The following is a 51,498-nucleotide window of genomic DNA, read 5'->3' on the forward strand; positions in this document are numbered from 1 at the left end:
CCAGTAGGTCCTTGGGGCCCAGTATTGCCTTGAGGACCCGTATCGCCTTGAGGACCCGTATTGCCCTGAGGCCCAGTCAATCCCTGAGGTCCAGTAGGTCCTTGAGGTCCAGTATCGCCTTGAGGTCCCGTATCACCCTGAGGCCCAGTACCGCCTTGAGGCCCAGTACCGCCCTGAGGCCCTGTCGCTCCTTGAGGTCCCATCGCTCCTTGAGGCCCCGTCGCTCCTTGGGGCCCAGTACCGCCTTGAGGTCCCGTCGCTCCCTGAGGCCCGGTAGGTCCCGTTGGTCCGTTTGCTCCCGTCGGAACCTCTAGTCTCACGTCGGCGGAACCAGGTGTTACATCAATTTCTAATGTATTGGATATAAAGTTTAGTATATCTCCGAAGCCCATTGGAGCACTTCCGCTTGCTCCTGAGTTTCCTTGCACCAAAAATAAGAAATCACCTGTAGCAAAAGACCCCGTCGGTCCCGTTGGCCCGGTAGGTCCTTGAGGCCCCGTCGCTCCTTGAGGTCCGGTGTTCCCTTGAGGTCCCGGTGGGCCTCCGCTTGGCCCCGTCGTTCCAGTCGGTCCTGTTGGTCCAACTGATACTGGAATAGATAATGCCTTCTTCAGCTTAGCGTTTAGTTCCTTTTCTAATAAGGTAGCTTCTTGAATGGTACTATTGACGCTCTCATTTATTTGAAGTAATTCGTTAATGGATGTAGGTGGAGATGTAATGCCGGGTAGTGTTCCGAGCGCGTACTGTACTTTCTCACCTTCAGCATTCAAAATATGGCTTAAAGCCAATTCTTCTAAAGCAATAGAGAGTAGTAGGAAATTAATTGCTTCTTCACGGTCGAAAGGAGTGATAGGAGGCCAATTGGAACACCACATAACTAAAACACCCCCGGTGTGTATTTCTATCACCATTACTATATTCACTGTTAAAAATATTGTGATTTTAATATAAAGAATAGGAATGCTCCTCATGCTGTCTGTGGAGTATTGGCGTAATAATTTACTTATTTGTACATAAGGATGTAGGGATATAAGTATGCCTTACCAAGGATGACATGTATGGATAGATTATGAGGTAGTTTTGAGGAGGAGAGAGATTTGTCTGATCATCCACCTATATTAACCATACATTTATGGGTATCTGAGCTTATGAATTTAGACAAATTGATAAAAGATTGTAATGAGCAAAGTATCACAGTAAAAGTGTATGACTCCAAAGATGAACTCTATTTTCATTCAAAAAAACCTAGGGTTTATTTCTCAATAGGTAGAGACCCCTCTTTATTTCCAGCTCTGTGCCAGTTGCCTCTACATGAGCGGAAGCGCTGGTTACATTTTCATTCTGTAGAAGAGATTACTCCCCAAACGGCTTTCTTCTGTTGGTTACATAGTACTGAACCCCTTCCGCAAAATAGGAAAATACCACCTACTACATTTTCTTCAAATACTCCTCTTGTATCCATTTTTACTGTTAGCTACAAGTCACAAAAAAGGATCATGAGACCCTATCAATCTCTTTTAAATCAAACGTATCAAAATTGGGAATGGGTCATTGTGGATGACTCCGACGATCAGGAGGAAACGTATCAGGAGCATTTACTTCCTTTAGAAGATTCACGGGTGAGAAGGTATCGTCCAGATTCGCATAGCGGATATATTGGAGCAGTAAAACGATATGCGGCAGGACTATGTACGGGTGAAATTTTAGTAGAGTTGGATCACGATGATGAGTTAACCTCTGATTGTTTGGAGAAGATGGTGGAGGCTCTACAACGTCATCCCGAGTGCGGGTTTGTTTATGGGGAGAGTGCAGAGTTGCATGAGGGTACGTGTCAGCAGCATTGGTATGGCTGGGATTTTAGCTATGGATATGGATTATACTATCGAGTTTGGGTACATGAAATAGGGTGCTGGCAAAACGTATGTAAAAACTCTAGCTTAAACTGGACTACGATTCGTCATTTGGTAGGATTGCCTAATCATCCTCGTGCGTGGACGAGGGATTGTTATCATCTGATCGGAGGTCATAGAGAAGAACTGTTAGTAGCGGATGATTATGATCTCTTAGTAAGAACGTTTCTTTGTACAAAATATTTAGGTATTCCTGGATTGCTGTATCTGCAGTATCGCAATGAAGGTGGAAATACTACTTTTATACGAAATCGTCAAATCCAGATTTTATGTGGACAATTATCACAATATTATCGATCAAGAATCAATAGTAGGATGGAAGAGCTGGATGTGCCTTGTTTGGATCAAGTGCCTTATGAACGGATCTGGAATCGGTCAGTAGATAGCCCAGCACTAAAAGTAGCTCATGTTGTTGATGAAGATCCTAATCGAGCTTCTTTGATTTTCCCATTTTTGACTCCATGCCAAGGGGAGGATCATGCAAGTCTACTGAAGACGCTACAAAATGGAATTGATACGAATTTCAAGGATTTTGAAGTGATTATTGTAGGAGATATTCATCCAGATGTTGAATTTTTTGCTTCCCGTGCTCCGGGAGGAGCTATTCGTTGGTGGCCTATGGGTTCGGATGAATCATTGGATTCATGCATTCATTATGCAAAGTTATGTGCTTCGTGTGCGAAAAAAATAGTGATTCTCCCAAAATCATGAATCATACAAAGCCACTTGTCATTTGGGGATGTGGTGGTCATGCTCGCGAGGTGAATCATCTTTGTGAGCAGATTGGGTATGAAGTGGTGGGTTTTTTGGACGAACGTCCGGAGATGAAAGGGAAAATCATAGATGATATTCCTGTTTTAGGAGATTTAACGGATATTTTATCTAGGCGAAATCATGTTGAAATTGTATGTGCGGGTGTGGGTGATCCGGCTTTAAAAAGACGATTTGCTAGAAAAACGATAGAGTTAGAATTTTTGATAGCTCCTTCTCTCATTCACCCATCTGTCTATCTCTCTAAGAGAAGCCGTATTGGGGTGGGGAGTGTCATTTGTGAGGGAGTTATTTTAACGACTCAAGTCGAAATTGGTGATTTTGTCATTATCAATCGAGGAGCAAACATAAGTCATGATAATCAGATAGGAAATTATGTAACCATCGCTCCTGGAGTAAATCTTGCGGGTCATGTGGTGATTCAAGAAGGAGCTTATCTGGGAATTGGTTGTTCGATTCGAGAAAAGATAGGAATTGGAGCTTGGTCGATGGTGGGGGGTGGCGCTTTTGTCAATCATGATGTTCCTGAAAGAGTCTTATATGCTGGGGTGCCAGCGCATTTTAAAAAAGAGAGAGGGATAAGAGATGAATAGAGAATCATGCCCATTAGTTAGTGTGTTAATTCCTGCCTACAATCGGCCAGATACGTTACAAATCGCTATAAACTCTATTCTAGACCAAACTTATCCGAATATCGAAATCATTGTTTGTGATGATAGTAGTGATAATCGGGTGGAGGAGATGATGACTTCTTATTTACATCGTTTTCCGCAGATTCACTATTTTAAAAATGAAGAGAATTTATTTATTGGAAATTGGCATAAATGCTTTGATTTAGCCTCTGGTGAGTATATCAATTACTTGATGGATGATGATGTATTTCACAAAGAGAAAATTGCTTCGATGATGTTTTATTATCTTCGCTTTGAAAATATTAGCCTAGTTACTTCTTATCGCCAAACAATTAATGCACAAGGGGAACACATTCCTCCCATCTATGCAACACGAAGACTATACCATGAGGACCGAGTTATGGATGGGAAAATGCTTGGTAATTATGCCTTGTCGCATTGCTTAAATGTGATTGGAGAACCTACAACGGTACTATTTCGGAAAAGTGATTTAGTCGATCGTTACGGTTTCTACCAAGGAAAACAATACGTACTCTTAAATGATATGGCTGCTTGGCTATCATTGTTATCAAAAGGAAGGGCTGTTTATATTACCGATGCTCTGAGCTATTTTCGCCTTCATCCAAATCAGAACAATGAGACGTTGGGGGCAAACCTATTTAGTGAATGGTTGGATCTGATGATTGCTTCCCGAGAAGATGGCTTTTTGGATAGTGATTCTCTATACCAAATGGCTCTTAGTAGCTATCGTGATCGAATCAAAGGATACCCTGCATTTACGAAGGATATTGAACGTATTGATGGGATTTTGTCATGTTTGTAAGGATAAAAAGGTGATTTACCAGGAACACATAGTGATTGACATGATTATTTTTCCATTTCATCAAGCCCCTTTAAAAGCTAAGATAGCTTTTAAAGGGGCTTCTCTTATTCACAAACAGTTATAATCGTCGGCAAATCATTATGTATCCTTGATCCGTCTTGATTAGAATCAATAATAAAAGAAAGGGGATTTTCTACTTCTATCCCAATATAGAAGTAGATTGTGTGCTTATGTTCACCCATCATAGACAACAAAAAATTATTAAGGTCCTATTACAAGATCCAAAGTGGCATACATTAGAAGAAATTTCCCGTCATGTGCAGTGCTCGGTAAAGACGGTTCAACGTGACTTAGCTTATCTGAAAGACCATTTACCCTCAGACTGGCAGATACAGGCTGTCAAAGGGAAGGGGGTCCAACTGTATAAACCACCACACTCTTCTCATACTAGTATGTACTCCTTTTTTAAACAGCAGGATATGCAATTTCGGGTGCTTGGTCAACTTTTAAAAGGAGATATTCGTACGGTTGCAGAGTTGGCCGATGTGCTGTATGTGCAAGTGTCATCCTTGTCTACTGTTCTTCAGCGTGTTCAACGCTATTTAGACCATTTTAAATTAAAATTATATAAGAGACCATTACGCATCGTAGGGGAAGAAGCGCATATCGTATATATGTTCTATGAATTGTATTTTACAACATATACTTGGGAGGATTGGCCATTTCCTGAACAGGTAGAAGTTTTTTCTTATATATCTGAGATTGAACAGAAGTTAGACATTCAATTTTATCCGAGCTATAAGCAGAGGCTGGCCTATTTACTTGCGATTTATGTACAACGAAAAAACCAAGGTCATGTCATGAGGATATTGCCAGTATATAAGGCGCTTGTAATTGAAACGCCTTTTTATCACAAAATTAAAGCAGCTTCTCCAGTACTATGTGGTATAAAACTCACAAAAGTGGATCGTGTTTTAATTACGATTGCGGTCAATTGTTGTATGTTTGTCTATTTGAACCGAAACCACTATAAAAAGGAAATTTTACAGCATTATGATGCAGGCCACTCCACTGTTTATCGATGTGTTCGAGAATTGGTAGAAGAGCTAGAACGAGAGTTTGGTGTAGCGTTTCATCAAGATGAAGAGCTTCTTTTTTATTTATTACAGTATCTTAAACAAATTTCGTATCGCAATTTATTTATACCCACCATTACTTCCCCAACATCGGATTGGCATGATCAAGTGAAACGAAAACATTATGCAACCTTTCAAAAAGTGGGTGTGGTTTATACAAAGTGGGTACAGAAATACTCTCTTCTTCCTTGTGTCAATGAAGAAGATATACTTGCGATTACGTTGCAATTAGAGGCTTCCTTTCATTTATCACAAACCTATTGCAAAAAAGCATTATTATACTTAGGTGATAGCGTCCTGTGGATGCGTTATATACAAGGAGTACTATATGACAAGTTTGGAAAAGCATTACTAATTGTTCCGGAAGAAGTGCTAGATATTCACACCTATGATATTCATAAACTTGATGTGGATTGTATTGTAACGACTGTTCCCTTAGAGAGAATGGATATTCCAGTGATTCAAATATCGGTAATCCCAACCAGGCGAGAATTAGATAGTATCAAGAAATTCTTAGATAAGGGAACAGATAGTGAGGAGGGTATGTGAAAAAGAAAGCTATAGAAAGGGCGGAGTCTGCTTTGAACAGTCCCCAGAGGTAGACAGTTAAGATAATAAAACTGTTACCTAAGGGAGTGACATGGTCAAGCAAAATGAAGCGGCTTCAGTCCAATGAAATATAGGACTGAGGCCGCTTAGACAATTATTATTTTTTGTTGTAGCTACTTGATTGGATGCAGTTCAACTACTAGATACTGCTTCCTATTTTTACGGCGTATTAATTGTATTAAAATAACTCTTTGAGTGTACCATTCTTCACTCGTTCTTCGTAGGTTTTGAGTGGCATTTTACGTGGTGTAGCGTTCTTTCCAATTGGGGTTACTTCTACATCCACTGTCTGATAATGTCCACCTACGCCACTATATGATGAATCTACAGTAGCAAAAACTTTATTATTTTGCGCATCGTATTCATATCCGGCAGTTGGTCCAGGAATATCCCGGCTATATTTAAAGACATCAGCTACAGAGATCGTTTTCGTTTCTTCCCGACTGTTGCCTAAATTTGCAACGTTGATAGATACGGTACCACTGACTTCTGCTTTTCCAGACATTACCCCAGAAAAATTAGCATTTTGCACTTTGCCTATATACTTCGTTATAAACCCTTTTGCACATATTACGTTTTGTGATGGAAATGTAATGGTCGTATCTTTAGTACTTGTGTTTGAGCTAGTATGTTCATATGAAAACTCAGTACTTGCTGTCACCTCTGTGGTACCTGCAGCTACAAAAGGAATACCTACATCTACTTTGGCTTTTACAGATGCTCCTAGTTTAGCTCCTTCTTTATTGGAATAAGTAAAACTCTCTGAGGTTTTCATTTGCTTTTCGATCGTTTTCTGAGTTTGATCACGATCTGATCCATTCCGATAAATTAATAATTCAACATCACCTGCATCGAGATATGAATCTGCTTTAGCAGTTGTACTGAATTGATCACCTGTGAAATTGTAACTAAGCCCACTATAATCAGGATTTTTCCCCCATATTGGAGCATAGTTTGCGTGATCTCGATTACTTAAGGCATGTACAATTAATTTTTCTATAGCAAAATTAAGTCCATCGGTATTTTTGCTTTGAATGCTACCTTGGTTTTGTTTGATCTGAGCTGGTGGTGTTGCGGTTGAGCTTGGTGCTGCAAAAGCGGAGATGGGGCTTGCAAGTAACATACATGCAAGTGGTACCCCAATGACTAATTTTCTATATTTCTTCATAACTGAAACCACTTCCTTTTTATAGTTTTATATCCGCTCGATTGTTCTAGCACGCCGTGTGTAGGATCAATGAGCTTAGACATTACACTATAAGAATTTCGCAGAGTGGTATATATCAAATTTGACTTTTAGTAAAGGTCAAATTTGATTATAGAGATACCCCCCTCTAAACAACAAGTTTAGAAGGGGGTATTATTGAACTGAAATAGCTAACCAACTACATTCTACTTACATAGGTATCTTGGAAGGCTTTTTGGTTCCTCAGGTAACCCTCATGATTCTCTTGATGAGTAAAGAGATGACGATCACCGTGTAAGCACCACGGTTCATTCTGATAAGGAATTCCAACATCGTAACCGTGCCGTAAAAACTCCTGTGTTTGAGAGGAATCGTAGAAGAGCGCTCCATCAAATAAGTCTTCTTTCCATGGTACATCATACTGAGTGGCCATTAAGCAACCATCCATCGCCTGAACGGGAGTATAAGGTGTATCTGACTTCATAGAATGGGATACAATATGGTACAGGTCATCTGGACAATGAATTAATTTTCCAACGAGATAAGGTGAATCCCACCAAATACCACTGGAAGGCATTGTCTCACTACCGATCATTCCAATTAATCCTAACTGAGAATTGGTCTGAAACAAATGTAATAAATCGTGAAGAAAATTTTTATTTAAAATAAATGTATTTTGTTTAATGTAAATTTTGTATTTAGCTGGGTGATTGGTTGCTACATTATAGGCTTGTGCCATGTTTGTTGCCTTACGGATTTGGCAGAAGTCAAATTTATATCCTTCTGGAACGGATAATTGTTGTATGTGATGTTTGCATTTTTGATAGACTTCTTCATCATCAATACAGGTGACAAATAAGAAGGAGTTTTCATCGACCCGCTTGTTGGGATTGATGTTGGCCCTTTTCTTCGCTTCAATGACATAATGATGTGTACGTGAATCCTCATAAAAATGAGAGTCTTCGATATTTAGATCTGACATTACTTGATCTAAACGCCCAATTAGGTCTTCATGGATTTCAGAACTTCGTGTCATGTTTTTGACAGAGGTGATTTCGTAGCCAGCCTTTTCAAACAAGGATATGATTTCTTTGCGTGTAAAGAAGCGGAGATGTTTTTCATTTAGTAATCCAGTGTCTGAGTAATCCCAACGTCCTTGCAATAGATCCATAAGAATCGAAATATGTGCCACATTAGGGATTCTGGCAACTACGGTTCCAGATGGTTTTAAGTAAGATTTTAATTTTCTTAAGGTAGTCCATGGATCATGGAGCTGTTGGAGAATATCACTTAATATGATTTGATCAAAAAACTCATCTTCAAAGGGAAGCGAGCAAGTTTCGATGTCTTCGCATAGAACGTGTGTTAGCTTTTCTGCAGCTTTCTCTGCTAATTGGGGTGAGATTTCGACCCCGTATACTTCCGTTCCAAAATGATTTTTTAATATGCTTCCTAAGTTCCCATCACCACATCCAATATCTAAGATTCGTGAAATATCGGTATTACTAGGGGTTCCCGTTTCATTACTGATCATTTCGATTTGTTCCATAAGTTTTTCCATATGATCACTCCTCACAGAAAATATATATTTTCTTATATGAAAAAAATTCGTATATAGAATAAAAAAAGGGGCCAAAAAATAAAAAAGTATTTTTTGAGGGGGAGAAAACAGCTTTTATTGTACTTTTTACTAGTCATTTGCATATAGATGTTGAAGTGAAAGTTGACTATGTAAGGAGACGATAATATATGATATCGATCAGTTTGTGTATGATTGTAAAGAACGAGGAAGATGTGATTGGTCGGTGTTTAGACACAGTAAGAGAAATAGTAGATGAAATTGTAATTGTAGATACTGGATCGACGGATCGTACGAAAGAGATTGTAAGAGAGTATACAGATCAAATCTTTGATTTTGAATGGATTAATGATTTTTCTGCAGCCAGAAATTATGCTTTTGCTCAGGCTACTCAGGAGTATATTTTATGGATGGATGCCGACGATATTTTAAAACCAGAGGATCAACAAAAATTACGTAATATAAAAAGAACATTAAATAGGGATACGGATGCTGTTTCGATGCTATATATACTAGCAACAGACGATGCGGGGAATGTTACTGGCAGTTCTAGAAGATATAGGCTCGTCAAAAGGGAAAAAGATTTCAAATGGATTGGATTTGTTCATGAATACCTAGCGATTCACGGTAATTTACTGGATAGCGATATGGCTATTACTCACGCATCAACTAGACATGATAGTAATCGTAATATTAAGATATTCGAAGATATGATTGCAAAAGGGAAGAGTTTCACTCCTAGAGATATGTATTACTATGCTAATGAGCTCTTTGATCACGGTAAACGTAGAAAAGCAATAGATCAGTATACCGAGTTTCTTGATTCAAAACAAGGGTGGGTAGAGGATAATATTCGTGCCTGTCACCGCTTATCTGACTTGTATGCTCATTTTGAAGAACGCGGAAAAAGTCTAGAATGGCTCTTTCACGCATTACGTTACGATGCCCCACGTTCAGAAACATGCTGTCGAATTGCCAATTATTTTTTGGAACAGAACTACTATCAAGCAGCGATTTATTGGTATGAGCAAGCTCTTCATTGCAAGGATCACGGTCTTCTAGCAATACGGACAGATGTGTACACAGCATGGGTTCCTCTTCTTCAATTGTGTGTCAGTTATGACAAGATTGGTGACCATGAGAAAGCATGCTATTACAATGAGCAAGCGGCTAAACTTCGTCCAAAGGATCCAATTGTGATTGGTAACCGAGAGTATTTTTCAAATGTTTTAAAGAAACCAATCGTTCCAGCTGCATACTAACATACTATTATAAAAAGGAAAGTCCGCTGTTTCTACCCCGACTAGAAACAGCGGACTTTCCTTTTAGAATGTCAAACACTTGCCTACGGATGTTACTCTTCAAAGCATATCGTATCATCACAGTCGAAAGCATGTTTATTGTTAATTAAGCATAAGATTTTATGAAACTTAAACTGAAGAAGCATTTCCTTATAGATAACATCTTCTAAAATTTTGTCGACTGAATCATTAATGCAGAGGAGCTCAGTAAGAGTGGTTTTGCGATGATGGTGATGATCACATTCGTGGTGATGATCACATTCGTGTAGAGTTCCAAGTGCGTACTGAATTTTCTCTGCTTCTGCATTCACAATGTGGGCATGTGCGAGTTCTTCCATGGCGATGGAAGATAGTAGTAAGTTAATGGCTTGGTGGGTGGTAACTTCAATGATCGGGGTAATATTAGGGATATTGGGTTGAGACAAAAAATCACCTCTATTCACTGCAAAAAAGTAATTGTCTTGATTCACTATATTCGTGAAGAAATTTTTCATTCTCTATTTGACTAATTTAATAAGAAGTTCGAATAAATATGATTTATAGTCATAAATTAGGTAAGGAGTAGAGGGGGGATGATAAGATGAGCATGCCAGAGATTCCAGAACAGCCACATAGACCGCAGTTCTCTGAAGTTATTATTGATCTATTAGAATCAATTGCACTGGAAGAAATAGCTCTTTCCCATCTTATTCATTCTGAAGCTAAGAAGATTAAGGCATTTATAGGTGGACAATTGGACTTTCCCACTAATCCTACTAACCAAGATATCGAAAATTTCAATCAACATATACAGAAATTAGCAGATATTATGGTGATGAAGGATTGGTTGTTGTATAGAAAACTGGAAGGCGTGATTCACCTAAGCTCCGGGCGAACACGAAAAGGACAAAAACAAGGACATCATCCAAAAAAAGATACATATGATTTTCAAAATGATATATATGAGTTCGATGATTTAGAGAGTCCAGAAAATCATTTTCCTTTTGAGTTTTACGATAGGGAGTAATTCATATGGAGATGTCCGAGAAGAAAAGAAAAACAGAAGAGGAAGTAAAGAAGCTAAGTTGGATTGCTATGGGTCAATTAGAGAAAGCAACTATTTATTATTTGCTTATGTTTGTTCAATTTGTCGAAGCATTAGAGTCACGAAAAGTGGATATTTCTCCATATCGACCTGAATCATTATTTATACTAGTAAATCAACTCAGAGTGTTGTTACTCAGAAAAAAAGAGTGCTACTCGCTTTATTGGAAGGATTTAGATCAAGAAGTCTTATTTTCCAGAAAATTTTACAATAATTATGAGAAGTTGATAGTAGAAATACGAAAAAAAAACAAGCGATATCAAGGGCAGTATCCTTGGGATCGCATCCTGGATGAATTAAAAAGGTACAAGGAATATCAAATTTTGAAAAAGGAGCTAGAGGAAGAGGATCAGTCTTTGTCTCCACCTAGTGCCCTTATGACAAAGTTGGACCGTTCAAAATCTACTCCGTTTATAGAAAAACGTAACCCAACTCCGTTCATAGAAAAACGTAACCCAGCCACCAAGAAGAGGTCTGTGGAGTATACAAAGTCATCATCATGGACGAAACCTTCGGAAGGTGATAAACAGAGCATCCAGCCTAAGCCTGTTAAGAGTACAAAGGGATCCCCATGGAAGAAGGTTGAAGAAGATCGGAAGCAGAGTATGCAGAAAAAGAAGGTAGAGAATTCAAAAGTGTCGTCCGTATCATCATGGACGAAGTTTGGCGAGGATGAGAAGCGAAACACACAGAAGATCAAGGATGAGAAACAGAAAAGTTCGATAGAAATTGAAAAGCCCCCGATTGAAAGCGAGAAAACTCCATTATGGAAAAAGTTTATAAAAGACAGAGGCTTTTCTAAGTCATTGGAGCAAGGGAATATACAGAAGCAAGAACCGACCAATCAAAAGGAACAACCTGAACCGAAACAAACGGAAAAGCCTAAAATAGCTTATCCAACGGACCACCGTAAGAAAGAAATTAATTGGTCTAGGACTGGAATACGTATCTTTTTAAATCATAAATCTTAGTGTAGGCGAAGGGGGATATTTGAAATTATGCAAACTCTTTCTTTATGTATGATTGTAAAGGATGAAGAGAAGTGGATTGGCCAGTGTTTAGAGAGTATTCATCGTGTAGTAGATGAAATGATCATTGTGGATACTGGTTCTACTGATCAAACAGTTGAGATTTGCCAATCTTACGGTGCAACGGTTTTGCCATATTCTTGGAATGAAAATTTTGCGGACGCTCGTAACTACGGACTTAAATATGCGAAAAGTGATTGGATATTGTGGCTTGACGCAGATGAAGAGGTGGATCAAAAAGATATTTTTAAATTAAAAGAAGCTTTAGATACAGACGAACACATACTATTGATACAGCTTATTAATTATTTTGGAAGCTACCCTCCTGATCCAGATCAGGCGTTCTTATTAGCACATCATCGTTTATTCCGAAATCATATGGGATTTCGTTTTGAAAATGCGATTCATGAAAAATTAAATGTTTCGGAAGTACTAGGTAATATTTACGAAGTAACCATTCTCCCTGTAAAAGTGCATCACTATGGATATACAGATCCGTTTGTGGAAAACAAGAATAAACTAGAACGCAATCTTCGGATGCTGGAGAAAGAAAAGCAGAAAGAAGGCTATAGTCCGTGGGTGGACTACCATATTGCGAGTGAATACTATCGGGCAGAAAAGTATACTGAGTCGTTTGAATATGTAAATGAGTCTATACGGGGATTTGTCAGGGAGAAACAGGTTCCACCTTCTCTGATCTATAAACTAAAGTATGCTGTTTTATTACTGGTAGGCAGTCATGAAGGTGCTTGGCCAGGGATTGAGAAAGTGATTGAGATTTATCCTGATTATGTAGATTTGCATTTTTATAAGGGTGTTATTCTTTTCTTACGAGAGGAATATGAAGAAGCAATTCAAGTATTTAACCACTGCTTGGAGTTAGGTGAGGAGCACACCATCCACTTGGTTCTTAAGGGAGCGGGTAGTTTCCACCCTTATTACTATATTGGAAGGTGTCAAGAAAAACGTGGAAATATGAAAGAAGCTATTGAGGCATATCAGATGGCAATTGAACAATCACATCATTACGAGCCTGCCATACAAGAGCTACAACGGCTGCTCTCACAGGAGAAAGTAGGAGTAGATCATTCAGTAGCTGTGGCCAGTAGCGAAATGGAAGGACGTGTTTCCGATTAAGGTTAGCATTATTATTCTGACATACAATCAAGTCGAGTTTACAAAACGATGTGTGGAAAGTATTTATCGACATACACCAAGAGATCAATTTGAGTTGATTTTTGTGGATAATGGATCTAGCGATGATACAGTAAAATATTTGACGAGTTTGTCCAATGTAAGCATTATCCTAAACGAGAAAAACATCGGATTTGCCGGGGGTTGTAACCAAGGAGGATCCATTGCAAAAGGAGAGTATATTCTCTTTTTAAACAATGATGTGATTGTAACAAAAAACTGGCTTGAACCCATGTTAGGACGACTCATAGCAGATCCAAAGATTGGTATGATTGGACCTGTTAGTAATTATGTAAGTGGCGCACAAATTGTTCCAGCAAGCTATCACTCAGTAGATGAGTTGGATGATTTTGCAGAGAAATATTGTAAAGCTAATCAAGGAAAAACGAAGAGAGTGCTACGCCTGGTTGGATTTTGTCTTTTAGCTAGAAAAACGATATTAGATGAAATCGGTTGGTTTGATGTGCAATATGTATCGGGGAATTTTGAAGACGATGATTTGTGTTTGAAAGTACTTCAGGAAGGATATCAATTGTGGATTGCCTTTGATTCATTTGTCCACCATTTTGGTCATGCCACCTTTAATGGAAATCCAGATTTAAGTTTTCAACACTTGTATCATGGAAACTATCAGCGCTATATGGAAAAATGGAATATTCCACCTGTCCAACTTTACCCACGTTACGAAATTGTCAAGATGATTCCGCTCATATCGAGAAGAATTTTAGATGTGGGTTGTTCGGTGGGGACATTAGGTGCGGAATTGTTAAATAGGCAGAACTGTGAAGTATATGGAATTGAAATATCTCCCATCGCAGCTAATATTGCAAATGCCTATTACCAGGATGTTCAAATAATGGATGTAGAAAGTATGCAGGATAGTTATTCCCCTGATTTTTTTGATACAATCGTTTTCTCTAATGTTTTGGAATATTTGGTGGATCCATGGGGCATTGTCCAACGTTTTGCTACATATCTTAAGCCTGGTGGATCTATGATCATCTGCGTCCCCAATATGGTACATGCAAATAATCAGCTCAATTACTTGCAAGGAAATGGAGTTAGTCACACACACCTTCGATCATTTACCCCGAGCACGATCCAGTCATTATGCTCTCCGGATCTATTTACGGTTGAGAAGCAGGAGTATACACACTCTCAAGTGGATGGGAATCTTTTGCAGTTTTTATCAGAATTAAAGAGTCTCGGAGAGCAACATGGCTATTCGTTTCCTGTGACGGAACACGCTAGTTGCCTTCAGATCCTCTTACAAGCGGTTAAGAAATAAGAAGATTAGATTTCCAAGGAGGAGGGAATCCAGTGGCTGAAATTAGCTTATGTATGATCGTTAAAAATGAAGAGAAAAATCTAGAAAATTGTTTGTCATCGGTGAAAGATTTGGTAGATGAGATTGTAATAGTGGATACAGGATCGACTGATCGGACAAAGGAGATTGCTAGGAAGTGGACAGATCGTGTGTATGATTTTGAATGGATCAATGATTTTTCTGCTGCTAGAAATGCATCTTTTCAATATGCAACAAAAGATTATATTTTTTGGTTAGATGCAGATGATGTCCTAGAGAGCAAAGAAATAGAAAAATTTAAACATCTAAAGCAAACTTTGTCAGCAAAAGAGATAGATGTTGTTTATATGAAATATTTTCTACCTTCAGATAAAATAGAGTCCCATACCACTCGAATCAGAATGATAAAGAGAGGTCTATCTGCCCAATGGGAGGGGATTGTCCATGAGGATATTTCAGTTCACGGTGAACATCGATATGTATTATCGGATGTCATCGTAACCCATACCAAAGATCTAAACACACGAAGTGAGGATCGACGTCCTTCGCGTAGGAATCTAGAGATTTATGAGCTACATATTGCTAGAGGTCACAAATTAAGTGTTGCTGATATGTTTAACTATGCGAGGGAATGCTCGATTCATAAGGATTATCCAAATGCGATTAAGTATTTTGAGTTAATTCGGGACCATCCGGAGATCTCATTGCAAAATAATATGTTTATTTATCACAAATTGGCTACGTGTTATGTGCTAAATGATCAACCAGAAAAAGAATTGGAGCTTACTCTACAATCGCTTTCCCTGGATATGCCATATCCTGCATTCAGTTGTAGAATGGGGGAGCATTTTATCAAGACTGGGCAACTAGAAGTAGCTATATTTTGGTATAAAACTGCCTATATGCAACCTTTATCTGACTCTTATTCATTCTCGGTTGCAGATGCTACGTACCATACATGGCTGCCCCATCAGCAACTTGCTTTCTGCTATGAGGCATTAGGAGAGAAGGATCAAGCGGACTTCCATCATCGTCAAGCAGAGTACTATAAAAATAGATTGGTAAATCATACGAAAAAAGCTAACACACCCATGTATAGTGTTGATAGATAATCATGATTGTGAGTAATGAGAAGGCAGGTCCGTGGGACTCGCCTTTTCATTACTCTGTTTCGTATAGAATCACTGACGGGAGTGTGAAATTATGTCCCAATCAAATATACCAAATATCACGTCCACCATTGTGATTTCGCGAAAGAATGCAGTGACTCTTCTTCTCTCTTCGATTGCTTTAGAGGAGTTAGGGTTAAGTCACATTCTTAACTCTGAGGGGGAGAAACTTCAATATATATTGGGAAACTTGCCTGGAAATACGCCGGAGAAATCCGCTACAATTAGTGATTTACTAGTGATGAATCGAAGTATTCTTGAGACACTTCGTGAAGTAATGCGGAAAGAATGGGCCTTACAAGGAAAACTAGATAGCATAGTAGAAAATGATACCTCAGGAAATCCCGCATATATGCCTTGTCTCCAGAGGAGAATGGTAGAAAAGAGTCCAATATCCAAAAGGCTGACCAAGTCTATGCGGATAGCAAGAGGAACTAGAATTTATAGCAGAAAAAAATGCATAACAGGGTATGCACAGCTAGCACCAAGGAAGGAGCCGATATTGAGAGGACGATCAGGAGTGTTTTCTCGAATCTAATAGGGGTCTGAATAACGATGCGGTAAGCAGGAAAGGCGGGGAGCCCCTGCTTTTTTTGCGTTTAGGTCCTATAAGTTTACAGTACATGCGTCCACGCATTTCGTCATATACAGAATAGAGTAAAAGGGACAAGAAGATTATTTTCCAGCTCAAGCGGTTTGACACAAAAATAAATGGAGAGGAAGTGTTACCATGTCTCAAGCGAACATACCAAACATTACTCCTACGATTACAATTGCGCGCGAAGATGTGATTACTTTACTTCTATCTTCAATTGCGTTGGAAGAGCTGGGTCTCAGTCATATTCTCAATGCGGAGGGTGAGAAGCTCCAATATGTATTAGGTACTCTGCCGGGAGTGACAACCCCCTTCACCCCTACTTTAGCTGAGTTGTTAGCCATTAACGATAGTGTTCGTCAAACGATTAGGGCATTGAAGAAGAAAGAGTGGATCTTGCAGATGAAGCTTGAGAATGTTCTGAGGATGATGTAAGGAAAGTGATAAAAATTGCAAAAGAAGAGGAGGAGAACCTCTTCTTTTTTTGTTGTGGACTATGGGCACACATCCAGCCCATAGTGAATAGAGTAGGGGAGAAAAGAAAGATGAAGAGGGTTGGAGGTGTGATAAATGTCTCAGGCAAATATACCAAATATTTCCCCTGTCATTACAATCACGCGAGATGATGCGGTTAACTTATTACTCGCTTCAATCGCGTTAGAGGAGCTAGGGTTGAGTCATATTATCAACGCAGAGGGAGAGAAGATTCAGTATATATTAGGTACTCTGCCGGGTATTACGCCAGTACAGAAGCCTACTATTAGCGATCTCTTGGCCTTAAATGCAAGTGTTCGCGAGACTATACGTGAATTGAGAAGAAAAGAATGGATCCTACAAGAAAAGCTAGAGAGCATTTTAAATTTAGAGACGGGTCCTTTCTAAAAAGGGACCTCTTTTTTTTGCTAGAATGGTTGCCTTCACCTTTTATCCTTTTCTGGTTACAATAGGATCATCTAGTTTATAGCGAATACATTAGAGATGACTCATTTTTTATTCAGAAGAGCGATCTAGGAGTGGAGTCTATGAATAACAAACAGATAGTTCGTATTCTAAGTCAATTGGCTGATTTTTTGGATCTGGCGGGCGAGAATTCATTTAAAGTATCTGCATATCGAAAGGCAAGTCGTGCTGTAGAAGCGAGTCGGTATGCGATTGCGGATCATTTAGACCGTTTATTAGAGTTACCAGGAGTGGGAAAAGGGACAGCAGGAGTGATACAGGAGATCGTTGAAACGGGTCAATCTTCTCAGTTGGAACGATTGCGCAATGAATTACCACAAGGCCTTCCTGACTTGCTCACGTTACAAGGGGTTGGCCCGAAAACGATCTATACGTTATACAAGGAATTAGGGATTACGAGCCGGGAAGAATTATTGCAAGCTGCTGAATTAGGTCGAATTCGAGGGCTGACTGGATTTGGAACGAAGAAGGAACAAAAGATCTTAGAGGCAGTAAAGAACTTCGCACAGCGTCCTGAGCGAGTGCTACGGGTACATGCTCTTCAGATAGCGAGGACGATTGAGAAAAATCTTACAGAACTTTCTCTCATTCAGAAGATGAGTATGGCGGGAAGTTTGCGAAGGGGAAAAGAGACGGTAAAAGATCTTGATTTCGTTATCGCAACGACTCATCCGGAAGAAGTAGCTGATCAGATTGTCCAACTTCCGTTTGTGAATGAGGTCGTCAATCAGGGCTCTACCAAAGTAAGTGTGGTCGTGGATGTCGAAGGGATTCAGATGAGTGTTGATTTTCGTCTGGTTACCAGGGAACAGTATGCAAGTGCTCTCCACCATTTCACGGGATCTGCTGAACATAACATTCGGATTCGACAACGTGCCAAGCAAATGGGTTATAAAGTGAGCGAGTATGGCATCTTCCATGATGATTCCGACGAAATGATTACTTTTACAGAGGAGAAAGACTTTTTTGCTCATTTACAATTATCTTATGTGCCACCTGAACTTCGGGAAGACCGTGGAGAGATGGAAGCAGCGGAGCAAGATCAAGTACCTGCTCTGTTCCAACAAGAAGATTATCGTGGGGATCTTCACATGCACTCGCGGTATAGCGATGGTGCTCATAGTATACGCGAGATGGCCGAGGCGGCAAAGGAACGTGGGTATGAATATATCGCAATCACTGACCATTCCCAGTCTCTGCAAGTAGCAAATGGCTTGACGATTACGGATCTTCGCGAGCAGTGGGAAGAGATCGCGAAGGTAAATCGTGAAGTAGAGGGAATTACTGTATTAAAAGGGGCGGAGGTGGATATTCTCGCTGATGGGCGGTTAGACTTTCCTGATGAAGTACTAGCGGAGTTAGATGTCGTCATTGCCTCCATCCATTCAGGGATGAAACAGGATCGTGAAACCTTAACCAGACGATTAGTAGAAGCGATGGAAAATCCATATGTACATATTATTGGCCATCCGACAGGTAGAGTCTTATTTAAAAGAGAGTCCTATGATTTAGATTTTGATCATATCTTCCAGACTGCCAAAGATACAGGGACGATCCTCGAGTGTAACTCAAATGGGCGCCGCTTGGATCTAAATGATGAATTGCTAAAAAGGGCGAAAGATGAGTACGGACTTACCTTTACGATTAATACTGATGCCCACTCAGTACCCGAGCTTTCACGCGTAGAATTAGGAATCTCCACTGCCAAGCGCGCATGGCTTACGAAATCTGATGTGATTAATACGATGGGACTGGACGAATTACAAGAATGGTTGCAGGAAAAAAGAAAGATGAAACGAAAGAAACGTTGAGCAAATAGCTCATTTCTATGATTGTGTCATGGAAATGAGCTATTCTGTGTTTGCGGGGTAGCCGAAATGAGTTGATTTTGACTATAATAGAGCGATGCCGTATACTCTTAATCTTATTAATTGAAAGAAAAATAGTAAAAGGATGAGATTATCTTGCAATTTCGATATCAGATGGAGTTACTTGTGACGGCCCCTCTTGAAAAAATAAGGGAGTATTTGACGAATCCATTTCGTCCCACTACACAGTTGTATACGTTGTTTTTTTATGATCATCAAAAAACGGGTGGTCGGGGTTTGTTTCTAAATCATGAATCCTTTTTTAGGGAGCGCGCCTATACACAAATTATGAGAAATGAGCCGGATCACTTTGTTCTTTATCGAAAACAGGGAGCTAGTTATTATGAAGAGAATTTTCAACTGGAACAAAAAGGAGATCAAGTCCAGATCCAAGCGACTCTAGTTTGGAAAAAGGAATCTTGGTTTTCCCAATTAGCATGGATGATAGGTAGTTTCTGGTTAAGCCATAAGATGAGAAGCTACTTAGAGCGAATGGCGCTCCAAATGGAAGAATATGCAGTTAATGCGATGCAAGTACAAAAAAAATACAATTACCAAGTGCTGCGTATGACGGAACCAGATCTTTCTAAATTGTTTGCGCTTCAAATGGTAGGGATCTCTCTTCATTGGCAAATGTTACTTGCCATTTTAGCGACTTGCTTTGGAGCGATATGGGCGTTGGATCATGATAACTATGGCTGGTTTTTTACTTTTTCGACCTTGGCGATGGTGTTGGTGACTCGATATTTAGATCGGTTATGGATTTATCGGTTGTTGGATTTATACTGGCTACTACTTATTGGATTAACGATCAAATGGCTATTTTATTCATAGAGATCGTGTTCCGAGCCAACTCGAAAACCATGCCTCTTTAATAACGCACTTGTTACACCGTTTCCAGATATCTTCTTTCCTTGAAAATGTCCGTCGTAGATAAATGTACTTCCACAGGAGGGACTATTTTCTTTTAAAATAACCATCGTTGCGCCAACTTTTTTTGCTAGTTGTAGGGTATGATTCGCTCCAGCGATAAATTGTTCAGTGACATCTTCACCTAGCTTGGTTATGACTTTTGCTTTTCCGTCCAAGACATCTTCACCAGATCCTCCTACAATTTCTGCTGGATCTCTAGGTGTAGATAATCCGCCAGATACTTCGGGGCATACATAGATTGCTTTTTTTTCTGTTACTAATTTCTGTGCGATGTCGGCTAAACTTGCTTTGCCATCATATCGACAGGGAACTCCTGCTAAGCAAGCACTAATCAGAATCACTGGTTACACCCCTTTTTCCATCATTTACATGATACAGATAGAGTGCATCATAAAACAAGACTTAGTCCATGGACCAAGCCTTGTTAATACGAGATACCCTATGATCCTACTCGATCTTTGATGGTGGGTGAAAATAGATCGACAATCCCGATGACAAGTGCTGCCACGATTGCGCTAAAGACACCAATCTCAAAGCCGTTTACGATCATGGAGGTTATATATAGCACGACGACCGTACTAATAAACCCAACAATTCCTCTGCCATACGGTGAAATTCGCTCTCCAAACAGCATTTCCATTAACCAACCGAGAAGAGCGATAAAGAGGGCAGCGATAATAGCGGTGCCGAAACCAGAAATTCTGAATCCTGGAACCAAAGCAGCAACAATCATTAAAACGATGACTGATACGATAAAACGGACGATATGACGAATCATAATCCATCCTCCTAATACATGATTGGCCTTAGTATGCACAGATAATGGTTTTTCAAACATAAGAAAATGTGAGATGGGGAAGAGTTTGAATTCATTCGATTATGGGTAAGGAATGATGTTAAGCTGTCATGAAAATGAGCGGAAAAATGATATACTAAAGTTGTTTGCTTGAAGGGAGTGTACGGTTTTGTCTGATTGGACACAGAAGACGTTAGAGTTTATGGAAGTAAAAGAAATGGTAAAATATTACTCTTCCTCTGATTTGGGAAAGTCACTAATTGATGACATAGAGCCTTCTGATGACTGGCAACAAGTATCAGAGCGTCTACATATAACTTCCGAGGGAATAGAACTTCTTCGTCTGAAGGGAGATGTCACTCTCGGTGGAATTCGTGATATCCGTTCTTTTGTTCGTAGGGCAGAGATTGGTGGATTATTAAATGAGGCTGAATTGCTTGATATTGGTAGTACGATCCATGCTGGACGGAAGATCAAGACTATGCTCAGACAGTTGGACGAAGAAATAGCGCCACTTAGCCGTTTGCGCGGGCTAACGGAGCAGATCGAAAGCTTGGAACATATTGACACAGAGATTGCGAATAGTATTGATGACCAAGGTTTTGTACGGGACTCTGCTAGTAGTGAGTTGCGACGTGTGAGACAGGCGATTGGCACGATTCGCTCTCGCATTCAATCAACTCTGCAAAATCTACTCCGGAATTCCAACACTCAGAAAATGTTACAGGAGTCTATTATTACACAGCGTTACGATCGTTATGTGATTCCCGTAAAAGCAGAGTATCGAGGATCTTTTCATGGGATTGTACACGATCAATCTTCGTCTGGAGCTACTCTGTTTATTGAACCAGAGGCAGTTGTACAACTTAATAACCAATTGCGAGAACAGGAGTTAGCAGAGGAACGAGAAGTAGAAAAGATTTTGTATCAACTTACGCAGATGATCGCAGAATCAGTTGAGCCTTTACGATTAAACTTGGATATCTTAGCTCAATTAGACTTTACCGTAGCAAAAGCACAGTTTGCCCGTGCGATGAAAGCGATTGTACCGAAATTATCTCAAGATCGAACGCTTGTCTTAAAAAAAGCACGTCATCCGCTTATTGCTAAGGATACAGTCGTGCCAATCGATGTGGAGATGGGACAGGCTCATCAAGCGGTCATCATTACAGGACCGAATACAGGTGGGAAAACGGTCAGCTTAAAGACGATCGGACTCTTTGCCTTAATGACTCAAGCTGGATTCCCCATCTTAGCAGAAGAAGAGAGCCAGATGCCTATTTATAGTGGTGTATTCGCTGATATTGGGGATGAACAGAGTATTGAGCAGAGTTTGAGTACTTTTTCTTCTCATATGACGAATATCATCCGTATTTTAACGGAGATCGATCACGAAAGCTTAGTATTATTTGATGAGCTCGGTGCGGGTACAGATCCAACAGAAGGGGCTGCGCTTGCTATCTCGATCTTAGAGCACTGTATTGGATTGGGTGCGGCTGTGGTGGCTACTACGCATTATAGTGAACTGAAACTATTTGCTCATACGCACCCCCGCACGGTAAATGCAAGTGTAGAGTTTGATGTGGAAACGCTTCGACCTACTTATCGTCTCCTAATAGGAGTGCCGGGGAAAAGTAACGCATTTGCGATCTCTAAGCGTTTAGGCCTTCCATCCTACTTGATCGAAGAGGCTAGATCACATATCTCCAGTGATGACAGTCGCTTGGAGGAGATGATTACCACTCTTACGTCAGAGCGAAAAGCCACAGAAGATGCGAGAAGGGATGCTGACCGGTTGCGAACCGAGGCAGAAGAAATTCATCAAGGTCTTGAAGCGAAATTGCAGGCATGGGAAGAGGAAAAAACGCAGATTCGTGAAAAGGCTAGGCTGGAAGCAAGACAAATTATTAGTCATGCGGAACGCGAGGCGGATGAAGTATTGAAGAAACTTCGCGAATGGGCAAAGGCTCGTCCACAGGAATTAAAAGAGCATGAACTGATTGAAACACGTAAACGTCTAGGTGCTGCGATACCTGATTTAGAGTTGCACCGTAGGCCGACAACGAAGAAGTCAGGCGAGAAATTAGTGGTGGGAGATGAAGTATTTGTTGCTAGTTTGGGCCAAAAAGGCGCGATCGTAGAAGTGCTAAGCGACAAGGAGTTTCAAGTGCAGATTGGCGCTTTGAAAATGAAATTGAAACGAGATCAACTAGAGAAGCGAGAAAGCAAACAACAACCTCAACCCAAATCCACTTCCTCCATCAGTCGCAAAGCAGATGTCCGCCCAGAGCTTGATTTGCGAGGGCATCTCGTAGAAGAAGCCATTATGGAGATTGATCGGTATCTCGATCACGCGATCCTAGCCGGCTATAAACAGGTTCACCTCATCCATGGTAAAGGCACGGGAGCCCTCCGCACAGGCGTTCAACAATTTCTCCGTTCCCACCGTAATGTTAAGTCATTTCGACTTGGAAGTATGGGGGAAGGCGGCTCTGGCGTAACTGTTGTCGAGATTCAGTAAAGGAGCGAACTGGATGGAACATCTTCCGAAGATCTTGATTCCCATTGCGATCGCCTTCTTGGCGGTAGGGATATATTGGTTTTTTAAATATGCTTGAGAAAAGACACCTTCTGTTTAAAGAGGGTGTCTTTTCTTTATGTGACGACTCACTCTGTCCACGTCTTTTTATAAATAAATCCCTATTGGGATAAGCTAATTATGATTCATTAAAAATATAAGTATACCTAAATAAAAACAAAAACATTATTCTTTACAACTTAAATAGATGGGAGTATGATAAGCGAATTAGCATTTTAATAATAGGATTTAGCCGCTTAATCCGTCTTATAAAAGGAGCGGGGGAACCAAACTTGGGGTGAATCCTTAGTATCGTCTAAGGTAGGGTTACTCTCATAATCCGAATCCGTCAGCTAACCTCGTAAGCGCACATGGGAGGAATAGAAAAAACATGCTTTCTAAGTTGAAAAGACTTTTAATAGGTAAACCCTTGCAGTCAAATGAACTACATAATCGAAAACTTAACAATTTAAAAGCGTTAGCGATTCTTTCTTCAGATGCTCTTTCCTCGGTGGCCTATGGTCCTGAGCAGATCTTGCTAGTCCTTGCGACGATGAGCGTACTTGCTTTCTGGTATTCGATTCCCATTGCTGTGGGAGTTTTGATCTTACTAGCTGTTCTGATTTTGTCATACAGACAGATTATCTACGCATACCCAAGTGGCGGAGGAGCATATATGGTGGCGAAGGAAAACCTCGGTACCAATTATGGTTTGATAGCCGGAGGTTCTTTGCTCGTTGACTATATTTTAACCGTTGCGGTTAGTGTTTCCGCAGGGACGGATGCCATTACTTCAGCATTCCCTGTGTTACATCCGTATACCGTACAGATCGCAATTTTATTAGTTGCACTCATTACATTGTTAAACTTACGGGGATTAACTGAATCGGCTTCCATTTTGGCGTATCCAGTTTATTTATTTGTTCTGGCACTTGTGATCGTAATCATTGCGGGGATCTTTCAGATCTTGACGGGACATGCTACAACAACTGCACACACTGCTATTGGAACGCCTGTAATGGGAATTAGTTTCTTCTTACTGCTAAAGGCGTTTTCATCGGGGTGTTCGGCTTTAACCGGAGTCGAGGCGATCTCTAATGCGATTCCAAACTTTAAAGAACCTGCTCCAAGAAATGCAGCCTTTACTTTGACGTGTATGGGGATTATTTTAGCTGTACTTTTCTCTGGTATTGTCTTTTTAGCATATTGGTATGGAATTGCACCTTCCGGGAAAGAGACTGTTATGTCGCAGCTAAGCGCCTCCATTTTCGGAAGAGACATTATGTATTACTTCGTCCAGGCTACGACTGCATTGATCTTAGTTTTAGCGGCAAACACAGGATTTTCAGCATTTCCACTTCTTGCGTACAATTTAGCAAAAGATAAGTATATGCCTAGAGCCTTTACTGCTAGAGGAGATCGTTTGGGATACTCAAACGGGATTATTACCTTAGGCATGGCGTCGATTTTCCTGATTATCATATTTAAAGGAAAGACGGAGAGTTTAATTCCACTCTATGCAGTGGGGGTATTTATCCCTTTTGCTTTATCACAAACAGGAATGATTTTTAAATGGCTTCGTACGAAACCAAGAAGTTGGGGCTGGAAATTCTCAGTTAATCTATTAGGAGCACTGATCTGCTATCTCATCCTAGCTATCTTCTTTGTTACAAAATTTGGTCAGGTATGGCTTTCTTTAATCTTCGTTCCGGTTGTCGTATTTATTTTCCATCAGATCCACCGACATTATGTGGCTGTAGCAGAGCAGTTACGGATTGACGACTCTGTAAAAGTGATGAGCCTAGCAAAAACAGGCAATCTGGTGATTATCCCTGTGTCGGGGATTACAACGGTGGTGGAAAAATCGCTGCTTTATGCAAAGTCCATATCCAAAGATGCAGTAGCGGTTTATATCGGGTATAGCCATGAGAGTATTGAAAAGATGAAGAGGGATTGGGAAGCATGGGAAACAGGGGTGCAACTTATCACAGTGTATTCTCCTTATCGTGGTGTTATCAGACCTCTAGGTGATTTTCTAGAGGCGATGAGAGAAAAAGCGGATCAAAGTGGTTCGGCGATGACGGTTATCATGCCGCAGTTTTTGACGAAGAAATGGTGGCATCGTTTGCTTCATAACCAATCTGGTTTACTTATCATTGCTTACTTGCTCAAAGTTAAAAACGTGCATATCACGATTGTGCCATATCAATTGAAAAAGTAATGCAGTTTGAAAGATGAACAAGTGGGAATGAATAAGGTAGTTCAACTCATATTATAGGAGGCTTTCCCATGTTAGTAACGACAACAAACACGCTAGAAGGATATCAAGTTACGGATTATGTAGGAGTTGTAAGTGGTGAAACCATTTTAGGAGCAAACGTGGTTCGTGACTTTATGGCCTCGCTTACGGATTTCTTTGGCGGACGAAGCGGTAGTTATGAAGGGAAGCTAGCTGAGGCAAGAGAAATCGCTCTACAAGAAATGCAAGAGCAAGCACGTCGGAAGGGTGCAGATGCGGTTATTGGTGTGGACTTGGATTTTGAAACCATTGGTGGTATGTTGATGTGTATTGCAACAGGTACTGCTGTGAGAATTAATAAATAGATGGTTAGATGCATTTCATGGAAATGACTTGAGTATGGCTGATGCTCAAGTCATTTTTCTATTGAGTTTGAGTCATTCAATCTTTCGTCACAATTTGTTTGTGTATTGTAGGGAAATAGGGTACATTCGTATTATTACGATTGAGGTGAAAAAAGTGTTTAAAATTGGCTACCGTACGATTAAAAGTGCGGTTGGTGCAGGTGTTGCGATTGCGATCGCACAATTTTTACAGCTTGACTTCTACGCAGGCGCTGGAATCATTACGATCCTCTGTATCAAACAAACTCGAAAGAGCTCGTATGAAACAGCGTGGGAACGTTTCTTAACAAGTGTAATTGGTTTGATAATTAGTTGGTTGATATTTGAAAATTTCGGATATCATCCATGGACGATTACGCTTTTATTATTGATCACATTTCCAATCATGGTAGGACTCAAAGCAAAAGAAGGGATTCCTGCTGCCTCAGTCATCATTTCTCATTTATACACTTCGCAACATATTGATTGGCATGTCATGGTCAATGAATTAGGGATTATTGTGATTGGGATTTTGGTTGCATTTGTAGTGAATAGTTACATGCCGAGCTCTGAAAAGAAATTGCTCGAATCACAACGTAAGATTGAACAAAACTTTAAGCGGATCTTTCGAGAGATGGCTATTTATCTACGTTATGGTGAAAGCAATTGGGATGGTAAAGAATTGATGGAAACGGCAGAATGGATCAGAGAAGCGAAAGAAATGGCACTGCATAACATTGAAAACCATAGTGCAGAAGAAGAAAAAGCCATGTATCGATACTTTCAAATGAGGGAGAAGCAATTTGAGATCATGGAACGAATTATGCCAACCGTATCCATGTTGAATCATACATGTGATCAAAGCCAACAGATTGCTAGCTATTTGGAAGAATTAGCAGATGCGATTCATCCTGGTAATACAGCTGATATCTATTTGGAGCGACTTGAACAGATGAAACGAGAGTTTCGTGAGCAACCTCTCCCAGTAGATCGTATCGAGTTCGAAACGAGGGCTTGTTTATATTTCTTTGTTGGAGAGATGAAACGTTATCTGATTATCAAAAAAGCATTGACCCAAAAGAAGCCAACTCCCGATTCGTCTGATAATTCAACGACGAAGAAGATGGACCCATCACCTAACTAAAGTGAGAGAGAATAGGGGAGAGAAGATGACTGACCGTTTTTTACAGGAAGAAAATGACCACTTACGAAAACGATCCTCTGCGATGACAGAAGCTGTCTGGATGGTAAATACAACGGGCTTACAAGATTGGCAGGATAAAGAAATACAAGCTGAGTCACAGTATCGCTTATACTGTTCGGATCCCAAACGATTTGCTGTACTAAAGGATAAGATGGCTTTTGCTCCAGAGGGTTCGATTGAGCGGCGCCAATATGAACGCCTATATCAATCAGCACTAGAAAACCAGCTCCCTACTGAGACCTTAGAAGAGATGGTGACATTATCTTCTAAGTTAAGCAATATTTTTAATACATTTCGCGCTACAGTGGATGGAGAGAAATGGACAGAGAATCAAGTGCGTCAAATCCTTCTCACTAGCACAGATGTAGCTTTACGCGAGAAGGTATGGCAGGCTAGCAAAGTGATTGGGCAAGAGGTCGCTTCGGGACTGTTGGAGCTAATTCGTGTACGGAATCAAGCAGCACAAAGCTTAGGCTTCGAAGATTTCCACCAAATGTCATTTGAATTACAAGAATTAGATCGTGACGAGGTTTTCACGATTTTTGATGATTTGAAGCAGCTAACAGACGGCCCATTCCAAGTGATGAAAGATGAAATGGATGATGAGTTGCGTAGTCAATATGGATTGTCTTCTGATGCCCGTCTACAGCCATGGCATTATAAAGATCCTTTTTTCCAAGAAGCGCCTGTGGTACCAGGGGTAGATGTAAGTCCGTTTCTAAAAGGAAGGAATATTGAAAAGTTAACGGTTGATACGTTTACATCGATGGGAATGGAGATTCGTGACATGTTAGCTAAAAGCGATCTCTACGAACGTGAGGGGAAGAATCAGCACGCTTTCTGTCTAGATATGGATCGAGAAGGGGATGTACGGGTGTTATGCAATATTCGTGATAACCAGTACTGGATGGAAACGATGCTCCATGAATACGGACATGCGGTATATGATAAATATATCGATCGGAACATCCCGTTTCTTTTACGTACACCCGCCCACATTTTCACAACAGAGGCTGTGGCGATGTTTTTCGGCCGTCTTGTAAAGAATCGGGAATGGCTGTTGCAAATTGCGCAAGTAGATCGAGATGAAATAGATAAAATCTTACTTGGTTTAGAGAAGATGCAACAACGTCAGATGTTGATTACAGCACGCTGGGTTATTACCTTTGTCCGCTTTGAACGCGAGCTTTATCGCGACCCGGACCAAGATCTTAACCAATTATGGTGGGAGATTGTAAAGAAAGTCCAATTTGTGGAGCCACCTAACCGTGTAGATGAGCCGCATTGGGCTTCTAAAATTCACTTTACGATTGCACCAGCATACTATCAAAACTATCTATTAGGTGAACTAACTGCTTCCCAATTTGATCAATATATCAAGCAGCATGTAAGCCCTACTTACTTCAATCAAGAGGTTGGTAACTGGTTCCTGAAAGAAATCTTTTTCCCTGGTGATCGGGATGGATGGTCTAAATTAATTGAAAATGCAACTGGCGAAACGTTGAATCCAGCTCATTTTGTTACTCAATTTGTGAAGTGAGAAGGGGAACGAGGCTTGAGTTAGGAAACGAAAGGCATTCTAAAGCAATAGGAATGCCTTTCGTTTTTATTTGACTTCAGGAATGGAATCAGTTAAAATAAACCAAACGGTCGGTTTCTTAAAGGAGGTTTTGAGATTTATGGCTTCTCGCAGATACGATGCCCAGAAAACCAAGCAAGAGCTTGCTATGATTGCGAAAGAATTGTTCATTAAAAAGGGTTATCTGGCTACATCGATTGGTGATATCTGTTGTGCATCAGGTGTTAGTAAAGGTAGCCTATATTATCATTTTCAAAGTAAAGAAATTTTGTTTCTCTATATTGTGGAGGAGAATGCGCAAGATTGGATTTCAAAATGGCAAAAAAAAAGCAATCAATATACCAATGCCATTGATAAAATGTACGGCTTTACTGAGTTTTATGTAGAAGACTTTCGAAATCCGTTCTTACAGGCTTCTGAGGAGTTCTCTGTCAATGAACTGGGCAAGAAAGAAGTAATTGAACAAGTTTTGGGGGTGAAAAAAAAGACATTTCAGATCTTCGAGCAGATCATTCAGCAAGGAATCCATGAAGGAGAGTTTGTATCGGTGGATGTTTCCTTACTTACTCGGACTTATCGGGCCTTGTTAGAAGGACTATCGCTTTCTTTTTATGAAATGAGCATTGAAGAAATGAAAGACTTATATCGAAATGCGATTACTCTATTTTTAGAAGGAATTGCTAAGAAAAAATAGTAAAGTAAGAAATGGAATGTTGTTTTTCTTATTAACCGACCACTTGTTTGATGAAAAGAATTTATCTTATTAGAAAAGGACGTAGAGTATGGATAACTACCAAGAAAACGTCCCATCATCCAAAATAAGCTCTCTTTTCCGAAATCGTTTTGTTCAAGCGATTCTGGTTTCGGGATTGTTTTTACAAATTGGTATATGGGTTCGAAATTATGCCATTCTGCTGTATGTAGTGGATCAGACAAACGGTGATCCGTTCGCAGTGTCGATGATTTCCGTGGCTGAGTTTGCACCGATTTTTCTATTCTCATTTGTTGGGGGCACATTTGCCGATCGGTGGAGACCGAAGAAGACGATGATTTGGTGTGATATTTTAAGTGCCATTTCAATCTTTTTCGTTTTAATAGCTCTCTTATTCTTTACTTGGAAAGTCCTCTTTTTCGCTATGCTATTCTCGGCGATTCTATCCCAGTTTTCGCAACCATCGGGGATGAAACTGTTTAAGCTTCATGTGCCAGCAGAGCATATGCAGTCGGGGATGTCATTATATCAATCGTTGTTTTCTATTTTTATGATTTTCGGACCTATTTTAGGAACTTTTGTTTTCCAACAATTTGGGATTAATGTAGCGATTAGTATTACAGTGATTTCCTTTTTACTTTCAGCGATTGCACTTCTTTTTCTACCTGCTGACCTTATAGTAAAAGAAGAAACACAGAATCAAACCTCCCTTCTCCAAGAGATGAGGGAAGGTGTTAAATATGTTCTCTCCAGCAAGGTTCTTAGATCCTTGGGAGGAGCCTTCTTTATGGCTGGGACTGCGATTGGGTTAATTCAACCGCTAGCAATCTTCCTTGTGACCGAACAACTACATTTGCCAAAAGAAAATCTGCAGTGGTTAATTATGATGAATGGTATTGGTATGTTGGCAGGTGGTGCGTTAGCGCTCTTGGTTGCTAAGAAATTGGCTCCTCAACGAATGTTAGTGATCGGTCTGATCGTAAATGCGATCGTTATTTCCATCTCTGGATTGTCCGAGATCCTATGGTTAACGTTAATCGCCCAGTTTTTTGCTGGTATGGGTATGCCTATTATTCAAATCGGGATTAACACGATGATTATGCAACATACTGCATCTGAGTTTATTGGTCGAGTAAATGGGACGTTAACTCCGCTTTTTATCGGGGCGACTGTCGTCATGATGAGTGTCACAGGTCTGTTAAAAGCAAACCTGTCCCTGACATGGATCTATCAAATTTCAGGTCTCACGATGCTTCTTGGAGTATTATTTCTCTTGCCACTTCTTCGGCTATCAGTTCTGAAACCAGAATTAGTACAGGTTGCTCAGACAGAGACTGAGAAAGAATAGATGTAATCAACGAAATGTAATGAACCATAGAGGCTGGGTGCGGCTCACATAACTGTGAATCGCACCCTTTTCACTCTTGCCTAGAACGAAAGTGAACTTGGATACGTGGAGAGTGTTTGTCTTCTTCTTTTTTTAGATCCTGAACGGACGATTCCTCTGTATCATCCTCAGGATTCTGTAAAAAATGATTAATGTGTACATAGTCTGGATCGATCATACCCATGGATAGCTGGATATGTGGATACAATTCGTTTTTCTGTATTAGATTACGCTTCATATTTCAGTCGACCTTCCAAAAAGAGATTGCGTGATATCCATATATTTCTATGTGAAAATCCTAGAAACGCGAACAAAAAGTAGTCGATTTTTGTCGGCTTTCCATTTACGTTTTTCGGTTTCCGTAGTAATCTTAATAGATGACTACTAAGGAGGAGACTATCATCGAAACATTAATTGAGAATAATAATCAAAATCAGAAGTCTTCTTCCCAGCGTTGGAAAATGGCGATTATTTTAGGTGGGCTTTCCGCATTTGGAGCTTTATCTATTGATATGTATCTACCAGCATTTCCAGAGATAGCAAATGAATTTCAGGCAAGTCCTTCATTGGTTCAAATGAGCCTCACGCTCTTTTTAATTGGGATGTGTGTGGGACAATTATTTCTAGGGCCACTTAGCGATATGATCGGAAGGCGGAAGCCTCTGTTAATCGGGCTATTATCATATGGAATCGTATCTTTATTATGTATATGGAGTCCATCGATTTGGATGTTTTTGCTGTTGCGATTTTTTCAAGGATTAACTGCTTCGGCGGGGCTTGTAATTTCACGTGCTGTGGTTCGTGATCTGTATGTAGGGACTGAGCTGACGAGGTTTTTTTCTTTACTTGCTCTGGTTAACGGACTTGCACCGATTATAGCACCTATTATGGGGGCTCAATTACTAGGTTTTGCGCCATGGCAGGGTGTCTTTATTGTACTAAGTATCATAGGACTCGCTATGTTTGGCATCGTGGCGTTTGGGCTACCGGATACACTTCCTGATGAAAATCGTGCTCAAAGCGGAGTTCGTCCAGCTATGTTAAGCTATTCTCGAATTTTACGTGATCGTACCTTTATGGGTTACGCGATCTGTCAGGGTTTAGTGTTTGCTTCGATGTTTGCTTATATATCAGGTTCATCGTTTATCGTGCAGAACATCTATCATGGAACTGCGACTACATTTAGTGTTATTTTTGCGATTAATGGCATAGGGATTATGCTTGCGAGTCAGGTAACGGGAAGATTGGCAGGAAGATTTTCAGAGCGGACTTTATTTAAGACAGGACTTATTATGTCTGCGTCCGGCGGTGGGTTGTTATTCATCGCTTTCTTGAATCAGGCCCCACTCTATGTGATTTTAATTCCTTTATTTTTTGTTGTATCAAGCGTAGGTGTTGTTGCGACAGCAGGTTTTTCACTCGCGATGGAAAGTCAAGGAAAATCAGCAGGTAGTGCCGCTGCTGTCTTAGGTGTTATATCACTCGCTCTAGGTGGTATAGTGGCTCCATTTGTAGGAATTGCTGGTGAGTATACGGTTGTGCCGCTAGGAATTATCACAACATTATGCGGTATCGGTGCGCTAAGTTGCTACTATTTCTTTGTTGGAACGACGAGTGCTTTAAGAAAAGAAAATAGCTATTAATGGGGGAGATGGTTATCTCCATGAGCCTATTATCTTCATACAAAATGCTGGTATACTTATCCGTAGATGGATTTGTCTACCAGCATTTTCTTTTAAATCGTGCGATATTTCTCCCAACGCAGCCATTTGGGATAGTGATTTTTTAGCAATCCGCCAGAAGCTTTGCCCCATCCGAGTGGATAGCTGTCCACTGTGACAAGAGTCCAGCCGCTTTGTTGATCGGGAAGTGTTTCTCCTTGTAGATATAAGAGTAAATCATTACCGTTCCAGCTTAGGTTACGCACACGTTTTACCTTATCACTCTGTAGGGCAAGGGCGAAAGCATGGGATGGTTGGAAGTGACTTTTTTTAATTTGGCCTAGATGCATTCCAGGACGTTCTACCTTTAATCCTTTAAGAGAAGGAAAACGGGGTAGTGTCCGATAGAGATGCTCTCCATATAGAGTGAACTCTCCTTCAGTCCAAGATGAATCGAGTAAGTGATCTTGGACAAATGTATCATAAAGCTTTTTCCGATCTTTGGGGATGGAGGATGGTTTTCCGATTTTTACTTTCCGAGAGGTTTCGGATTCTCTCTTTTGAAGTACAGCCACAAAATGACCTTCACCGCGCAGATGATGAGGCCATAGGCGACCTGCGAGAGTCAAGCGTGGATCTGGGTTCTTCATCCAATCAGGCCGTCCAGGTTGGTAATGGGGAGCTTGCGGAACTGGAATTAGATTAAATTCAGGAAACTCTGTGAGAAAAGAAGCAACTACCTCTTCATTTTCCATCGGGTTAAAGGTGCAAGTTGAGTAAACGAGTCTTCCGCCGTCCTTTAACATAGGGGCGGTTGCGCGAAGAATTTCCATCTGTAGCTCTGCACACTTTTCGACAAGACGAGGGCTCCAACGTTCTCCGGATTCGTCATCTTTGCGAAACATCCCTTCACCGGAACAAGGGGCATCAATTAAGATTCGATCAAAAAATTGAGGGAAGCGATCGGTAAGATGATTCGGATCTTCATTTAGGACAACTGCATTGGAGACTCCACAACGCTCTAGGTTTTCGACAAGTACTTTGATTCGTTTGCTGTCAATCTCGTTGGCCACTAGGATTCCTTTCCCTTGCATGTGCGATGCGATTTGTGTCGTTTTCCCTCCTGGAGCGGCACAGAGATCTAAAATCGTTTCACCTGGTCTTGCTTCCAGTGCCTCAGCCGGAGACATCGCACTGGCATCTTGGATATAGTATACACCTGCCGCATGAAAGGGATGCTTGCCGGGGCGGTCTGTCTGGTGTTGATAGTAATATGCTTCAAGGCACCAAGGGACGTTTTCCAGTGTGGTGAAAGGGAGTTCTTCTAGTAATTTTTCGGGTGTGGTGCGTAAGCGATTGATACGGAAACTTCTCTCTGGTGCCTGTTCATAAGTAGCAAGGAAGGCATCATATTCACCTTGTAGTCGTTCTTTCATCTGCTCTAAGAACAAGGATGGTATGGTAGGAGACATAAAGGTTCCCCCTCTTTTCTATATATAAGTTTTAAGTATGTTCGGCTGAACTCTTTCCTGCTACGTATCCAGTACATAGGGCGGAGGTGATGTTATAGCCACCTGTGTAGCCATGGATATCTAAGATTTCTCCACAAAAGTAAAGCCCGGACATCATCTTGGATTGCATGGTACGTGGATTGATCTCTTTAATGTGGACACCTCCCCCTGTAACAAAAGCTTTATCAAGTGATAAAGTTCCGTTGATATGGACAGGGAAAGCTTTAATATGTTCAGCCACCTTCCGCTGAACTTCTTTAGACGTCTGTGTGCAACTCAAAGTATCCGAGAGAGTTAGTATTTGAAACAGCACAGGGATCATTCTCTCGGGTAAATATCCTTTTAGGGCATTGCGGAATGCTCTCTTTGGACTTTCGTTCACTAGCTTACGAATTTCTTGTTCGATTTCATCGACGGTATCTGCTGGTTTTACATCGATAGTCAGTAAGGTAGTTGAAGTGCTAAATTTTTTTAGATTCTTGATGACAAATTGACTACAACGAAGAGCAGTCGGACCAGATAGCCCGAAGTGGGTAAATAGCAAATCTCCATCATGACTTACTAATTTCTTTCCTTTTGCATTCCAAACGGTAACGGTGATATCCCGCAATGATAGCCCCTGCATGGATTTATCAAGGATCCAAGATTCTCCAGAGGTAAGGGGCACTTCTGTCGGGAATAATTCAGTAATGGTATGTCCAGCCGCTTTCGCCCAAGCGTACCCATCACCAGTTGAACCCGTTTGAGGTACCGATTTGCCACCAACTGCTACGATTACTTGGTTCGCATGAAAAGTCTCCCCGTTTATACTCTCTACACCGGCTACCTGTCCATCTTGATAGAGTACTTGACGGACGGGAGTGTTGACACGGATGTGTGCACCGCCTTCCTTCACTTTTCGGATTAATGCTTGTACAACGGACTTGGCGCTATCACTGACCGGAAACATTCGACCATTATCCTCTTCTTTTAGGTCGACACCCAGTTCACGAAAGAAGTGTACGATATCCCAATTATTAAATACAGAAAAGACACTGTAGAGAAATCGTCCGTTTCCCGGAATAAACCGGATGAGTTCATCTATATCTTTAATGTTGGTTACATTACAACGTCCACCGCCAGAGATTGCGAGCTTACGCCCGAGTTGATCTCCTTTATCAAGCAGGAGTACTTTGGCCCCATGCATCCCAGCGGCAGCACTGGCCATCAAACCAGAAGGGCCTCCGCCAATAACTATCACATCGTATTTCATATAGCGCTCCTTTGAGGTTAAACATAGCTATGTTTAGCATTTCCTAACTTTCCCTATTGTAGAAGACCCCGTGAAAATTGGGAAGGGGAGTACGGGGAATGATCAAAAAAACATCTTTTTTTAATAAAGTGATTCAAAAGCGTATAAAAATTAGCTAAAATAAGAATAAGGAAATCGGATGGATGATGTGAATACTCATTCATGACAGGAGGGTCCCAATGTCGTATGCAGAAAAAGTATGGCTCAAACAGTATCCATCAAACGTACCAGCAACCATCGACTATCCAAATGTATTACTAACCCAGTTCTTGATCGACGCCGCAAGGGATTTTCCTAAGAGAGATGCGGTTCATTTTATGGGCAAAAAACTTACTTATGAACAATTGTTAGAAGAATCTTATCGTTTTGCGAACTCATTGAAAGAGCTTGGTATACAACCTCAAGAACGGGTTGCGATTATGTTACCAAACTGTCCACAAGCCGTAATCGCGTATTATGGGGCGCTATTTATCGGAGCGGTTGTCGTCCAGACAAATCCGCTTTATATGGAGCGAGAATTAGAGCATCAACTAACTGATTCAGGTTCTGAAACGATTATATGCCTCGACCTAGTGTTACCAAAAGTCCAAAATGTAAAGTCAAAGACTGGGTTAAAGCGAGTCATTGTAACGAGTATCAAGGATTATCTACCTTTTCCAAAAAATGTTCTTTATCCACTGAAATTGTGGAAAGACGGCATTAAACTGACTCATGAGTACGATAAGGATACACATGCTTTTAAGCATCTCATTTCGAAAGCGCTTCCAACTCCGGTGATCCCACCAGAGATTGATCCGATCCATGATGTAGCTTTGCTTCAATATACAGGCGGAACGACGGGCCTTTCCAAAGCGGCTATGCTGACCCACCGAAACCTGATTGTAAATAGCATCCAAGCATCCTATTGGCTATACAAGGTGAAACGCGGAACAGAAAAAATCTTAGGTGTTCTTCCATTTTTTCATGTGTATGGAATGACGGTTGTTATGAATTATGCCATGTATCAAGCGGCGACGATGATTCTAATTCCTCGATTTGATTGTGACATGATTATGAAAACGATTGTAAAAGAGCGTCCCACCTTATTTCCTGGTGCACCTACGATGTATGTGGCCATTATTAACCATCCCAACATTCAAAAATATGACCTCTCATCGATTGATGCCTGTGTAAGTGGATCGGCGGCTCTTCCTGTAGAGGTACAAGAAAAATTTGAAAAGTTAACAGGGGGTAGGCTGGTAGAAGGTTATGGGATGACGGAGACATCTCCTGTAACGCATTCAAATCTAATATGGGATCGTGTGCGGTCATCGACTATTGGTATCCCGTGGCCTGATACAGAAGCGAGGGTAGTGGATTCAGAAACGGGAGTGGAGCTTCCGGTTGGTGAAATTGGAGAGCTTCAAGTTCGAGGCCCTCAGGTGATGAAAGGATACTGGAACCGTGAAGATGAAACGGCGAAAGTCCTAACAGCAGATGGATGGCTTAGTACAGGTGATATTGTCCGTATGGATGAAGAAGGATATTTCTTTGTAATGGATCGAAAGAAAGATATGATTATTGCTGGGGGATATAATATTTACCCACGTGAAGTGGAAGAAGTTTTATTTGAACACCCAGCCATTCAAGAGGCGGCAGTTGTAGGTGTTCCTCATCCGTATCGAGGGGAAACGGTGAAAGCATTTATCGTGTTAAAGCCAGGAATCAAACTGACAGAACAAGAGTTAGATCAGTACTGTCGTGAAAAACTAGCAAAATATAAAATCCCACGCTTATATGAATTCCGTGATGAGTTACCCAAGACATTTGTTGGCAAGGTTCTCCGACGTGTTCTTCAAGAGCAAGAAAAGAAGAAATACGAAGAAGAGATAAAAGAGGCCAATTAGATGAATGTGTGACCTAGCATCCGGAATGGATACGATGTTAGGTTTTTTTCATGTTTGTGTGCGTTGACAAACGTTTTATTTATCCATACAATAATAGTGAATGAATAATCATTCATTATTGTTTATGCAGAAAGGAATTTCGATCCCATGGCGAAACGGACTGGTGAAAAATACGAAGCGATCATCGATGCTGCAGTGCGAGTTATTGCAGAATTTGGTTATCATAATGCACAGGTTTCGAAGATTGCTCGTGAGGCCAAAGTCGCAGATGGTACAATCTACCTCTATTTTGAAAACAAAGACGATGTGCTGATCTCTCTATTTAGCGAGAAAATGGGTTCATTTATCAGCGAGGCGGAGGAAGCGATTCAGCATTTCGATTCACCAGTTGAACAGTTACATCAACTGATTCGCCTTCACTTTGCGTATTTGGAGAGTGATCGTGAACTTGCGATTGTAACACAAATCGAGTTGCGTCAATCAAACCCAGAAGTTCGCAAAGGAATTGGACAGATTCTAAAGCGATACTTGGATATGATTGATCGGATCGTCGAAGATGGGATAAAAAAAGGTTTGTATCGTTCGAATTTAGATGTTCGCATGACTCGCAAGCTGATCTTTGGAACCATTGATGAGACTGTGACATCTTGGATTATGAACGATCGCAAATATAGTTTGCTCTCCCAAGTGGATCCAATCCTAGAACTGTTTGTATATGGGATTGGCAACCAAACGCGTGAGATGTAAGCGTTATCTATCAAAAGCACAGGAGGATCTCTTCATGAATATCCTAGTTTGTTTGAAGCAAACGTTTGACACCGAAGAGCGGATCACGATTGAAAATGGTGTGGTCGTAGAAGACGGCGCAGTATTCGTGATTAACCCTTATGATGAATATGCTGTGGAAGAAGGCATTAAGTTAAAAGAAGAACATGGTGGGGAAGTAACGATTTTGACGGTTGGTCCAGAGCGTGTAGAAGCTTCGATGCGTAAGGCCCTTGCCATGGGTGCAGATAAAGGTGTATGGATTAATACGGAAGATTTTGATGGTGACTTAGATGAGCATAGTATCGCTAAAATCATCCAAGCAACGATCGAAGAGCAAGAGCTTGAGTTTGATATCATTCTTGCAGGTGCGATGGCAGTAGATGATGGTTCTGCACAAGTAGGTCCACGATTAGCGGAACTTTTAAATATACCTCATATCTCCACTATTACGAAGATAACGGTAGATGGTGAAAATGTAGTTGTTGAGAAAGACGTTGAAGGAGACATGGAAGTCATCGAATCCAAGCTACCTCTACTTGTTACCGCTCAACAAGGATTAAACGAGCCACGCTATCCGTCACTTCAGGGGATTATGAAGGCGAAGAAAAAACCATTAGAAGAAGTCGAAATCGATGATCTTGATATCGAGGAAGAAGAGATTGAAGCCAAAACAAAGGTACTCGAAATCTACTTACCTCCTAAGAAAGATGCAGGGAAAATCCTACAAGGAGAACTTGCTGATCAAGTAACAGAGCTCGTTCAACTTTTAAAGGGCGAAGCGAAAGTGATCTAAAGACCTGGGGGGATCAACATGAGCAAAAAAATACTCGTACTAGCAGATGTTCGTGAAGGAAAACTTCGTAATGTGGCTTTTGAGAGCTTAGCAGCAGCACGACTTGCAAGTCAAGGTGGCACAGTAGTAGCGGCAGTCTTGGGAAGCTTTGCGAAAGATCACGTTGAGGCACTTGCCCATCATGGTGCAGATGAAGTAGTAATAGTAACGGATTCGAAACTGGATCAATATACAACGGATGCATATTTCCAAGCAGTAAAGAAAATTATCGAAACAGTAGAACCACAAGCAATTTTCACAGGACACACAGCAGTCGGAAAAGACGTAAGTCCGCGAATTGCGGCACGTCTTGGTTTCGGTCTCGTTTCTGATGTAACTGCTTTAGAAGAAATGGACGGCGAATTGATCTTCACTCGCCCGATTTATGCAGGAAAAGCTTTTGTGAAAAAGGCATTTAAAGAGGATGAAACTGTATTTGCTACCCTTCGTCCTAATAATATCGAGGCTCTTGATGCAGATACGGCTCGCACAGCAACAGCGACAGAAGTAGCGGTAGACTTTGACCCGACTTTATTACGAACCATAATAAAGCAAGTTGTGAAGAAAGCAACGGATGGTGTGGACCTCTCCGAAGCAAGAGTTGTCGTATCAGGTGGCCGTGGAGTGAAGAGTGAAGATGGCTTTGCTCCGTTAAAAGAATTAGCTGATCTACTAGGCGGTGCAGTTGGAGCTTCTCGTGGTGCTTGTGACTCTGGCTACTGTGACTACGCTCTCCAAATCGGCCAAACTGGTAAAGTGGTAACACCGGACCTCTACATCGCTGCTGGAATCTCCGGAGCGATTCAGCACTTGGCTGGTATGTCCGCATCCAAGACCATCGTCGCGATTAACAAAGACCCAGAAGCACCGATTTTCCAAGTAGCAGATTACGGAATCGTAGGTGATTTGTTTGTCGTGATTCCGATGTTGACAGAGGAATTGAAAAAGGTAGTAGTAGGTAAATAGGCGTTTTGCTTGGACTGTAGACTGTAATTGGGTCTACAGTCTGTTTTTATTTTCAAAATCCAAAATATGGCAATTAAAATGCACCTAGAAGAACACTTTAACTTTATTGCTATCCTTGCCAATAAGGTTAGACTATCACGTGATATATTCAAGTTCGATTCTTTGTGAAATTGCGAATGCTTCCTCTAGGATAGGGATAGCAACTGTGTAGTTCCTTTGCTCGTAATAAATTTAACCAAGTATTACTTGAGTCTTACATAGATGGTACTCATCTTCAGACGACTATCTTACTGTGTCACTTCTAACCTTTACTAGACAAAAATTATTTCTAATGATAGGTTAAAATATATAAAAGATTTTCTATTATATTTATTCTAAGGAGAGTGAAATAAATGAATAAAACGGTTTCCATGTTAAGTGTATGTGCAATCTCTGCTGTTACTGCTTTTGCAGTGGGAATAGGCTCCGCAGATGCAAGTGTCCCACGCTATTCCTTCCAAACAGAAGATGGGAATTGGGACGGTTTTATTGGCAATGAGAATAGTGGAAGTAGTATCCAGATCGAGCTGGTTAAGCCTCTCTATAGCAAAAATAGCTCTGGAATAAAGAAAAAATTCACTGACTACTCCAAGCTGTGGGTTCGGTTGTGCAATGATCAAACAAAGGCGTGTACCACTTTTCATAATCTCAGTAACGGAGAATCTACATTTACGAATATGAAAACAGGTAGATATAACGTAGATATCAAAGATGAGCTTCCCTCCGCAAGCATAGTTGGACAACTAGATATTATCTTTCCCTAGATGTACGGTGGTTGGGATTATGATGCTGGTAAGTTTTATGTAGTAAGAAGATATATGTATAAGAAAAAGAGGGACATTCTATTTTTTACCTAGAATGTCCCTCATGTTTGACTATTTACTGTATACACTTTTAGATGCCGCCTCTCTCTTTACCCATCAGAACATTAAAGATCACTTCTGCCACTGTTTTGATTGCCTTCATATTTTTCACCCCCGCGTTATTCTTACCCTTACTTTACCTCGATTTACCCTTAGTTTCTAGCGATTTACCTTTCAGGTTCCTTACTTATTTGTAAGAATAAAATGTCATATGAGAATACATACATAGTGAAAACGATGTATCAATAGTTAATAAGCCCCATTACATAATCGAGTATGATTATACAATGGGGTGTTTTTAGAATCAGGGGGTATGTGGGGATAGCTAAGAATTATCATGCTCCGTACTATGATTTTTATTTTTTTTCCTAGCCTCTATCTGATTGTTACCAATGGCAATAATAGCTTCCCACTCTTTTCCACTTAGTGGCTCCCAAATAGGTATTTCGTTAACCAACTCCAATAAATCTTGTAACGACTCCCCAATAAAATTAATATGCCCCATCTTTCTGCCCTCTTTGGCTACGCTTTCCCCATACCAGTGCACTTTTGCACAAGATGGTAACTTCGCAAAATAATCCAAAAAGGACTCTTGATGTTCTCCTAAAAGATTTACCATGATCCCATGATCGTTTCGAATCGGCTGATGAATCGGAAGCCCTGTTACTGCACGTATGAACTGCTCAAACTGGCAAGTGGTTGTGATATCCATTGTGATATGTCCTGAATTGTGCGGTCTAGGAGCTAACTTATTTACCAAAATAGTCCCATCCACCAGAACAAACATCTCGATAGCAAGCATCCCTACAAATCGCAGTTTGCTAGCCAATTGATATGCAATTTGTTCCACTCTTCCACGAATGCCATCTTTAATCGGAGCTGGAGAAATCGTCATGTGTAAAATTTGGTTTCGATGGATATTCATAACAGGTGGATAAATCTCTACTTTTCCTGACATATCTCTAGCCACAATCACCGAAATTTCTTTTACAAAAGGAACAAATTTCTCAACTAGTATTCCCTTTTCGATTACTTCTACTGGAGGAAATGGATCGTCTAGGGTATGAATTACCCATTGACCTTTTCCATCGTATCCCTTTGTCAGTACTTTTAAGACACATGGGAGTTTTATTTGCTCAATCGCCTCAATCAACTGTGCCTTCGATGTTACAACTTGATAGGAAGTAATCGGGATTTGTGCATCTTGTAATACTTTCCGCTCTTGACCTCGATGCCCCATCCAGCAAAGAAGGTCACTTCCTTGTGGTAAGGGCTTTATGGATTCAATCATTCGAACCGTATCAGGGTCTATATTTTCCAATTCGTACACAACGACATCAGACTTGTTCGTAAACTGTTCTATTGCCATTACAGAATCATACGATCCCACGATCTGTTCATCTGCTATTTGTCCTGCCGGAGAATCGCTATCTGGGTCTAATACAACGAAGCGATATCCTAATCTACGCCCTTCTAGAATGATCATGCGACCCAACTGGCCACCGCCTAATACTCCAATTGTCTGTCCAGGAACGACTAATGGAGAGGGGTTACTTGATTGACTCCGACTAATACTGGATTTTTCTTTAGAAAGACTATTCAACAGGGGATTCCCTAAGTGTGTGGGTTGCATTGTCATATTAGATCACTATCCTTTTACCATACGATCGTGAATCATCTTTCGGCGCCCTCATCGGGCAGAACTTATTTTAAAAAATTAAATTTTGTAAAATAAATATATCACGATTAATTATTTTTGTAAATAACATTTTCTTTAATTATATCTTTCGAAATTTAATTTCAATTAATATAATCAGAGAGTGATAAAAATACATAGAGCATAAATATACAGACAAATGAAACTTTCCAAATCACAAAATTTTTTATTTCGTTTAACGAAACAGTTGGAACTTTTTCGCGAGAGTGGTATACTACTTAGTGAAGATTGCTTGTAAAGGCAAGTCTTTAGATCGATTTTGCTGACTTCGAAAGGAGATTTCAACGATGGCAATCGCTGAATTAAATACACAAAACTTTGGAGAAAAAGTTGAATCAAAAGGAACTGGTACGGTTTTAGTGGATTTCTGGGCCCCGTGGTGCGGACCATGCCGTATGCTCGCTCCGATTTTAGAAGAAGTAGATACAGAAGTAGGATCAGATGTACAAGTAGTAAAAGTAAATGTGGATGACAATCCAGATCTTGCTACGAAATATGGCGTTATGGGGATTCCTACCTTGATCGTTTTTAAAGATGGCGAACAAGTGAAAAAGGTGTCGGGTGTACAGCCAAAAGAAGCAATCCTTGATATGGTGAAGTAACGAAAAAGACTCCCAGTGGGGGTCTTTTATTTAAGTATAATTATTTTATTATTCAATAAACTAATAAATAAACGAATGAATATGATAATATCTTAAAAATAGTTCGCTTTTATGAGGATAATATGTTACGATACATCGGGTTGATCTTTTAATCATGTATTAAAAGCGAACATAATAGAAATTAAACTAATGAAGGGGGCAGATCCGTATGCATTATGATGTAATTGTAGTCGGAGCTGGACCAAGCGGAATATTCGCTTCTTATGAATTATCAAAAATAAATCCAAATCTAAAAATACTTCTCATAGATAAAGGGCATAGTATTCGTCAACGACGTTGCCCAATCTTAGAAAATAAAATTACAAAGTGTCCACCTGCAACCAAGAAGAAAGAGTATGCAGGGTGCTTACCTGCTTGCTCGATTACTGCTGGCTGGGGTGGTGCTGGTGCCTATAGTGATGGGAAATTTAACTTAACGACAGAGTTTGGTGGCTGGATGCAGGATTATTTGTCCCCTTCTAAAGTAATGGAGCTAATCGAATATGTAGATTCCGTTAACCTTGAACATGGTGGTACCACTGTGATTACAGACCCAACTACAGATGATGTTCGTCGAATCGAGAAAAAAGCTGCTGGGGCGGGACTGAAATTATTAAAAGCACGTGTTCGCCATCTGGGGACTGAAGAAAACCTAAAAATACTTCAGAATATATTCCAGACAATGGAAAATAAAATGGATTTCTTATTTAAAACATATGTGGAAGATTTGATTGTGGAAGATCAAGTGGTCCGTGGTGTTCGTTTGAAAAATGGAGATGAGTATACGGCGGATCGTGTGATTATCGGTCCAGGAAGAGATGGCTCTGAATGGCTGAGTAATATTTTGAAACGTAATGGCGTGGAGATGATGAATAACCAAGTCGATATTGGTGTCCGTGTAGAGACTTCAGATGTCATTATGCAGGAAATTAATAAGTACTTGTATGAGGCGAAATTTGTTTACAATACTTCAGTCGGTACTCGAGTTCGTACCTTTTGTTCTAATCCGAGTGGGCATGTGGTTGTCGAAAACCATTCGGGTGTGATGACGGTAAATGGTCACTCTTATAAGGATCCTAAGCTAGGTAGTAAAAACACCAACTTCGCTTTGCTGGTATCTCATACGTTTACTGATCCGTTTGATAAACCGATTGAGTTTGCGAAAGAGGTTAGTCGCCGGGCTAATGATCTCTCAAACGGATCTGTGATTGTACAGAAAGTAGGGGACATCTATAGAGGTAGACGTTCTACACCAAAACGAATTCAAGAAGGATTTTTAGAGCCAACACTAAAAGAAGCTGTACCAGGCGATCTAGGACTTGTTCTTCCTTATAATACAATGCTTTCTCTAATTGAGATGATTAAGGCTTTGGATAAAGTAACACCAGGCATTGCAGATGAGCATACCCTTTTCTATGGAGTCGAAGCGAAATTCTACAGTGCTCGACCTAAAATAAACGATCACTTTGAAACAGAAACGATTAAAGGGCTATATACGATTGGAGATGGAGCAGGGATTACTCGTGGCTTAGCCCAAGCATCGGCTGCTGGTGTACATGTAGCTCGTCACATCCTTCAAAACCAAAATCAATAATTTTGTTGCTTCTACCAATTGCACAAATTTGGGATCATGCGCTAAGATAGTATTAAGGAGACGTGAATACTATGAGAGACCAAATCCACGCATTGGTAGACCTATTGCCAGAAGAAGATGTGGAAACGGCCTATTACTTAATTCGTGAATTACTGGTTCAAAAGCGGATGGATCAAATGGCAACTCAATCGTTACTACATCAATTATATAAACGACAAGAATTATCGTTATAACATAAAAAACGAGCTTCCTTCAGGAGGCTCGTTTTTTATTTACTCATGCCGCAAACAGTCAATCGGGTTTAGTTTCGCCGCCTTATTCGCTGGAAGAAGTCCAAATATGACTCCAAATAACATCGAGAATAGGATGCTACCAAGTGCTACAGGCAATGAGATCTGAGCAGGCCATAGATCTAAGGATTGTAGGATTGTAGTTACTAGTCCAGCAATTGCTAGCCCTATGATTCCACCTATTGATGAGAGTGTAATCGACTCTATGAGGAATTGGGTTAAGATGTTGCCGCGGGAGGCACCTAATGCCTTACGAATTCCGATTTCCCTAGTCCGTTCGGTTACCGATACTAACATGATGTTCATCACACCGATCCCGCCGACTAAGAGAGAAATTCCGCTGATACTACCGATGACGAGAGTCATGATATTGCCAACTTCTTCGATTCCTTTTGAAATCTGTTGTAGATTTTGTACTTCATAGCCATCTTTTTTACCGTGATTCTGATTTAAAACTTGTACTGCTTTCTTTCCGATCTTCTCCATATCGTTGGTATTTTCTACTTGTAGGGTTACCGAATCGATTTGCATTACACCGAACACGCTTTTCCAAGTTCGAGAAGGGAGAAATACCTCATTCATTTTAATAAAAGAGCCGATTCCTTTAGAAGGTTTTGTGATACCAATGACGGTAATCGGTTTGGAGGCTACTTTAATAATTTTTCCTATTGGATCTTCGTTTGGAAATAGCTTTTCTGCTACTCCATCTGTAATGACGGCTCCTGCATTACTACTCTGGAAGTCACTCCCTTGAAAGGATCTCCCTTTGTCTATGGTCACATTGGACATTTCGAGATAGGATGGATCACTAAAGCCGATTATAAAGGTTTGTGCTACTTTCTCTTTTTGGTATTGAACGTCAGACATTGAGGAACCTGTCGTTAGTACTTGCTTGACACCTGGGACTAATTTTAGGCTTTCAATATCCTTTTCAGTAAACACTTTCTCATTTGGATTGGGGATTGCAAATCCGCCAGCATTATCAGATTTTGGCATCAAGTTAATCGAGTTTTGGGTGCCAGTAAATGATTCTGTTAGTTGCTGAGTCCCACCTTGTCCAATAGCTACGATGATCGTAACCGAGGCGACACCAATAATAATCCCTAACATTGTTAAAATTGAACGAAGCTTATGAGAGACAATGGAGTCTAAGGCCATTTTTAGGTTTTCCCATATACTCATAGTGACCCCCGTCCTACTCCATGGGATGGCATGGAATCTTCGATGATCTCGCCATCTCGAATGATAATCTGCCTCTGAGCTCTCCTTGCCACCTCAGGGTCATGTGTAATCATAACAACGGTTCGTCCTTCTTGATGGAGTTCATCAAATAATTCTAAGATGACTTGTCCTGATTTCGTATCTAACGCACCAGTGGGCTCGTCTGCTAAGAGGACATGAGGATTATTGACAAGAGCCCTTGCGATTGCAACACGTTGCTGTTGACCGCCAGATAGTTCTTTTGGTCTATGGCTTTTTCGATCCTCAAGGCCCACTTTCCGAAGGGCTTCTACTGCCTGGCTACTTCTCTTGCTTTTTGACATTCCAGCATAAACAAGAGGGAGTTCTACATTTTTTTGTGCACTTAACCGAGGTAAAAGCTGAAATTGTTGAAAGATAAAGCCAATCATGCGATTTCGTACTTTCGCTAATTCCAAATCCTCCATTTGCGAAACTTCTTTCCCGTTTATTTGGTAGCTTCCTGAAGTAGGGCGATCTAAGCAGCCAATTATATTCATCAATGTTGATTTTCCAGAACCAGAAGGTCCCATAATCGCAACGTACTCACCTTGGTTTACATAAAAATCAATGTTTTGTAGTACGGGTACATGTAATTTTCCAGAGTGGTACGTCTTGCAAACTTCAGTTAGCTGGATCATTTAGGACTCACATCCATCCCGGATGTAATGTTGGAAGATAGATTCACTATCACTTTATCTGTTGCGGTGATTCCGGATACGACTTCTACCATTTTGTCATCTTTTGCTCCCAGTTTGACAGGCTTACGAATGGCTTTCCCACTTTCCACAACAAATACAAATGCTTGGGAGTTATCCTCTTGGATGGATGTTTGTGGTATGCTCATTGCTTTTTTGGAAGAAGAGATAATGTTTACGACTACTTGTGAACCGAGTTTTACAGGGATTTGATCATTTAGATACAACTCGACTGGATAGTTGGCCGCTTGTGCTTTCTCATTTGGTAAGCCACTTGTATTATTGCTTTCGGGTAGGAGTCCTACTTGTGAGACTGTTGCCTTCCATGTCTTGTCTGGAATGGCATCACTCTTCACCGTAGCTTCTTGTCCTTCTTTTACCTTTAAAGCATCATATTCGGAAATCGTTGCTTTAATTTTCAACTTGTCTACAGTGGCGACGACGACGAGTGGCTTACTGTTTGTAGGGCTGCTAGTATCCTCATTTACCTGAGCCACTACACCGCTTTCCTTACTTTTGACAACCAGATTTGCTATTTTGGTTTTGACGATATCTAATTGTTTCTTAGCTTGGCTTACTTCTAGCTTAGCGAGCTGAATTTGTTGATCGATATTTTCTCCGCTAGGTGGCATGGTTGGCTGGACACCTTTACTGGCCCCTTTTTGAGAAGTAAGCTGTTTCAATTTTAATTCCGCCGATTTCACTTGTAGATCGGCTTGATCGCGCTCAGTTGTAAAAGCGGGGTTTTTATATTCTAATAATTTATCCCCTCTGCTTACTTTGTCTCCTACTTTCACCCAAATCTTCTTTAATTCACCAAGCTCGGGTCGAAGGAAGATCGCCTCTTCATCAGCAGGGGTTAGTGTGCCTGTTGACATAAAACTTTCTTGAATATTATGCTCTTGTAACGTTGTTACTTGCACATCGGGCTTTTGGTTCCCTTTCTGTAAGATAGCAATCCCTACTAATAGCGCAATAACAGAAACCACTCCTGCCCAGATCCATACTTTTTTCCTCATGATGACCTCCTGTGTTGAAATATGTACAGCTATCACTCTTTACCCAATTCACTATTGATTTATCATCCTAATTTTCCTCTAATGTAATGAAAAATATGCTTATCTTTATGAAACAGCACCTTTGCTAAACTTTGGTTCGAATGTTATAACGAATAAAGTATAAGAGAACTTCTTTGTTATGAAGTTCTCTTACGCGTATGCTTTATTTTTCGTCTGATTGGTTTGAATCTGAATTTGTGTCTAAATCTGATTTTGGATCTTGTTGTTCAGTTGCTGAATGATTACCAAACACACGAGGTTCAATGATTTCCTTGAGGCGTTTGGTTAGGATTAGCTGATAGATGATTGAGATAGGTGGAGTTATAATCATAACTATTACACCGATTAGTAGACTCATCATAACAATATAGAGTGGATCTGGCTCTGAAGCAGTGCCAGCCATGACAATGCCAAGAACAACTAAAATTCCAAACCCAATCATTAATGCGATCGTTAAGACTAGCAATAATATACCGGTGAGAAAGGTTTGCCCGAATGCACGAGTAAGGGTTTGAAACCCTACCTTTACTGCAGCCCAAACGCGCAAGTCTTTTTGTAAATAAAGAACGGTTCCATGTGCCATCGAGACGTGAAATGGGATTGTTGCGATATAAAATGGAATTAGTAATAAAATCTCGAGTGCAGGAGAATGGTTTGAGATAGCAGATATGATTGTTTCAACCAACATAATAGGTATGTAGAGCACAATCAGATATGCAAGTAGCAGTTTTAGTACTTTCCAAAACTTCTTAAATCCGTGTGTCAGAAAGCCACTTACACTTGATCGATCATGATATACAGCATCATTAACTGAACCCGTCATTCCAGCAGTGAAGAGTGCCATAGATGCGAAATAAATGAGGATCATAAGAGGGATCATGAGAATGACTGCGTAGCCAATTGAATCGGCTAGCTTATAAATGATCTCCATATCAGGATTAGGATTAGAAAAATCTAACTGGCTAATATCAGATGCCTGATAAAAAATGGTGCCTAGAATTCCAAATAGGATAAGCGAAACGATAAGGGTAAGGACCCCGAAGGTAAGAAAACCGAGATATGATCCAGCGATAAGTTTAGAACCATGTTTTTTTAAAATATCCATATGTGTCTACTAGGGTAGTCCCGCTAATAGACAGCACCTCCTTTGGTTGTGAAAAAATAATTGCATTTAGCATTGTAATATAACTCTAAGAAGTTTGTCCATTGTGTAACAAGTATTATCCTTCCTTATTTTATAGAGATCAAAACGAGTATCTCACTTTTATTTGATTTTTTTTTTTGAAAACGTGTTAAAATGTTTGTATAGAACAGATGTACGGTTACAGTATGGAGGGGCGCTTTGTGTCGTTGTTAAAAGATAAGCTTGCCTTACTACCTGATCAACCTGGCTGTTATTTGATGAAAAATGCAGATCAACAGATCATCTATGTAGGGAAGGCGAAGAGTCTTAGGAGTCGAGTGCGCTCCTATTTTACGGGTTCTCATGATGCGAAAACACAACGTCTCGTCATGGATATCGTTGATTTTGAGTATATCGTTGTGAATAGCCCATTAGAAGCGCTGATTTTAGAATTAAATATGATTAAGAAGCATCGTCCTAGGTACAACATTATGTTAAAGGATGATAAGTCTTATCCCTATATTCGATTAACGAAAGAGAAACACCCACGTCTGGAAGTGACCCGGAAGGTGCGTAAGGATGGGGCTAAATATTTTGGTCCTTATCCTCATGCGGGGGCCGCTCAACAGACGAAGAAGCTACTTGATCGTTTATTTCCATTGCGAAAATGTCACAGTCTACCAAAACGGGTATGTCTATATTATCATCTGAATCAGTGTTTAGCTCCTTGTGAACATGAGGTTGAGCCTGAGAGTTATGAAGAGATTACGAAGAAGATCACGCGCTTTTTGGGTGGTGGCTATCCAGAGCTACAAAAGGAGCTCCGCCAAAAGATGGAAGAAGCGGCAGAAGAGATGGAGTTTGAACGGGCTAAGGAATTAAGGGATTTGATACATGATATCCAAGCGACGATGGAAAGGCAAAATGTGATGATCCAAGATCATGTGGATCGAGATGTCTTTGGATATTATGTAGACAAAGGTTCCATCTGTGTACAGGTCTTTTTTGTACGTCGTGGGAAATTAATTGAGCGAGAAGTGTCGATTTTTCCATACTATGGGGAAGCGGCGGAAGATTTTCTTACCTTTGTAGGGCAGTTTTATCATGAATCGCCTGTGTTGCCAAAAGAAATCCATTTGCCTGCTGGAGTCGATGCGGAGTTAGTAGCTCAATTGGTTCCGAGTGTGAAGGTTCGGATTCCTCAGCGAGGGGTTAAGAAAAATCTGGTAGAGATGGCTACAGAAAATGCAAAGATTGCCTTATCGGAGCGTTTTCAATTACTAGAGAGAAATCAAGCGAAAACAGATGAATCGATTCGCAACTTGGGAGAAGCATTAAATATTGGATTGCCAAGACGTATCGAAGCATTTGATAATTCGAATATTCAAGGGGCGGATCCAGTCTCAGCGATGGTGGTATTTATAGATGGGAAAGCAGATAAGAGAGAGTATCGCAAGTATAAAATCCGTACGGTCGAGGGCCCCGACGATTATGGAACGATGCGTGAAGTCATTCGCAGACGGTATACGAGAGTGTTAAAAGACAATCTACCATTACCTGACTTGATATTAGTGGATGGCGGAAAAGGGCAAATGTCTGCCGCAATTGATGTGTTGGAGAACGAATTAGGACTTTATGTTCCGGTGGCTGGGATGGTGAAGGATAAAAAGCATCAAACAGCCGGACTATTGTATGGTGATCCTGCTTATGCCGTTGATTTACGCAGGGGAACGCAAGAATTTTATCTGATCCAGCGAATTCAGGAAGAAGTTCATCGCTTTGCCATCACGTTCCACCGTCAAGCTCGTGGGAAATCGATGATTCAATCCGCTCTCGATGAGATTCCTGGAGTAGGTGAGAAGCGAAAACAGCAACTTTACCGTCACTTTGGATCGATCGATGAGATGAGGAGTGCGAGTCTAGAGGACTTCCGCAAAGCAGGGCTTGGAGACCAACTAGCGAAAACGATTATGCAGGTACTAGGGGAAAAAGGAGAGCAGAGCCTACCGGACTGATAGGCTCTGCTTTTTTTGGTGCGCCCGGCATGGGCGCAGTCTATAGGGTGAAAGTCCCGAATGGTGAAGGTAGCAGTAGCCATAGCTTAAGACAAGGGTGTCCACCGTGAGGTGGAATCTGAAGGAAGTCGGCGGCAAACCTCCGGTCTGAGGAACACGAATCTCATATAAGGCTAGCATTCGCTGGATGAGTCTGCCGAACAAGACAAAGTCCTTGCTACCGAAGGCGGATGAGAGTAAATGAGGCAGATGGATGGAGGGAAAGACTGCGTCCTTACCCGGGGAGATCTGCATGGCAAGCCATGCTCACATGGTAACCTAGACCGAAAGGTTTAGCTGAACAT

Annotated in this window: 46 protein-coding genes and 1 riboswitch; of the genes, 32 read left to right on the forward strand and 14 right to left on the reverse strand. The window is 40.7% G+C overall.

Going from position 1 to position 51,498, the window contains the following annotated elements:
- On the reverse strand, positions 1 to 875 hold an 875-nt coding region (locus BT147_RS15285), incomplete at its 3' end, for an alpha-helical endospore appendage domain-containing protein (RefSeq protein ID WP_143188002.1).
- 222 nt (positions 876 to 1,097) lie between these two features.
- Here BT147_RS15285 and BT147_RS12340 point away from each other — a divergent pair.
- The 4 genes from BT147_RS12340 (at position 1,098) to BT147_RS12355 (ending at position 5,821) form a co-directional block, all read left to right on the forward strand.
- Positions 1,098 to 2,621 carry a glycosyltransferase gene (locus BT147_RS12340; protein ID WP_286119450.1) on the forward strand — a complete coding sequence of 508 codons (1,524 nt, stop codon included), beginning with the start codon at positions 1,098 to 1,100 and terminating at the stop codon, positions 2,619 to 2,621.
- A complete protein-coding gene (locus tag BT147_RS12345; protein WP_072335838.1) occupies positions 2,618 to 3,274 on the forward strand; it encodes an acetyltransferase in 657 nt (218 codons plus the stop codon). Before BT147_RS12340 ends, BT147_RS12345 begins: the two co-directional genes overlap by 4 nt.
- A complete protein-coding gene (locus BT147_RS12350) occupies positions 3,267 to 4,136 on the forward strand; it encodes a glycosyltransferase family 2 protein (RefSeq protein WP_072335841.1) in 870 nt (289 codons plus the stop codon). Before BT147_RS12345 ends, BT147_RS12350 begins: the two co-directional genes overlap by 8 nt.
- A gap of 230 nt (positions 4,137 to 4,366) precedes the next feature.
- On the forward strand, positions 4,367 to 5,821 hold the full coding sequence (locus tag BT147_RS12355) for a BglG family transcription antiterminator (RefSeq protein WP_286119473.1): 1,455 nt from the start codon (positions 4,367 to 4,369) through the stop codon (positions 5,819 to 5,821).
- Between the two features lie 238 nt (positions 5,822 to 6,059).
- Here the strand turns inward: BT147_RS12355 and BT147_RS12360 are convergent, their stop codons facing one another.
- Together BT147_RS12360 and BT147_RS15135 are read right to left on the reverse strand one after the other, a co-directional pair.
- Complete coding sequence (locus BT147_RS12360; protein WP_072335847.1) at positions 6,060 to 7,049, reverse strand: ETX/MTX2 family pore-forming toxin; 990 nt, start codon at positions 7,047 to 7,049, stop codon at positions 6,060 to 6,062.
- 217 nt (positions 7,050 to 7,266) lie between these two features.
- Positions 7,267 to 8,628 (reverse strand): glycosyltransferase, encoded by a 1,362-nt coding sequence (locus BT147_RS15135; RefSeq protein WP_083426554.1) that lies wholly within the window; start codon positions 8,626 to 8,628, stop codon positions 7,267 to 7,269.
- A 188-nt stretch (positions 8,629 to 8,816) separates the two neighbouring features.
- Between BT147_RS15135 and BT147_RS12375 the strand changes: the two genes are divergently transcribed.
- Positions 8,817 to 9,908, forward strand: a complete 1,092-nt coding sequence (locus tag BT147_RS12375; RefSeq protein ID WP_072335850.1) for a glycosyltransferase — start codon at positions 8,817 to 8,819, stop codon at positions 9,906 to 9,908.
- A 92-nt stretch (positions 9,909 to 10,000) separates the two neighbouring features.
- On the opposite strand, the gene BT147_RS12380 is transcribed toward BT147_RS12375, so the two are convergent.
- Positions 10,001 to 10,372, reverse strand: a complete 372-nt coding sequence (locus BT147_RS12380) for an alpha-helical endospore appendage domain-containing protein (protein ID WP_072335852.1) — start codon at positions 10,370 to 10,372, stop codon at positions 10,001 to 10,003.
- A 155-nt stretch (positions 10,373 to 10,527) separates the two neighbouring features.
- Between BT147_RS12380 and BT147_RS15615 the strand changes: the two genes are divergently transcribed.
- The 10 genes from BT147_RS15615 (at position 10,528) to BT147_RS12430 (ending at position 19,985) form a co-directional block, all read left to right on the forward strand.
- Positions 10,528 to 10,953 carry an alpha-helical endospore appendage domain-containing protein gene (locus tag BT147_RS15615; RefSeq protein ID WP_072335855.1) on the forward strand — a complete coding sequence of 142 codons (426 nt, stop codon included), beginning with the start codon at positions 10,528 to 10,530 and terminating at the stop codon, positions 10,951 to 10,953.
- Between the two features lie 5 nt (positions 10,954 to 10,958).
- Complete coding sequence (locus BT147_RS12390) at positions 10,959 to 12,002, forward strand: hypothetical protein (protein ID WP_072335857.1); 1,044 nt, start codon at positions 10,959 to 10,961, stop codon at positions 12,000 to 12,002.
- 27 nt (positions 12,003 to 12,029) lie between these two features.
- Positions 12,030 to 13,196, forward strand: coding sequence for a glycosyltransferase family 2 protein (locus BT147_RS12395; RefSeq protein ID WP_072335860.1), 1,167 nt, complete (start codon positions 12,030 to 12,032; stop codon positions 13,194 to 13,196).
- On the forward strand, positions 13,183 to 14,541 hold the full coding sequence (locus BT147_RS12400; RefSeq protein ID WP_177239817.1) for a bifunctional glycosyltransferase family 2 protein/class I SAM-dependent methyltransferase: 1,359 nt from the start codon (positions 13,183 to 13,185) through the stop codon (positions 14,539 to 14,541). The genes BT147_RS12395 and BT147_RS12400 overlap by 14 nt, the downstream gene beginning before the upstream one ends.
- A gap of 32 nt (positions 14,542 to 14,573) precedes the next feature.
- Entirely contained in the window at positions 14,574 to 15,671 is a 1,098-nt protein-coding gene (locus BT147_RS12405) for a glycosyltransferase family 2 protein (protein WP_286119454.1), read from the forward strand.
- A gap of 91 nt (positions 15,672 to 15,762) precedes the next feature.
- The gene (locus BT147_RS15620) at positions 15,763 to 16,266 is read left to right on the forward strand and encodes an alpha-helical endospore appendage domain-containing protein (RefSeq protein WP_072335862.1); all 504 of its coding nucleotides are present in this window, start codon (positions 15,763 to 15,765) and stop codon (positions 16,264 to 16,266) included.
- Between the two features lie 192 nt (positions 16,267 to 16,458).
- The gene (locus BT147_RS12415) at positions 16,459 to 16,758 is read left to right on the forward strand and encodes an alpha-helical endospore appendage domain-containing protein (RefSeq protein ID WP_072335865.1); all 300 of its coding nucleotides are present in this window, start codon (positions 16,459 to 16,461) and stop codon (positions 16,756 to 16,758) included.
- 135 nt (positions 16,759 to 16,893) lie between these two features.
- On the forward strand, positions 16,894 to 17,205 hold the full coding sequence (locus tag BT147_RS12420) for an alpha-helical endospore appendage domain-containing protein (RefSeq protein ID WP_072335868.1): 312 nt from the start codon (positions 16,894 to 16,896) through the stop codon (positions 17,203 to 17,205).
- A 140-nt stretch (positions 17,206 to 17,345) separates the two neighbouring features.
- A complete protein-coding gene (gene polX / locus BT147_RS12425; protein ID WP_072335871.1) occupies positions 17,346 to 19,094 on the forward strand; it encodes a DNA polymerase/3'-5' exonuclease PolX in 1,749 nt (582 codons plus the stop codon).
- Between the two features lie 153 nt (positions 19,095 to 19,247).
- Positions 19,248 to 19,985 carry a hypothetical protein gene (locus BT147_RS12430; RefSeq protein WP_072335874.1) on the forward strand — a complete coding sequence of 246 codons (738 nt, stop codon included), beginning with the start codon at positions 19,248 to 19,250 and terminating at the stop codon, positions 19,983 to 19,985.
- On the opposite strand, the gene BT147_RS12435 is transcribed toward BT147_RS12430, so the two are convergent.
- Positions 19,976 to 20,425, reverse strand: coding sequence for a 2-thiouracil desulfurase family protein (locus BT147_RS12435; protein ID WP_072335877.1), 450 nt, complete (start codon positions 20,423 to 20,425; stop codon positions 19,976 to 19,978). The two genes, BT147_RS12430 and BT147_RS12435, sit on opposite strands and share 10 nt — an antisense overlap.
- Before the next feature lie 98 nt (positions 20,426 to 20,523).
- Entirely contained in the window at positions 20,524 to 20,862 is a 339-nt protein-coding gene (locus tag BT147_RS12440) for a phage holin family protein (RefSeq protein ID WP_072335880.1), read from the reverse strand.
- A 187-nt stretch (positions 20,863 to 21,049) separates the two neighbouring features.
- Between BT147_RS12440 and BT147_RS12445 the strand changes: the two genes are divergently transcribed.
- The 7 genes from BT147_RS12445 to BT147_RS12475 all read left to right on the forward strand — a co-directional run bounded on the left by BT147_RS12445 (position 21,050) and on the right by BT147_RS12475 (position 30,923).
- On the forward strand, positions 21,050 to 23,401 hold the full coding sequence (locus BT147_RS12445) for an endonuclease MutS2 (protein WP_286119458.1): 2,352 nt from the start codon (positions 21,050 to 21,052) through the stop codon (positions 23,399 to 23,401).
- 301 nt (positions 23,402 to 23,702) lie between these two features.
- Positions 23,703 to 23,841, forward strand: a riboswitch (cyclic di-AMP (ydaO/yuaA leader).
- An 8-nt stretch (positions 23,842 to 23,849) separates the two neighbouring features.
- Positions 23,850 to 25,679 carry a potassium transporter KimA gene (gene kimA / locus BT147_RS12450; protein WP_072335883.1) on the forward strand — a complete coding sequence of 610 codons (1,830 nt, stop codon included), beginning with the start codon at positions 23,850 to 23,852 and terminating at the stop codon, positions 25,677 to 25,679.
- 68 nt (positions 25,680 to 25,747) lie between these two features.
- The gene (locus BT147_RS12455; RefSeq protein WP_072335886.1) at positions 25,748 to 26,062 is read left to right on the forward strand and encodes a YbjQ family protein; all 315 of its coding nucleotides are present in this window, start codon (positions 25,748 to 25,750) and stop codon (positions 26,060 to 26,062) included.
- 154 nt (positions 26,063 to 26,216) lie between these two features.
- Positions 26,217 to 27,224 (forward strand): aromatic acid exporter family protein, encoded by a 1,008-nt coding sequence (locus BT147_RS12460; protein ID WP_072335954.1) that lies wholly within the window; start codon positions 26,217 to 26,219, stop codon positions 27,222 to 27,224.
- Positions 27,225 to 27,249: 25 nt separating this feature from the next.
- Entirely contained in the window at positions 27,250 to 28,824 is a 1,575-nt protein-coding gene (locus tag BT147_RS12465) for a M2 family metallopeptidase (RefSeq protein ID WP_072335889.1), read from the forward strand.
- Between the two features lie 139 nt (positions 28,825 to 28,963).
- Positions 28,964 to 29,557: a TetR/AcrR family transcriptional regulator gene (locus BT147_RS12470; protein WP_072335891.1), complete on the forward strand. Its 594-nt coding sequence runs from the start codon at positions 28,964 to 28,966 to the stop codon at positions 29,555 to 29,557.
- Between the two features lie 88 nt (positions 29,558 to 29,645).
- Positions 29,646 to 30,923, forward strand: a complete 1,278-nt coding sequence (locus tag BT147_RS12475; RefSeq protein ID WP_083426556.1) for an MFS transporter — start codon at positions 29,646 to 29,648, stop codon at positions 30,921 to 30,923.
- Between the two features lie 70 nt (positions 30,924 to 30,993).
- Here BT147_RS12475 and BT147_RS12480 read toward each other — a convergent pair whose 3' ends face one another.
- Complete coding sequence (locus BT147_RS12480; RefSeq protein ID WP_072335894.1) at positions 30,994 to 31,200, reverse strand: hypothetical protein; 207 nt, start codon at positions 31,198 to 31,200, stop codon at positions 30,994 to 30,996.
- 223 nt (positions 31,201 to 31,423) lie between these two features.
- Here BT147_RS12480 and BT147_RS12485 point away from each other — a divergent pair, with 223 nt between their 5' ends.
- The gene (locus BT147_RS12485; RefSeq protein WP_072335960.1) at positions 31,424 to 32,605 is read left to right on the forward strand and encodes a multidrug effflux MFS transporter; all 1,182 of its coding nucleotides are present in this window, start codon (positions 31,424 to 31,426) and stop codon (positions 32,603 to 32,605) included.
- Between the two features lie 92 nt (positions 32,606 to 32,697).
- On the opposite strand, the gene BT147_RS12490 is transcribed toward BT147_RS12485, so the two are convergent.
- Complete coding sequence (locus BT147_RS12490; protein ID WP_072335897.1) at positions 32,698 to 34,095, reverse strand: RsmB/NOP family class I SAM-dependent RNA methyltransferase; 1,398 nt, start codon at positions 34,093 to 34,095, stop codon at positions 32,698 to 32,700.
- Between the two features lie 31 nt (positions 34,096 to 34,126).
- Complete coding sequence (locus BT147_RS12495) at positions 34,127 to 35,386, reverse strand: BaiN/RdsA family NAD(P)/FAD-dependent oxidoreductase (RefSeq protein WP_072335900.1); 1,260 nt, start codon at positions 35,384 to 35,386, stop codon at positions 34,127 to 34,129.
- A 218-nt stretch (positions 35,387 to 35,604) separates the two neighbouring features.
- Between BT147_RS12495 and BT147_RS12500 the strand changes: the two genes are divergently transcribed.
- The 5 genes from BT147_RS12500 to BT147_RS12520 all read left to right on the forward strand — a co-directional run bounded on the left by BT147_RS12500 (position 35,605) and on the right by BT147_RS12520 (position 40,680).
- Positions 35,605 to 37,311, forward strand: a complete 1,707-nt coding sequence (locus BT147_RS12500) for a long-chain-fatty-acid--CoA ligase (RefSeq protein ID WP_072335903.1) — start codon at positions 35,605 to 35,607, stop codon at positions 37,309 to 37,311.
- A 147-nt stretch (positions 37,312 to 37,458) separates the two neighbouring features.
- The gene (fadR, locus tag BT147_RS12505) at positions 37,459 to 38,058 is read left to right on the forward strand and encodes a fatty acid metabolism transcriptional regulator FadR (RefSeq protein ID WP_072335905.1); all 600 of its coding nucleotides are present in this window, start codon (positions 37,459 to 37,461) and stop codon (positions 38,056 to 38,058) included.
- 34 nt (positions 38,059 to 38,092) lie between these two features.
- The gene (locus BT147_RS12510; RefSeq protein ID WP_072335908.1) at positions 38,093 to 38,872 is read left to right on the forward strand and encodes an electron transfer flavoprotein subunit beta/FixA family protein; all 780 of its coding nucleotides are present in this window, start codon (positions 38,093 to 38,095) and stop codon (positions 38,870 to 38,872) included.
- An 18-nt stretch (positions 38,873 to 38,890) separates the two neighbouring features.
- A complete protein-coding gene (locus tag BT147_RS12515; protein WP_072335911.1) occupies positions 38,891 to 39,877 on the forward strand; it encodes an electron transfer flavoprotein subunit alpha/FixB family protein in 987 nt (328 codons plus the stop codon).
- A gap of 392 nt (positions 39,878 to 40,269) precedes the next feature.
- The gene (locus BT147_RS12520) at positions 40,270 to 40,680 is read left to right on the forward strand and encodes a hypothetical protein (protein WP_072335914.1); all 411 of its coding nucleotides are present in this window, start codon (positions 40,270 to 40,272) and stop codon (positions 40,678 to 40,680) included.
- A gap of 424 nt (positions 40,681 to 41,104) precedes the next feature.
- Here BT147_RS12520 and purK read toward each other — a convergent pair whose 3' ends face one another.
- Positions 41,105 to 42,382 carry a 5-(carboxyamino)imidazole ribonucleotide synthase gene (gene purK, locus BT147_RS12525; RefSeq protein ID WP_177239821.1) on the reverse strand — a complete coding sequence of 426 codons (1,278 nt, stop codon included), beginning with the start codon at positions 42,380 to 42,382 and terminating at the stop codon, positions 41,105 to 41,107.
- 401 nt (positions 42,383 to 42,783) lie between these two features.
- Between purK and trxA the strand changes: the two genes are divergently transcribed.
- From trxA to BT147_RS15625, 3 genes are all read left to right on the forward strand, one after another.
- On the forward strand, positions 42,784 to 43,098 hold the full coding sequence (trxA, locus tag BT147_RS12530) for a thioredoxin (protein ID WP_072335920.1): 315 nt from the start codon (positions 42,784 to 42,786) through the stop codon (positions 43,096 to 43,098).
- A 208-nt stretch (positions 43,099 to 43,306) separates the two neighbouring features.
- Positions 43,307 to 44,731, forward strand: coding sequence for an NAD(P)/FAD-dependent oxidoreductase (locus tag BT147_RS12535; protein WP_072335923.1), 1,425 nt, complete (start codon positions 43,307 to 43,309; stop codon positions 44,729 to 44,731).
- A gap of 71 nt (positions 44,732 to 44,802) precedes the next feature.
- Positions 44,803 to 44,964 carry a hypothetical protein gene (locus BT147_RS15625; protein WP_165873732.1) on the forward strand — a complete coding sequence of 54 codons (162 nt, stop codon included), beginning with the start codon at positions 44,803 to 44,805 and terminating at the stop codon, positions 44,962 to 44,964.
- 39 nt (positions 44,965 to 45,003) lie between these two features.
- Here the strand turns inward: BT147_RS15625 and BT147_RS12540 are convergent, their stop codons facing one another.
- The 4 genes from BT147_RS12540 to BT147_RS12555 all read right to left on the reverse strand — a co-directional run bounded on the left by BT147_RS12540 (position 45,004) and on the right by BT147_RS12555 (position 49,121).
- Positions 45,004 to 46,203, reverse strand: a complete 1,200-nt coding sequence (locus BT147_RS12540; RefSeq protein ID WP_072335926.1) for an ABC transporter permease — start codon at positions 46,201 to 46,203, stop codon at positions 45,004 to 45,006.
- A complete protein-coding gene (locus tag BT147_RS12545; RefSeq protein ID WP_072335928.1) occupies positions 46,200 to 46,901 on the reverse strand; it encodes an ABC transporter ATP-binding protein in 702 nt (233 codons plus the stop codon). Before BT147_RS12545 ends, BT147_RS12540 begins: the two co-directional genes overlap by 4 nt.
- Positions 46,898 to 47,977 (reverse strand): efflux RND transporter periplasmic adaptor subunit, encoded by a 1,080-nt coding sequence (locus tag BT147_RS12550; protein WP_072335931.1) that lies wholly within the window; start codon positions 47,975 to 47,977, stop codon positions 46,898 to 46,900. Before BT147_RS12550 ends, BT147_RS12545 begins: the two co-directional genes overlap by 4 nt.
- A 202-nt stretch (positions 47,978 to 48,179) precedes the next feature.
- Positions 48,180 to 49,121 carry a hypothetical protein gene (locus tag BT147_RS12555; RefSeq protein WP_072335934.1) on the reverse strand — a complete coding sequence of 314 codons (942 nt, stop codon included), beginning with the start codon at positions 49,119 to 49,121 and terminating at the stop codon, positions 48,180 to 48,182.
- Positions 49,122 to 49,345: 224 nt separating this feature from the next.
- Here BT147_RS12555 and uvrC point away from each other — a divergent pair, with 224 nt between their 5' ends.
- Entirely contained in the window at positions 49,346 to 51,154 is a 1,809-nt protein-coding gene (uvrC, locus tag BT147_RS12560; protein ID WP_072335937.1) for an excinuclease ABC subunit UvrC, read from the forward strand.
- Positions 51,155 to 51,498 lie beyond the last annotated feature (344 nt).

Source organism: Thermoactinomyces sp. DSM 45891 (assembly GCF_900119485.1).
Classification (GTDB): Bacteria; Bacillota; Bacilli; order Thermoactinomycetales; family Thermoactinomycetaceae; genus Baia.

Excerpts from the sequence above, each read along its gene's own strand:
- BT147_RS12345 (WP_072335838.1), top strand. The coding sequence starts at position 2,618 with ATGAATCATACAAAGCCACTTGTCATTTGGGGATGTGGTGGTCATGCT.
- BT147_RS12350 (WP_072335841.1), top strand. The coding sequence starts at position 3,267 with ATGAATAGAGAATCATGCCCATTAGTTAGTGTGTTAATTCCTGCCTAC.
- BT147_RS12355 (WP_286119473.1), top strand. The coding sequence starts at position 4,367 with ATGTTCACCCATCATAGACAACAAAAAATTATTAAGGTCCTATTACAA.
- BT147_RS12360 (WP_072335847.1), bottom strand. The coding sequence starts at position 7,049 with ATGAAGAAATATAGAAAATTAGTCATTGGGGTACCACTTGCATGTATG.
- BT147_RS15135 (WP_083426554.1), bottom strand. The coding sequence starts at position 8,628 with ATGGAAAAACTTATGGAACAAATCGAAATGATCAGTAATGAAACGGGA.
- BT147_RS12375 (WP_072335850.1), top strand. The coding sequence starts at position 8,817 with ATGATATCGATCAGTTTGTGTATGATTGTAAAGAACGAGGAAGATGTG.
- BT147_RS15615 (WP_072335855.1), top strand. The coding sequence starts at position 10,528 with ATGAGCATGCCAGAGATTCCAGAACAGCCACATAGACCGCAGTTCTCT.
- BT147_RS12390 (WP_072335857.1), top strand. The coding sequence starts at position 10,959 with ATGGAGATGTCCGAGAAGAAAAGAAAAACAGAAGAGGAAGTAAAGAAG.
- BT147_RS12395 (WP_072335860.1), top strand. The coding sequence starts at position 12,030 with ATGCAAACTCTTTCTTTATGTATGATTGTAAAGGATGAAGAGAAGTGG.
- BT147_RS15620 (WP_072335862.1), top strand. The coding sequence starts at position 15,763 with ATGTCCCAATCAAATATACCAAATATCACGTCCACCATTGTGATTTCG.
- BT147_RS12415 (WP_072335865.1), top strand. The coding sequence starts at position 16,459 with ATGTCTCAAGCGAACATACCAAACATTACTCCTACGATTACAATTGCG.
- BT147_RS12420 (WP_072335868.1), top strand. The coding sequence starts at position 16,894 with ATGTCTCAGGCAAATATACCAAATATTTCCCCTGTCATTACAATCACG.
- polX (WP_072335871.1), top strand. The coding sequence starts at position 17,346 with ATGAATAACAAACAGATAGTTCGTATTCTAAGTCAATTGGCTGATTTT.
- BT147_RS12440 (WP_072335880.1), bottom strand. The coding sequence starts at position 20,862 with ATGATTCGTCATATCGTCCGTTTTATCGTATCAGTCATCGTTTTAATG.
- kimA (WP_072335883.1), top strand. The coding sequence starts at position 23,850 with ATGCTTTCTAAGTTGAAAAGACTTTTAATAGGTAAACCCTTGCAGTCA.
- BT147_RS12455 (WP_072335886.1), top strand. The coding sequence starts at position 25,748 with ATGTTAGTAACGACAACAAACACGCTAGAAGGATATCAAGTTACGGAT.
- BT147_RS12465 (WP_072335889.1), top strand. The coding sequence starts at position 27,250 with ATGACTGACCGTTTTTTACAGGAAGAAAATGACCACTTACGAAAACGA.
- BT147_RS12470 (WP_072335891.1), top strand. The coding sequence starts at position 28,964 with ATGGCTTCTCGCAGATACGATGCCCAGAAAACCAAGCAAGAGCTTGCT.
- BT147_RS12475 (WP_083426556.1), top strand. The coding sequence starts at position 29,646 with ATGGATAACTACCAAGAAAACGTCCCATCATCCAAAATAAGCTCTCTT.
- BT147_RS12480 (WP_072335894.1), bottom strand. The coding sequence starts at position 31,200 with ATGAAGCGTAATCTAATACAGAAAAACGAATTGTATCCACATATCCAG.
- BT147_RS12485 (WP_072335960.1), top strand. The coding sequence starts at position 31,424 with ATGGCGATTATTTTAGGTGGGCTTTCCGCATTTGGAGCTTTATCTATT.
- BT147_RS12490 (WP_072335897.1), bottom strand. The coding sequence starts at position 34,095 with ATGTCTCCTACCATACCATCCTTGTTCTTAGAGCAGATGAAAGAACGA.
- BT147_RS12495 (WP_072335900.1), bottom strand. The coding sequence starts at position 35,386 with ATGAAATACGATGTGATAGTTATTGGCGGAGGCCCTTCTGGTTTGATG.
- BT147_RS12500 (WP_072335903.1), top strand. The coding sequence starts at position 35,605 with ATGTCGTATGCAGAAAAAGTATGGCTCAAACAGTATCCATCAAACGTA.
- fadR (WP_072335905.1), top strand. The coding sequence starts at position 37,459 with ATGGCGAAACGGACTGGTGAAAAATACGAAGCGATCATCGATGCTGCA.
- BT147_RS12510 (WP_072335908.1), top strand. The coding sequence starts at position 38,093 with ATGAATATCCTAGTTTGTTTGAAGCAAACGTTTGACACCGAAGAGCGG.
- BT147_RS12515 (WP_072335911.1), top strand. The coding sequence starts at position 38,891 with ATGAGCAAAAAAATACTCGTACTAGCAGATGTTCGTGAAGGAAAACTT.
- BT147_RS12520 (WP_072335914.1), top strand. The coding sequence starts at position 40,270 with ATGAATAAAACGGTTTCCATGTTAAGTGTATGTGCAATCTCTGCTGTT.
- trxA (WP_072335920.1), top strand. The coding sequence starts at position 42,784 with ATGGCAATCGCTGAATTAAATACACAAAACTTTGGAGAAAAAGTTGAA.
- BT147_RS12535 (WP_072335923.1), top strand. The coding sequence starts at position 43,307 with ATGCATTATGATGTAATTGTAGTCGGAGCTGGACCAAGCGGAATATTC.
- BT147_RS15625 (WP_165873732.1), top strand. The coding sequence starts at position 44,803 with ATGAGAGACCAAATCCACGCATTGGTAGACCTATTGCCAGAAGAAGAT.
- BT147_RS12540 (WP_072335926.1), bottom strand. The coding sequence starts at position 46,203 with ATGAGTATATGGGAAAACCTAAAAATGGCCTTAGACTCCATTGTCTCT.
- BT147_RS12545 (WP_072335928.1), bottom strand. The coding sequence starts at position 46,901 with ATGATCCAGCTAACTGAAGTTTGCAAGACGTACCACTCTGGAAAATTA.
- BT147_RS12550 (WP_072335931.1), bottom strand. The coding sequence starts at position 47,977 with ATGAGGAAAAAAGTATGGATCTGGGCAGGAGTGGTTTCTGTTATTGCG.
- BT147_RS12555 (WP_072335934.1), bottom strand. The coding sequence starts at position 49,121 with ATGGATATTTTAAAAAAACATGGTTCTAAACTTATCGCTGGATCATAT.
- uvrC (WP_072335937.1), top strand. The coding sequence starts at position 49,346 with ATGGAGGGGCGCTTTGTGTCGTTGTTAAAAGATAAGCTTGCCTTACTA.